This is a genomic window from Mesorhizobium erdmanii USDA 3471 (assembly GCF_000472705.1).
Taxonomy (GTDB): Bacteria; Pseudomonadota; Alphaproteobacteria; order Rhizobiales; family Rhizobiaceae; genus Mesorhizobium; species Mesorhizobium erdmanii.
Genome location: NZ_AXAE01000026.1, coordinates 1 through 56,233 on the forward strand (window position 1 = coordinate 1; position 56,233 = coordinate 56,233).

The following is a 56,233-nucleotide window of genomic DNA, read 5'->3' on the forward strand; positions in this document are numbered from 1 at the left end:
GTTGTCAGGTTGGATTCGCTATCCCGTACCGTGACGGTCGCAAGCCGTTGTGGCCTACAGGTTGAAATACCAATCGTATTGCCACGTCCCCAACCACCCGAATGGAGACCTCATGTATCGCACTCTCATTCCAGCCGCCTTCGCGGGCATCTTCGCCGGAGCTGTTCTGGCTGCCGGCACCTGCTGCACGGCCGCGACACCTTCGGCCGAACTGGTTTCCTAACAGCACTCCACGAGGAGGATAAGATGACCAAGATTTCCTTCAATAGATTCGTCTGGCTCACGCTGCGTGCATCGACGGCGCTGATGCTCACCATTGCACCCTACCACTTGGCGCTTCATGGCGCTGCCAAGCTCGTGCCGGCCGCTGCCCACGCCGAATCCGAGGGCGGTGGCGGCAGCGGCGGTGGCGACGGCGGCAGCGGCGGTGGCGGTGGCGACGGCGGCGGCGGCGGCGGTGGCGAGCACGATGGCGGCAATAGCCACAGCAGCAGCGGAAGTTCTAGTGGCCATGATGGCGACTCGGAATCTGCTGACGACCAGGGTGGGGACAAAGCGGAGAACTCCGGCACTGGCGCAGGTTCCGGTACCGAGACCGACGGACCCGATGCCTCATCTTCCGTGCCAACGGTGACGGACAACTAGACGCGTCCCGCATAGTTCGGCGCATTGGCCCGCTTGCGGAGGCGCGGCGGGCCTTTCTGAGGTAGTGCACCCACAGGCGGGCGGGCCAGGATTTTGGCCCTGGGGGCGTGGATTTCCACCGACTTCGCAACTGATCCGCCGTAAGCGTGGAAGCCGTCCTGAAAACGATGTTGGAACAGGTTTCTGATCTGTTGGCCAAGGCCCGGCCACCTCTATCGATAGCTCCCCGATCGTCGACGAAAAGCAAACCTTCTCTGCTGAGACGGAGCGCGATCAAGTTGCTCCATCTGGCCGATTGGCCCGGATCCGTCGGCAGCCAGGCAGGTAAGGCATAGACACTCCCAGCAAACGCGTCGAACAGATGACCCGTAGGGCGTCGACGCGCGTTTCGCCTCGACTTCCGAGAACTTACCGGATCGGAGTCTCGCCGCGAAACAGCGGCTGGTGCGCTTGCATCAGGGCGGCAATCCGGCCGGCGACTTTTCGCACCGGCGGGGCGTGACGTTCCTCGTGATGGGTGACGATCCATTGGTCGGTTTCGAGTTCGGGGATGGGCTGGGCGACACGGACCAGCCGCGGATCGCTGTCGCCGACAAAGCACGGAAAGACCGAAAGGCCGGCGCCGGCGGCCACCAGTTCGCGCACCGAATGGGTGTTGTTGCCGCGCACGGCGATACGGTCGCCGTGATGGGCCTGCAGCCAGCGCGCCGAGGCAATGTTTGCCCCTTCACCGGTGACGCCGACGAACAGACCGGCGGCGATGCCGTTGACCAGGTGGCGTCCGGAATAGATGGCGTGGGCGACCTTGCCGCTCTGACGGCCAGCCAGCCACTGCTCGGTCGGCCGTTCGCTGCGGATGCCGATGTCGGCGGCGCGGCGACCGATGTCGACCCGGTCGGTGGTGGTGACGAACTCCACCCTGATGCCGTCATCGACCGTCCAGACCTCGCCGATATGGCCTGAAATGAAAGCCGAGGTCCATGGTCCGGCCGAGACGCGGACAATGCGATCCGGCAGGCTTCCTTCACGCCAGCGGGTGAGCGATTGCATCGCCGCCTCGACGTCCTCGGCGCGCCGCAGCAGTTCCTCGCCGACCGGGGTCAGCCGGTAGCCGGTCTGCTGGCGCACGAACAGGGGTTCGCCGATCTGCCTTTCGAGCGCGGTTACGCGTCGTCCAAGCGTGGCCGCACTGAGGCGCGTGGTTGCCGTCGCCGCGCTAAGGCCGCCCAGCCGCGCAACGTCGAGAAACAGCCTTAAATCGTCCCAGCCAATATTCATTTTGCAGAAATGAAAAATACCTTGCGACCTTGGCTGTAGCGCAAAGCCGGCATGATGCGCAAGTATGCGGGCGTTGGCGATATTGGAAAACCCTGCTTGCCGAAACATCGGCAAGCGCCCCGGTTGGCCTGGAAGCCAATGCAATCCTTTCGCGCACGCATGCATCTGCACCAGATGCTTTGCGTTTTTCGATCAACCCAAGGGCGTGGATATTCCGCGCGGCAAAGGAGACGATCATGTTGTACGGACTGAGAGACCGTTTCGCCCGCTGGCTTGTCTACCGCCGGACGGTTGCGAGCTTGCGGCGGGTTCCGGACAGCACGCTGGCGGATGCCGGCATTTCTCGCTCGGAGATCCGCGAGCATGCCCGCTACGCCAGCCTGCGCCGCTGAAGCTAGCGGTGGAGGGGAATCTCCGCCGACAGCCATTGCAGGAACAGCGCAGCCGACCGCGAGAGGCGGCGCTGTTGATTGGGCACCGCATGCAGGGCAACAGGTAGGATTTCCCCCGCGCCGAAGGGCGCCACCAGCCGCCCCGAACTGAGGTAGCTTGCCGCATAAGTCGACATGACGGCCGTGATGCCGCCGGCGCATGCCGCGATCTCCAGGGCCGCTGCCGCATTGTCGGCCTTGATCGGCGCCTTTTGCGGCGCGATGACGATGTTTTCCTTCTTGGCCCAGAGATCCAGCAGATGCATCCTGCCCTGGACATAGATGAGCCGGGCGGCGTTGAACCAGGTCGCGCCGGGCTTCGCCCCGGCCTGGCGACCGGTTTCTGGGTCGCAGACAAGCACCAGCCGCTCTTGCCCCAGTTGCACGGCACCCGATACAGGCTGCAACGGATTGAGCGCCAGAATGCTCAGATCCGCTAGCTCCACGTTGGGATCGGTCCAGATCGTGCTGTTCAGCCGGACCTCGATACGTGGATGGGCGGCGGAAAAACCGGCCAGGTGCTGTGCGAGCCACAGCGTGACGAAGCTGAGCGGAGCTGAGACCGTCACGCTGGTCTGCGCCTGTGCGCCCAGCATCCCTTCGGTCGCCGCCTCGGCCCGATCCAGAGCCTCGGCTATTCCCGGCAGATAGGCGGTGCCGACTTCGGTGAGCTCCAAACCGTTGCTCCTCCGGTGGAAGAGCGGCCGGGCGAAGAATTGCTCCAGCGCCCGAACCCGCTGGCTGATCGCCGCCTGGGTGCAATTCAACTCCTCGGCGGCCCGGGTGAAGCTCAGATGCCGTGCCGCCGCTTCAAAGGCTTCCAGATAGGTAAGATGCGGGAGATTTCGCATGGAGACCTCATTCAGATTTCTCATGCATTACGAAAACGATGTCACTGGGTAAAGAACGATTTCTTGCGCCATGGCCGCCCGGCGCGTCTTCTGAAGTCCATTCCCAGCCGCCGAACCGCAGGAAATCATGCCTCTCTCTTTGCTGAAATACGGCCTGCGCGCCAGGCATGTTTCCTTTCGCGACATCCCTTCGACGCCCGAGCTGAAACGATCCTACGACGTGGTGATCATCGGCGGCGGCGGCCATGGTCTCGCGGCGGCTTACTACCTGTCCAACGTTCACGGCATCCGCAACGTCGCCGTGCTGGAAAAGGGCTATCTCGCCGGCGGCAATACGGCGCGCAACACCACCACGATCCGCTCGAACTACATGACCGAGGAATCGGTCCGCTTCTACAAGGAAGGGGTCGAACTGTTCGAGACGATGTCGCGGGATCTCGGCTTCAACGTCATGTTTTCGCAGCGCGGGCAGCTGACGCTCGCGCATTCGGAGGCGACGATGCGCAGTTTCCACCTGCGCGCCGAGATGGGCAAGCATATGGGCACCAGGATCGAAGTGGCCGATGTCCAGACGGTGAAAGCGCTTTGCCCGCATCTCAACCTCGACCTCGGCGGCCAGCACGAGGTGATGGGCGGGCTCTGGCATGCCGACGGCGGCACCGCCCGCCATGACGCCGTGGCCTGGGGCTATGCCAAACATGCCAGCCGGCGCGGCGTGGAAATCCATCAACGCACGGAAGTGACCGGCTTCGAACTGGCGGGCGGCCGGGTCACGCACGTCAGGACGAACCGCGGCACGATCGCCGCCGGACAGGTGCTGCAGGCCGTCGGCGGACTCAACGGCCAGGTCGCCGCCATGGCGGGCATCCGGCTGCCGATACGCTGCTTCCCGTTGCAGGCAATGGTGACGCAGCCGCTGAAGCCATTCCTGGACATACTCGTCTCATCCGCCAATCTGCACACCTATCTGGTGCAATCCTCGCGTGGCGAGGTCGTCATCGGCGGCGGCTCCGATCCCTACCAGTTGGCCTCGACGCGCTCGACGCTGGACCAGAAGGAACATCTGGCCGAAGGCGCGCTGCACCTCTTCCCCTTCCTGCACAAGGTCAAGCTGTTGCGGCAGTGGGCCGGGATCACCGACATGACGCCCGACTACAGCCCGATCATGGGGGCATCGCCGTTGCGGAACTACTGGCTGGACTGCGGCTGGGGCACCTGGGGCTTCAAGGCGACACCGGTGGCCGGCAAGCGGATGGCCGAGACCATCGCCACCGGGCGCGTGCCCGATGTCCTGCAACCATTCGACCTGCGCCGGTTCGACAGCTTCGCGCTGCTGAACGAGATGGGCGCCACGGCCGCCAGCCACTGACGGGTGCACCGATGAAGCTTTTGACCTGCCCGGTGAACGGGCCACGCAACATCACCGAATTTCAGTATCTCGGGCCGGTCCGCGAGGCCAGCACCGAACAGCCCGAGCAACTGATCGAAGGCCTGTTCTACGCCGAGAACCCGCTTGGCGTGATGCGGGAGTGGTGGCGGCACACACCGTCCAACACCGTGCTGATCGCCGAACGCCACACCGTCAGCGACGAGATCGTCGCCACCTATCTTCCCAATCGAAAGCCTGCCTGACATGACCGAACGGTTGCCGCTTCCCTGGGGATCGCGTCTCGACCGCACCCAAAAAATCCGTTTCGATTTCGACGGCCGGCCGCTCGAGGGTTTCGCCGGCGACTGCATTGCCTCGGCCATGGCCGGCAGCGATCGCTGGATCCTGTCGCGCTCCTTCAAGTACCACCGCCCGCGCGGCATTCTGACCATGGCAGGGCAGGACGCCAACACGCTGGTGCAGCTGCCCGACGAGCCGAATGTCCGCGCCGATCTGCGCCCGATCGCCGAAGGATTGAAGGTCACCGCCCAGAACGTCAACGGAACGGCCGAACGCGACCGGAGCGCCGTGCTCGACAGGCTGGGCCGCTTCATGCCTGTCGGTTTCTATTACCGCAGCTTCGTTGGCCCCGGCGCGAAGAGCTGGCTCAAATTCTGGGAGCCGATGATCCGCGGATCGGCCGGCCTCGGCAAGGTCGACCTCACCGCCGGTCATGGCCACTATGTCAGGGAAAACCTGCACACCGACGTGCTGGTCGTGGGTGGTGGTCCGGCCGGGCTTTCGGCCGCCATCAAGGCAGCCGAGGCGGGTGCCGGAGTGCTGCTGGTCGATCTGAACCGCGAACTCGGCGGCGCGTTGACCTATGCGCGCTTCGGGCTCGAGACGGCGGAGGCAGAGGCGACGCTGAAGACGCTGCGCGACGCAGCCGGAAAGCTGGGCAATGTGCGGGTGCTGACCGGCGCCACATGCAATGGCTGGTTTGCCGACAACTGGCTTCCAGTGCTGCAGGGCGAGACGCTCTACCGCGTTCGCGCCAAGCAGGTAGTGGTGGCCGCGGGGTCGCATGAACAGCCCCTGGTGTTTCGCAACAACGACCTGCCGGGCATCCTTCTGTCGTCCGCGGCGCAGCGGCTGATGCGCCACTACGCGGTTCGCCCCGGCCGGCGCGCGGTGGTTTTTGCCGGCAACCGGGATGGATATCTCACCGCTCTTGACCTTCTCGATGCCGGCGTGCCGTTGGTCGCCGTTCTCGCCCCCGCCGCCGATGCATCCGGCAACCCCCTGGCGAAAAACCTGGTCGAGCGTGGCGTCCGCATCATCCCTGATGTCACCGTCACGGAAGCGTTGGGGACCGCGGGCAATCGCCATGTAAGAGCTATCCGCTTCAGCACGCCCGAACATGGCACGCAGCTGCTGGAGTGCGATCATTTCGTGGTCGCGGCCGGCTATACGCCGTCTTACCAGCTGCCGCTGCATGCCGGCGCGAAGCTCGGATTTGACGAGACCAGCCGGCAATTCGTGCTGAGCAATCTGCCGCAGGCGTTTCATGTCGCCGGATCGGCTGCGGGCTATTTCGAGCTGAAATCGGTGCTGCGCAGCGGCGAGATCGCCGGCGCTACGGCGGCACGGGAGGCGGGGCACGATGCCGACCTGCCGGCGATCATTCCGGATGCCAGCGCGGCAAGGATGAACTATTTTCAGCCGCTGTACGCCCATGCCAAGGGGCGGGACTTCGTGGATTTCGACGAGGATCTGCAGGTCAAGGATATCAGGAACGCCGTCAGCGACGGCTATAGCGAGCTCGAGCTGGTGAAGCGCTACTCCACCGTCGGCATGGGGCCGTCGCAGGGACGGCATTCGGCTTTGATGACGGCCAGGATCGTCGCGGCGGAAACGGGCCGCACGGTGGGCGAGGTCGGTATCACAACATCCAGGCCGCCATTCGGTCCGGAAAAACTGGGACTGCTAGCCGGCCCGAACCATGTGCCCTACCGGCATACGGCGATCCACGCCGACCATGTCGCCGGCGGCGCGAAACTGACACCCGCCGGTGCGTGGTGGCGACCGCTGCATTACGGTGGAAATGGCGACGTCCACAAGACGATCGCCGACGAGGTCAGGCTGGTGCGGGACAAGGTCGGCATGCTCGACGTTTCGACCCTAGGCAAGCTGGCGATACGAGGGGCGGATGCCGGCGCTTTCCTCGACCGCGTCTATACGATGGCGCATGCCAGGCAGCCGGTGGGACGCGTGCGCTACTGCCTGATGCTGAACGACATGGGATCGGTCATCGATGATGGCGTGGCCTTCCGGTTGTCCGAGACCGAATTCTACGTGACCGCAACCACCGGCGCCGTCGCCCGCGTCTTCACCGACATGCTGTTCCTCAACACGCAATGGGGCATGCGGGTCGATATCCAGAACGCCACGGCCGCCTTCGCCGCGATCAACGTCACCGGCCTTTTCGCGCGCAAGGTGCTCGAGGCGCTGGGCGGCGACATCGATCTCTCTCCGGATGGCTTCCCCTATCTCAACGGCCGTAGCGGCGTGATCGGCGGATGCCCGGCGCGCGTCATGCGCATAGGCTTTACAGGCGAGCTCAGCTATGAGCTGCACGTGCCGCAATCCTTCGGCGCGGCGCTCTGGCGCAAGCTGCTGGAGGTGGGGGCGCCTCATGGTCTGCAACCCTATGGGCTGGAAGCCTCGCGCATCCTGCGCCTGGAAAAGGGCCACATCATCATCGGCCAGGATACCGACGCGCTGTCGACGCCGGACGAACTGGGCATGGGATGGGCGCTGTCGAAGGCCAAGACTCGATACCTGGGCAAGACCGCCATCGAGGCGCGCGGCAAGCTCGGCCTCAAGCGCAAGCTTTGCGGCTTCGAACTGCCCGAGGGCCACGGTATCCGGCTGGCGGAATCCTGCCTCGTCTTGCGGGACGGACGCCCGGTGGGCTTTGTCACTTCGACCTGCTTTTCACCGACACTGGGCAAATGGATCGGCCTGGCCTATGCCGACCCGCGCGACGCGACGCCGGGATCCAGCCTGCACATACGGGGGCTGTGCGGTGGGGAAGTCCGGGCAAACGTGGTGCCCGCGCCATTCTATGATCCCGAAAACCAACGGCAGGAGATGTAGATGCTGCCGGGTAGCCATTCCGCATCGGCCGGTCATGCCGGGCATATCGATGCAAGCCTGCGCCATCACGCCCTGGCGCAACGACTCGCGCGCAGGGAGGGGCTGCCGGGAGCGCATGAGAACGTCGTGCTCGATTGCACGCAAACCGAGCGCTTCGGGCTGCGTGGCCCCGGCACGATGGACTGGCTCGGTGAAGCAGGTCTATCCGTGCCGCAGGCAGTGAATACCGCCCTTACCTTGCCTTGCGGCACATCGGTGCTGCGGCTTGGCCAGCAGGAGGTGCTGCTTGCGGCACCTCCTGGCGGCAGCGGGACGCGGTTGCACGCACTGCGCAAGGCCTGGGGCGACAGCGAGCTTGCAGCCAAGGGATACGACGCCTATCGCGACGAGGGGTGGGCGTGGTTCGTGATATCGGGTCCGGCAGCGCCCGCGCTGATGCGACGGATCTCGATGGCCGACCTGAGGCCGGAAAGCCTGAAGCCAGGAAATCTCTCGCAGACCCGTGCCTTGCATCTGGACGCGGTCGTGGCCCGCTTCGACCGTTTCGGCGCGATCGCCTATGACATTTTCTTCGACATCGCCTCGGCGGCGTTTGCATTGGATGTCCTGACCGAGACGGCCGCGGGCACGAATGCCGGCTTTCAATTGGCGGCTCTCTACGCCACCGAATAAATCGGCTTCGCCTGCTTCCCGTGCGGGGTCATCGTGAAGATCATGCCGCCGGTCATCCGCGATATCGATCGACGAGGGCGACCAGGCGCTCGCAGGCCGCGACGGCAGCGGCGTGGTCCTGCGAAAAGTTCAGGCGTACGCTGTTTTTGGCGAATGGGCTGAACTCCGTTCCAGGCGTCACGATGACGCCTGCCTGCAGGCGCAGGATGCGGACAAAATCACCGCCTCTCACCGACAGGCGGGGTAGCGCCGGAAAAATGTAGCTGCCCGCCTCGGTCGTGCGGACCTGGAGGCCTGATATCGCGCGGAAAACCTTCAAAAGATCGTCGCGGATCGCCTGGTGTTGGCGAATGCGCTGGTCCATCCATCCAGCCGGTTCGTCGAACCATGTGCGCAGGACTGCCTGGCTGTAGCCCCCGGCGCGCAGCGAGACGATTGCCTGCAGTTTCTCCATCCGGGCAATGATTTCTCGCGATCCGAAAGCCACGCCCAGCCGATAGCCGCTGAGCGATTCCGTCTTCGACGGCCCCATGATGGTGACGATTTTTTCCGCGTCCAGCTTCTGCGCGCGCAAATGAGTGTAGTCGACGCCTGAGTACAGCAGGCGCGCGTAAAGCTGGTCGACGATGACGGTGGCGTCGTATCGGCTTGCCAGAGCGGCAATCGCTTCGATCTCTTCGCGGGAGTAGACGACGCCGGCCGGATTGTTTGGGTTCGAGAACAGGAACACCTTTGCGCCCGACCTGAATGCGCCTTCCAACTGGCTGAGATCAAGGCCCGAACGGCCTTCGGTCGTTGCGTAGCCCATCCGGACGGGCAGCATTTCGCCTTCGCAGAACTCCACCAGTTTGCGGTTGGCAAAATAATCGGGCTGGACGATCGCCACCTTGTCGCCCCGCGACACGGTCGCGGCAACGGCCAGGAACAGCGCGCCCTGGGTGCCGGGGGTGATGATCAGGCCATCGCTTGCATCGACAGGCGCTCCGGTGAAACGTGCCAGCCGCCCGGCGAGGTCTTCGCGGATACGGAGATCGCCGCGATATTCCGTGTAGGCCTGCTTGCCGCCGGCTTCGACGCCGGCAGAAAAGACCTCGAACGAGCCGGGAGTCGGGGTGAATGCGTCGACGTCGCCATGCGAAAAGTCCACCGGCCGCCCGGGGATCGCATCGCCGCGCAACATCGGTTCAATGTCGCCGGCCAGCTGGCGGACTTCCTGTCCGGGCGCCGCGTCGGTGCCAAGGCCGCTGAATTTGCTCTGGATCGTCATTGGAAATTCCTGATTGTGGGCACCGCTGCCGCTGGCATGCGACGCCAAATAGCAGCGCCCAGGACGAAACAAAATATGCTGGCGGCTGGTTCGTCTGAGCCAGGACCGCGTAACGGGCTGCCCAAACACCTGCCGATCGCCTCAGTTCCGCCGCTTGGGAAACGGCTTGCCGGCGCTGTGGGCGCCGCCGCCGCCGACGACGGGGATGATCGTTCAGAAGAATGGGCTGTCGAAGAACGGTTCGCATTCGGCATGAAAAAAGCGAAGCGGGATTGCGTCGCAAATGCTCTTGTTATACGAACGTTCAACAAGAGCATTTGCGGGTACCTGCCGTGGTACGAACCGAGTTTCCGTTTGCCGTCGAAACCGTCGATCCGTTGTGGATCACGCTGGCCGATGGCACCCGCATTGCCGCGACGCTGTGGCGTCCGCGTACCGAGGACAAGGTGCCGGTGGTCGTCGAGATGGTGCCTTATCGCCGCCGTGACGGCACCGTGGCGCGCGACATCGACATCCATCCGTGGCTCGCCGGCCATGGCATTGCCTGCGCCCGCATCGATATCAGGGGTTCGGGCGATTCCGACGGCGACCTCGCCGACGAATATCTGCCGCGCGAACAGGAAGATGCCTGCGAGATCATCACCCATCTGGCCGCGCTTGCCTGGTGCAACGGCAATGTCGGCATGACCGGCATTTCCTGGGGTGGCTTCAACGCGCTGCAGGTCGCGGCGCGGCGGCCGCCGGCCCTGAAAGCCATCATCACCAACTGCGCCACCGACGACCGCTACGCCGACGACATCCACTATATGGGCGGCGCTTTGCTGACCGAGCAGGAGATGTGGTCGAACTTCATGCTGGTGAAGAAGGCGATGGCGCCCGATCCGCAGATCGTCGGCGACGTCTGGCGCGCCATGTGGACGAGCCGGCTTGCCGCGACGAGTTCACTCTCGGAAATCTGGCTCGCGCATCAGCGCCGCGACGACTACTGGCGGCAAGGTTCCGTCTGCGAGGATCTTTCCGCGATCGAATGCGCGGTCATGGCCGTCTGCGGCTGGGAGGACAGCTATTCGAATTTCGTGCCGCGCCTGCTCGAACATCTGCCGGGGCCGAAGCTCGGCATCGTCGGGCCGTGGTCGCATGCCTATCCCTGTCGGGGCGCGCCGGGGCCGCTGATCGGCTATCTGCAGGAGGCGCTGCGCTGGTGGCGGCATTGGCTCGTCGGCGAAGACACCGGCATCATGGACGAGCCGCTCTACCGCGTCTGGATCACCGGCGAGGAACGGCCGCAACCTTTCTACCTCCCCGACCATGCCGGCAGTTGGGCGGCCGAGGATCAGTGGCCGTCGCCGCGGATCGAGCGACGCACGCTACACCTTAACGCCGCCGGGCTGGGCAGCGAACCCGCTCCGGGCGCGACGCTTTCGGTACGCTCGCCGGCGACCGCCGGCCGCGATTGCGGCCGCTGGGGCGGTTATGGCGGCTCCTGTCCGGACATGCCCATCGACCAGCGCCGCGAGGACGGCATGGCCCTTTGCTTCGACACGCAGCCGCTGGAGGACGACCTGACCTTGCTCGGCGCGCCGGAGCTCGATCTGCTCGTCAGCGTCGACCAGCCATACGTCAATCTCGCGGCCCGGCTTTGCGACGTCTATCCAGACGGCACTTCGGCGCTGATGACCTATGGCGTGCTCAACCTCAGCCATCGCGACAGCCACGAGCATCCCACGCCCTGTCCGGTCGGAACGCCATTTCGTGTGCGGCTGAAGCTCAACGATTTCGCCCGCATCGTGCCCAAGGGCCATCGCATCCGGCTGGCGCTGGCCAACCAGCACTGGCCGATCCTGTGGCCGCAACCCAGATTGTCGACGCTGTCGGTCGCGAGCGGCGACAGCACGGTGATGCTTCCGGTCCGCCCGCCATCGGAACGCGACCGTGACGTTCGCTTCGAGCCGGCGGAAACCGCCCCGCCGGTTCCGGCCACGACCCTGGACGAGGGCTTCGATCGCCGCATCGTCACCGACGATGTCGGCTCGGGCGTTCAGACCATTGCGTTGACTTCGAACCACGGCCGCCGGCGCTATGACGATCGCGCCATTACCGTATCCTCGGCCAACAGCGACACGATGAGCATCAGCGGCGGCGATCCGCTGTCGGCGAAACTCGTCACCGAATATCGCTGGGCGATCGCCAGCGGCGATGCCGACACCGAGGCGATCGCGATCACCGAGCTGACGGCTGACGAAACCCATTTCAACCTGAGTTGGCGGCTCGAGGCGCGAGAACGGGGCGCGATCGTCCACAGCGCCTCGGCAAGCCGGCGCATCAGGCGCGATTTCGCCTGAGGAGAGGGTAGACGGATGCTCGCATATGCAGTGAAGCGCATCGGTCTCGGCCTCCTGATCCTCGTCCTCGTCATGGTCGCCATGTACGCGGCCGTGTTCCTCGTGCCGGGCGATCCGGCGACTGTCGCGCTCGGTCCGCGCGCCACGCCGGAACTGAAGCGATTGCTGATCGAGCGCATGGGGCTCGACCAGCCGGTCTGGTGGCAGATCATCGAATTCTTCCGCAATGCGCTGACCGGCAATCTCGGCTACGATGTCTGGTCGAACCGGCCCGTCTCGAGGCTGGTGCTGGAGGCGCTGCCGAACACGCTGATCCTCGGGCTGACGGCGGTTGTCGTCGCGCTCCTCATCGGCGTGCCGCTCGGCTGCCTGTCGGTGATGCGGCGCGGTACGGCGGCCGACGCGGTCATCGGCGTGCTGTCGGTCGGCGTCATCGCCGTGCCGTCCTTCGTCGTCGCCATCTATTCGCTTTTGCTCTTTGCCGTCACGCTGCGCTGGCTGCCGGCCATCGGCGCCGGTGAGGCCGGCGACTTCGTCAGCCAGGCCAAGGCGCTGGTCATGCCGGCCGCGGCAATCGCGCTCGGCTGGATCGGCTACATCGCCCGCATGGTGCGCGCCTCGATGATGGAGGTGATGGGCGAACCGCACATCCGCACCGCGCGCTCGTTTGGTCTTCCTGAATGGAAGATCGTCTCCAAATACGCGCTGCGCATCGCCATCATCCCGACCATCTCGCTGGTCGCCGTCGGCCTTGGCTCGATCCTGTCCAGCGCCGTCTTCGTCGAGGCGGTGTTCGCCAGGCCCGGCATCGGCAAGCTCATCACCGACGCGGTCAACACCCGCAACTACCCGGTCGTCATGGGCACGGTGCTGATCATGACCGCCATCTATGTCTCCATCACCATCGCCGCCGATCTGTTGATCGCGCGGCTCGATCCGAGGGTGCGCGATGTCTTCCGTGGCTGACGCCTCTTCGTCCACGCCCGACCGACAACGGTTCATCCTGCTGCGCGCGCTGCTTGCCGATCCGTTCACTTGCGTGGCGCTGATCCTGGTCACCGGCTTCCTCGTCACCGCCATCTTCGCGCCATGGCTGGCGCCCTATTCGCCGGTCAAGATCGACGTGCTGCACAAGCTGCAGCCGCCATCGGCCGAACACTGGTTCGGCACCGATCATCTCGGCCGCGATCTCCTGTCGCGCGTCATCCATGGCGCGCGCACCGCACTCACCATCGCCATGGTCTCGGTCGCCATCGCCGGCGCCATCGGCCTGCTGCTCGGCCTGATCGCCGGCTACGGCCCGCGCTGGCTCGACGCCATCCTGGTGCTGACTTTCGACAGCCTGAATTCGCTGCCGATGATCATGTTCGCGCTCGCCATCATCACCGTGCTCGGAGCCGGAACCGGCACGCTGATCATCGTCATCGCCGCGACCTCGTTCCCGAGTTATGCCAGGCTGATCCGGGCGCAGACGCTGGCGCTGAAGAACAGCGACTACATCCTCGCCGAGCGGCTGATCGACGCGAGTGCCGCGCGCATCATCTTCGTCCACCTCCTGCCCAATGTCGTCGGCCCGCTGATCATCCTCCTGTCCATGGACATACCGGTCGTCATCATGGTCGAGGCTGGCTTGAGCTTCCTCGGCCTTGGCGTGCGCCCGCCGACCCCGTCCTGGGGCTCGATCCTTTATGACGGCTACACCTCGATCCGCTCAGCACCCTTCATGGTCATCTTCGGCGGCTTGCCGCTGGTGCTCGCGACGCTCGGCTTCACCTTTCTCGGCGAGGGCTTGCGCGACTATCTCGACCCGCGCCTGCACCTGCGGAGGCCGGCATGACCGGGTCGCTTGCCGCCAGCGATCTCAGCGTCCGCTACGAGACACCGCATGGCGCGGTGCACGCGCTGCGCCATGTCGACATCGAGGCGCATCCGGGCGAGGTGATCGGCATCGTCGGCGAGAGCGGCTGCGGCAAGTCCACGCTGGTTACCGCCCTGGCTAATCTTCTGCCGGCCAATGCCCGCATCGACGGGTCGATCTCCTACAATGGCATCGACCTGGCCAAGCTCGACGCGCACCGCCAGCGGCTGCTGCGCGGCGACGAGATCGCGCTGGTCAGCCAGGATCCGATGACGGCGTTCAACCCCGTGCTGACCATCGGCGACCAGCTCGTCGACTTCCAGCACCACCGCAAGGACCTCAGCCGGGCGCAGAAGCGGGCGCGCATCGCCGCCATGCTCGGCCGCGTCGGCATCGCCGACGCCGAACGGCGCATGCAGAGCTATCCGCATGAACTCTCCGGCGGCATGCGCCAGCGTGTCGCCATCGCCGCCGCGCTGCTGACCGATCCCGGCCTGCTCATAGCCGACGAGCCGACGACGGCGCTCGACGTCACCATGGAGGCGCAGATCATCCATCTGCTGCGCGAACTCCGCCGCGACTACAACGGCATCATCATCGTCGTCTCGCACCATCTCGGCGTCATCGCCGAACTCTGCGACCGGGTCTATGTCATGTATGCGGGCGAGGTGGTGGAAGGCGGCGAGGTCGACGCGATATTCCACGACGCCAGGCATCCCTACACGCAGGCGCTGCTCGCCTGCGACCCCGCCCGCTTCCATGAGCGCCTGGACCGGCTGCCGACCATTCCGGGCTCGCTGCCCAACCTCACTCAGCCACCGTCGGGATGCGTCTACGCTCCGCGCTGCGACCGTGCCTTCGCGCGGTGCGCGACCGTCGCGCCACCGCTGGTGAACCTCGTCGCGTCCCATGTCGCGCGCTGCCACGCGGTGATGCCATGAGCCCATTGCTCGCCGTCGAGGATCTCTCGGTCAGCTTCACCAATGGCGGCTTGCTCAACCGACTGATCAATCCGTTTCCGCTGCCGGGCTTCAACGTCATCGACGGCGTTACGTTGTCGCTGATGCCGGGCGAGACGCTCGGACTGGTTGGCGAATCCGGTTCCGGCAAGACGACGCTCGCCCGCACCATTCTCGGGCTCATCCGAGCCGCCGCCGGCCGCATCGTCTTCGAGGGCAGGGACGTGCAGACGCCTACCGATTTCCGCGCCATGCGGCGGCGCTCGGCGATGATGTTCCAGGACCCCGTCGCCTCGCTCAGCCCGCGTCTGCGCATCGGCACGTTGCTGACCGAACCGCAGATCATCCAGGGGGTGCCGATGCCGGACCGCCGCGCCGCGGCAAAAGCGCTGCTGGCGCTGGTCGGTTTGCCCGCCTCCTTCGTCGACCGCTTCCCGCATGAGCTGTCAGGCGGGCAGGCGCGCCGCGTCGGCGTTGCGCGAGCCCTGGCGATGAAGCCGCATCTGCTGCTCGCCGACGAGCCGACCGCGGGTCTCGATGTCTCGGTGCAGGGCGACGTGCTGAACCTGATCGGCGAGCTCAAGCGCGAACTCGGTTTCGCCGCCATGATCGTCACCCATAATCTGGCAATGATCCGCCATGTCAGCGACCGGCTGGCGATCATGTATCTCGGCCGGCTGGTCGAGACAGGTCCGACGCAGGACGTGTTTTCCGCGCCCATGCATCCCTACACCGCGACGCTGATCCAGTCCGAGCCGATACCCGACCCGCGCCGGCGCAGCCATAACCCCGCAGTCACCGGCGAAATCCCGAGCGTGTTTCGGCGGCCTTCGGGCTGCGAGTTCCACACGCGCTGTCCCATCGCACAGGATCGCTGCAGGACCGAGGCGCCGGCCTGCCGGCCCATGGACGCCGGTCGCATGGTGCGTTGCCATTTCCCGCTGAAGACCGGCGGGCAAGAACGGGAAGCCTTCTCACGCGCTTCCGCAAACCAAAGGGGAAACTGAGATGAAACAATGGTCCTTGGACAGACGTGCATTCCTGAAAGCGGCTGGCGTGCTCGGCGCCGGCCTGGCGATGAAGCCCGACTTTGCCTGGTCGGCCGCCGGCGATACGTTGCGCATCCGCATGGAGGGCGACCTGCAATGCCTCGACCCGGCCTTCATGAATGGCGGCATCGAGGATGTCATGATGCGCGGCATCTATGTCTCGCTCAACCATTTCGGCGATATCCGGAAAGGCTCGCCCTGGTCGCTGTGGGGAGCTGAAAAGCTCGAGCAGAAAGACCCCAAGACCATCGCCTTCACCCTAATCGACGGGCTGAAATGGTCTGGTGGTTTTGGCGCGGTGACAGCCGACGACGTGAAATTCTCGTTCGAGCGCATCGCCGACAAGGCGCTCGCATCGCCCTGGGCCTATCAGTTCGAGAAGCTTGATCGCGTCGAAGTCGTCGATGCCCGCAATGGCATCATTCATCTGAAGGAGCCCTATCAGCCGATCTTCGTGACCAGCCTGCCTTACTATGGTGGCCACATCATCAGCCGCGCCGGCACCGAGAAGGCCGGCGGCAAATTCACCACCCAGCCGCCGGCGACCTGCGGTCCCTATCTCTTCTCGGACTGGCAGCAGAAGCAGAAGGTGACGCTGACCGCCAACCCGGACTGGCCGGGACCGAAGCCGGATTTCTCAAAGGTCGAGATCTATGTCGTGTCGGACGATCAGGCGGCGCAGCTCGCCTACGAAGCCGATGCCTTCGACTATACCAAGATCGCCATCTCGGCGACCAAGGCGGTCAAGGAGAAGCCGCCGGCGGACACAATCCTGATCGAGGCGCAATCGACGCGCTATGTCTGGCTGACCGTCAACCAGCTGAGCCCGCGGCTCAAGGATCTGAAAGTCCGTCAGGCGGTGCAGTACGGCGTCGATGTCGGTCAGATCCTCACCGGCGTCTATGACGACCTCACCAAGCGCTCCACTGGCGTCGTCCAGCCCGGCACCAAATTCGCGCGCGCCTCGAATCTGATCGCCGCGCCGGACTATGAGAAGTCGGCCGCGCTGCTCAAGGAGGCCGGCGTCAGCGACCTGTCGCTGACCTTGACTGTCATGAACGATTCCATCCGCACCGCGACCGCGCAGATCATCCAGGCCAGCCTCGAACAGGCCGGCATCAAGGTCGAGATCCAGCCCTATGACGAAGCCGCCTTCTGGGGCGTCGGCGACAAGACGCAAGGCGAAGGCTACAAGAACATCGACCTGGCGCTGATGGATTTCGCCGGCGGCATAGATCCGTCCGAAAACCTGGTCTGGTTCCGTCCCGACCAGATCGGCGCCTACAACTGGTCCGGCTTCGACAGTGCCGAATTCGAGACCAGCTACCAGCAGCTGGTGGCCGAAAACGACGAGGCCAAGCGCATCACGTTGTCCAACCGCATGGAGGATCTGATGGAACAGTCCGGCGGCTTCGTCTTCATCTGCCACCAGCCACTTGTCGCCATCCACAAGACCGCGTTCGATCCGGTCATCTATCCGGACGGTCACCCCAACCTGGTGCTGTTCAAGAAGAAGGCGTGAGCCGAACCATGATCCCGAAAAGTGGGAACCGGTTTTCGGATAGGATCATGGTCAGACACAGAGATAGAGCCCCATCCCGATGTCATCGGGATGGGACAGGCTCTATGTGGACAGGAAGGGCGCAATCGATTAGCTGGAGTCCATGACGGAAGCAGGACCAGCCTCTGGAAAACGCAAGCGCGGCGCCAAGAAATCGCCGCCGCGCTTCAGCCGCGAACAGGCCGATGTGCGCCGTTCCATGCTGATCGAGGCGGCGACGCGCTGCCTGTCGGTCGGCGGCATCGGCGCCTTCACCATCGACCGCATCTGCAAGGAGGCCGGCGTTTCGCGCGGCCTCATCAACCACCACTTCGAAAGCCTCGACGGGTTGCTGGTCGAGGTCTACAAATCCTCGCTCTATGCCAGCGTCAACAACCAGATCGCCGAGGCCAAGCGCCGCCGCGCCGAGGCATCGGATTGGCCACCGGAGGCATCGCTGGCAGCCCTGGTGCGCTCCAATTTCTCGCCCGAATATTTCAGCCGCGAGAACCTTTTGATCTGGCTGTCGCTGTGGGGCGAGATCGCCGTCAACCCGCGCCTCAAGGAAGCGCATCGCGAACTCTACGATGCCTACCGGGCGGAACTGGCGGAGGACATCGCAGCGGTCGCGGTGCCGCGCGGCAGGCAAGTCGACGCGCCCGCGCTGGCGCGCAATTTCATCGCTTTGGTCGACGGGCTGTGGCTGGAATGGTGCCTCGACGAAAGCGTGGTGACGCCGGAGGCGGCGGAGGCGGCGGGGTTCGAGATGCTTGAAGGGCAGGTGGGGCCGCTGCGGGGCGGATAACCATTTCAGGTCGGCGCTGCCTGGCGCCAGCCTTGAAAATCGGCGTCGCGCCAAAACCTCAATTCAGCGGTGAGCCGCCTTCGCGTTTGCGCCTTTCCATATAGTCGCGCAGCGCCTCGTCGATGCCGGGATCGATCGGCGGCTGCTCGTATTCGGCGACCATGCGTTTCCACACGACATTGGCCCTCTCTCTCGCGGTGACCTGACCTCTTTCGACCCACGTGTCGTAATTGTCCCAGTTGGACACCAGCGGCGAGTAGAAGGCGCGCTCATAGCGTTGCATGGTGTGCGCCGCGCCGAAGAAATGCCCGGCCGGACCGACCTCGCGCACCGCTTCCAGCGCCAGCGTATCGATGTCGACCACCGGCGGGTCGAAATAAGCCGACATCATCTGCAGCATCTCGGCATCGATGACTAGCTTCTCGAACGATGCGGTCAGCCCGCCGCCGAGCCAGCCGGCCGCGTGCAGCACCAGGTTGGCGCCGCCCATCAGGCAGCCCCACAGCGACATGGCGCTTTCATAGGCGGCCTGCGCGTCGACGGAATTGGCGGCGGTGACGTTGCTGGAGCGGAATGGCACGCCGATCAGCCGGCAGAGCTGCCCGGTGATCTGCGCGGCCTGCGTGTATTCGGGCGTGCCGAAGGCCGGCGCGCCGGTCTTCATGTCGACATTGGACGTGAAGCCGCCATACATCACCGGCACGCCCGGCCGCACGATCTGGGTCAGCACGATGCCGGCCAGCGCCTCGGCATGCTGCTGCGACAGCGCGCCGGCAAGCGTCACCGGGCTCATCGCGCCAGCCAGCGTGAACGGCGTGATGACGTTGACCTGGCCGTGCTCGGCCAGCGTGATCAGCCCTTCGGCCATCGGCTCGTCGAGCTGCAATGGCGAGTTGGTGTTGATGATGCCGGTAAAGACCGGCATTTCCCGCGCGAGGTTCTCGCGCGTCGTGCCGAGCGAAATCGCCACCATTTCCAGCGCGTCGATGGCGCGACCCTGACCTAGGGTTTGCGGCTGCCAGTTCTTGTCGAGCAGTGTGATCTCGGCATAGTAGAGGTCGAGATGCCTAGTGTTCTGGTGCAGGTCGAGCGGCTCGAACGGGCCGCCGCCTTCCTGATGCAGGACATTGAACGACTGGATGAGCTTCAGGTAATCGCACATTTCGGCATAGGTGCCGGGCCGGCGGCCGCGATCATTGTCCATGACATAGGCCGGCCCGCCGACCGACGACAGGATGCAGTGCCGCCCGCCGACCTTGACATTCTTTTGCGGATTGCGGGCGCGCAACTCGAACGACGACGGCGCCATGGCGACGCGCTCCATGACCATCGCGCGGTCGAAGCGGACCCGCATCGCGCCTTCGTCGACATCGCAGCCTGCCGAGCGATAAAACTGCCGCGCTTGCGGCTGCAGCACGCGCATGCCGATCTCTTCGAGAATGGTGAGACCCATTTCGTGGATCGTTTGCACCTGATCGGCCGACAGGATCTCGATCGGTGCGTAGGGCCGCGTCAGCTGCTTCCACGGCCGCTGCTCGATGCCGCCGATCTCGCGTTGCGGACGGCCGGGTCTGCGACGTGCGGCGATGCGCTCCATGGCTTCCTCACTCCTTGTTTGACGCAATTCCGGGCGGAAAACCGCTTCACACTTTTCCTGGAATTGCTCCTATTCGGCTGCCGTTCGCAACTCGAAGTCCACCACTGCATCGACGATTGGTGTGTCGCGCCGGTAGGGTGACCTGCGGGTCTCCGCGCCGATTTCCTGGGCGAACTTGTGGCCGCTGTGCACCGCATGCGCGATGGCGCCCGGCGCCAGCGCGTCGCCGATGCGATCGACGCTTTTGATACCGGCAGTGGTAAGATCGTTTGTCCGCGCGCTCAGCGCCTCGAACAGCGCGTTGCGCGGCAGCCGCAGGCCGACGATCAGCACCGAGCGGCAGGCAATGCGGCTTTCCTCGCCGGTGAACAGATGCGCCAGCGTCGCCGTTTCGCCGTCGAAGGCCTTCAACAGATGCAGCGTCGTTACCGGCACCTTGCGCCTTGCCAACGCGCGATGCACCAGCGGCAATTCGTTGGTCATGATCGTCCAGGCGGATGCCTGGCCGGCTGGGGTGACGTAGCTGACCGGAACGCCTTGCGCGGCCAGATGCTCGGTCAGCACGCCGCCCATGTAATAATTATCGAAATCGAAGACGAGGGTTGCTCCTTGCGGGAGCCTGCCGGCGGCGATGTCGTCGGGCGTGAACACAGCCGGATGGTCGAGCCGGCCGACCGGTATCTCCATCGAGGAATAGAGCATGTCGGTCCAGCGCGCGCCGGTCGCCAGCACCACGCGCTCCGGCGCCAGATCGATGATCTCGTCCACGCCAAGCGTGCTTTCGGGATAGAGCGAGACATTGCTCATCTCGCCGAGGCGGCCGAGGCGGTAGTCGACGACGCGGTTCCAGGCCGACAGGCCAGGCAGCGTCTTCTCGAAGGTCAGCCGCCCGCCGAAGCCGCGGCTGGAGTCGGCGAGCGTCACCTCATGGCCGCGCCGGCCAAGGGTCAGCGCGCATTCGAGCCCGGCGGGCCCGCCGCCGACAATCAGGATGCGCTCGGGCCTGTCGGCACGCTCGACACGCTCGGGGTGCCAGCCGCGCCGCCATTCCTCGCCGGCGGTCGGGTTCTGGGTACAGCGCACCGGCACGCCATCATGCCAGCTGGAAATGCAGATGTTGCAGCCGATGCATTCGCGGATTTCGGCTTCGCGGCCCTCGCGGATCTTGGCCGGCAGGAAGGGATCGGCGATGGAAGGCCGTGCGCCGCCGATGAAGTCGAGCACGCCGCGCCTGATCTGCGACACCATGGTGTCGGGCGAGGTGAAGCGGCCGACGCCGACCACCGGCCTTTTTGTCAGCGACTTGACGAAATCGATCACCGGCTCATGGCTGCCTTCGCCGGTGAAACGCGAGGCCGAGCAGTCGGTCGGGCTGGAATCCATCTTGACGTCGAACAGGTCGGGCAGGTCGGCCAACAACTCGATCAATTCATGCGCCTCGGACGGTTGATGGCGGCCGGGCCGGCCGCGCAGCTCCTCGAGGCTGACGCGAAGTGCCACGCCGCAATCCTTGCCGACCGCATCCTTGGTGACCTCGATCATCTCGCGCACGAAGCGCACCCGGTTCTCGATCGATCCGCCATATTCGTCTGCGCGATGATTGTATTCGGGCAGCAGGAATTCGTAGCCGAGATAGCCCATGCCGGCATAGACATAGACGACGTCGAAACCGGCCGTGCGCGCCTTGCGCGCCGCCTCGGCCTGGTATCTCAGCACTTCTTTTATGTCGGCCTTGTCCATCGTCTTTGGCCGCAGATTGCCCATGAAACCGACGTGCGTGGCCATCCAGGGAATTCCCGACGGCGACAGCGGCGGCAGGCGGCTGGCGCGGTTCATGACGGAGGCGCCGCCGTGCCACAGCTCGACGCCGGCAAGCGAGCCATGATGGTGCACGGCTTCCGTCATCAGCGCATGGGCGCGGATGTCGTTGTCGTCCCATAGCGTGGCGAAGGGCAGCGGCGCGTCGTCGGAGCTCGGGTCGATCGAACAGGCGCCGGTGCAGATCACGCCCCATCCGCCCTCCGCCTTGGCTTCGCGAAAGGCGGCGCGGACACGCGGCAGGGCGTTGGTCATGCCGCTGGCATGCGGCACCTGATAGAAGCGGTTTGGCGCGGTGACCGGCCCGATAGGCATCGGCTCGAACAGGATTTCATAGCGGGGATTGCAGGTCATCTGGGCTTTGCAAACAGGCTTGTTGAACGATCGTACAACAAGCATATTCACTGATATCGCAGAACGCAATGCCCAAGTCTTCGGGGCAGGCGGATGCCCGAAAAGTAGTGACCGTGCGATGGGTGGTGGTGCTGGGGCCGATGCGCGTTGCCTTGTCACGCGATAAAATCGGGACGATCTGGCCGAACGCCGGCGTGCCGCAGAGTTTCAGGTCGTTGGCGACACGCCGGCATTGTTCACCAATATATCGAGGCCGCCAAATCCCGAACCGCCACCGGTGACGATGGCGACCTTGCCAGCAAGTCTCATATCTGTTCCTCCGTTGCCGGGCACCATCGGGGACGTCTCTCGCATTGCACAGTCCGATTGTCTGAACGCCCTTTTAGCTTTCCTTGTTTGAGGTCGCCGGCAGCGGGAGTAATAGTCGCCACGGAATTCGTCAGGAGGACGCGATGACGCTGAATTTCGACCCGAGGGCGAAGGCCACGACGCTCTACCACGGCGAATTCAGCCCGATGTTCATCGGCGGCAAGTGGGTTGCGGCGCAGTCCGGTGAGGTGATGCAGGCGCTCAACCCGGCGACTGGCGAAGTGCTGGCGACGGTGCCGCGCGGCGGGGCCGCCGACATCGATGCCGCGGTGGTCGCCGCGCGCGCGGCCTTCGAAGGGCCATGGTCGAAATTCTCGCCTTACGAGCGGCAATGCGTGCTGCTCAGGATCGCCGACCTGTTCGAGACGCATTGGGAAGAGCTCAGCGTTTCCGACACGCTCGACATGGGGTTGCCGATCACCCGCACGCTCGCCAACCGGCGCCGCGTCATCGGCATGCTGCGCTTCTATGCCGGTATGGCGACGGCGCTGCATGGCGAGACGATCGACAATTCCATCCCCGGCGAGATCGTCTCCTTCACGCGGCGCGAGCCGGTGGGTGTGGTCGGCGCGATCATCCCCTGGAATGCGCCGACCGCCGCCTCGATCTGGAAGATCGCGCCGGCGCTGGCCACCGGCTGCACCATCGTGCTGAAACCCTCGGAGGAGGCCTCGCTGACACCGCTGCTGATCGCGCGTCTCATGCAGGAGGCCGGTGTACCCGACGGCGTCGTCAACATCGTCACCGGCACTGGCGCCGAGGCCGGCGCGCGGCTGGCCGAACATCCCGACGTCAACAAGATCGTCTTCACCGGCTCGACGCTTACCGGGAAAGCGATCGCGCGGGCGGGGGTCACCAACCTCAAGCGCGTTTCGTTGGAACTCGGCGGCAAGTCGCCTGTCATCGTCTGCCGTGACGCCGATATCGACAAGGCTGTTCCGGTGGCGGCGATGGCGGTGTTCGTGCATTCGGGCCAGATCTGCATTGCCGGCTCGCGGCTGTTCGTGGCGCGCGAAATCCATGACGAGTTCGTGCGCCGGCTTGCCGAATTCGCCGGCAAGCTGCGCATCGGCCATGGCATCGAGGCAGAGACGGAGATCGGGCCGCTCATCAATGCCAGGCAGGCCGGCAAGGTCGAAGTCTACATCAAGGCCGGCAGCGACGAGGGTGCCGAACTGGTCGCTGGAGGCTCGCGTTTGACCGGCGAACTCTATGATGGCGGCAACTTCATCGCGCCGACCGTCTTCGGCAAGGTGTCGGACAAGATGACCATCGCGCGGGAAGAAATCTTTGGGCCGGTCATTTCGGCGATGCCCTTCGACACGCTCGACGAAGCCGTGGCTCGCGCCAATGCGACGCCTTACGGACTTGCCGCCGGCGTCTTCACTACGCATCTCGGCACCGCGCACAAACTGACGCGCCGCATCAAGGCCGGCTCGGTCTGGGTCAACATGTACCACGCCATCGACCCGGCGGTGCCGTTCGGCGGCATGAAGATGTCCGGCTACGGCCGCGAGGGCGGCCTCGAGCACCTGCATGAGTATTTGGAGACCAAGTCGGTCTGGATCCAGACCGACTGAGGGCCGTATCGATATTCAGGTGAGGGCGGCCTGCGAATGACGGCTACGCGGACGCCCCCGCCTTCGTTATCCTAGGGCGAAGCTAGGGGCGAAGCGACGGGCGTAGAGCCTAGTATCCATTCCGTTACGTCAGTCGGAAAAATGCAGCGCAAGCGGCAGCTTGCCCGAGCGGCCATGCCCAAGGGCCCTGCCGCTCCGACGTTTCCTCCAAAGTCTCGAGGCTGCCTCCCCGAGGACCATTGCGCCTCGAGGCGGCAGGGGCAATTTCGATTTTCTGATGCGCTGTGCAGGTTCGCTCCGGCGGCCGACAATCGTGGGGCAGGCAAACCGCTGCGAGGGAACCTTTGTCGGGCTGGTGATTTTTGCCTATATAGGAAAATGCGAATGGCCAAGAGGGTGTTGCCGATGACGACGAAACGCTTTGCGATCTGCGCTCTTGCCCTGGCCATGGCCTGTGGCGTGTCCGCGCCGGCATTCGCCGGAGCCAAGCATCGCCATCATCAGGCCGAACCGGAACGCTACGTTCCCGCCAATGACGATCTGGTCGACTTCCTGTTCGGCGGACCGCGCTACTACGACCAGCAGCTGTTTACCACGGCGGCAGGCGCCTGTTCCTACCACCGCGTGAGTCCGGACGCGAACGCGGTGAACAAGATCAACGATCACCATTGCGGGAAATAGAAGACGGCTTGCACGCTTCGGCGCGAATCTCCGCGCCGTGTTCGTCGCGGGCCGGACTTTTCGCCGGCGTCTTTTGCGCCTGTCCGGAAAAGCGTGGGGCGGTGGCTGCCTGGAGGACACCTTCCACCGTCAGCCACGAGCCGCGCGCCGCCATGTGCGGATGCCGCGCTGCCTCCTGCGGGCTGAGCACCGGGGAGACGCAGGCGTCCGAGCCTGCGAACAACCCCATCCATTCGTCGCGCGGTTTCGCGGCAAAGATCGTTGCCAGCCGGTTGGCGAGCGCCGGCCAGAGATCGCGATCGAATTGCCTGGCGAATTGCGGATCGGCGGTGAGGCCGAGCCGGTCGAGAAACAGCGCATAGAATTTCGGCTCGACGCACTGGACGCTGATGAAGCCGCCATCCGATGCGCGGTAGACGCGGCACCAATGCGGTCCGTCGAGAAGGCTGGTGCCGCGCTCGGCGACGAGCGCGCCGGATTGGGCGAGCGACATCAACAGGTTCATCATGTGCGCCGAGCCATCGACGATCGCCGCGTCGACCACGCTGCCTTCACCGCTCGCTCGCGCGTTCATGATGCCGGCCAGCATGCCGATCACCAGATAGAGCGCGCCGCCGCCTATGTCGCCGACCAAGGTCGGCGGCGCCATTGGCGGTTCGCCAGGCAAGGACGCGTACCAGAGCGCGCCCGACACGCCGGTATAGTTCATGTCGTGGCCGGCGGTGCGGGCGAGCGGACCGTCCTGGCCCCAGCCGGTCATGCGGCCATAGACCAGCCGCTTGTTGGCCGCGCGGCAGGCATCCGGGCCTAGCCCGAGACGCTCCATGACATCGGGCCGAAACCCCTCGATCAAGCCATCGGCGGTGGCGATCAGGCGCATCAGCACCGCCACGTCCTGGGCATCCTTGAGGTCGAGCGCGATCGAGCGCTTGCCGCGATCGAGCAGCGAGCGTTCGGGCAGGCCCGGCATGGACGCCTGCTTGCGGTGAACGACGATGACATCGGCGCCGAGATCGGCGAGCAGCATGCCGGCGAAGGGCGCCGGCCCCAGCGCCTCGATCTCGATGATACGGGTGCCCTTCAGCATTCCACGCTCCATGGCGTCAGATCCGTTTGGTCTCGCGCACTTTCGTTGCGGCCAGGGCGACGGTGTGTAACCCCGCTGTTTTGGCATTGAAGCATGTGCCGCTCGCATATACTTCAGGGCCATGAAAAAAATCGGTTTCCTGTCATTCGGGCACTGGACGCCCTCGTCGCAATCGCAAGTGCGCTCGGCTTCGGATGCGCTGCTGCAATCCATCGATCTCGCGGTCGCGGCCGAGCAGCTCGGTGCCGACGGCGCCTATTTCCGCGTGCATCACTTTGCCCGCCAGCTTGCCTCGCCATTCCCGCTTTTGGCGGCGGTGGGCGCCAAGACCAGCCGTATCGAGATCGGTACCGCCGTCATCGACATGCGCTATGAGAATCCGCTCTACATAGCCGAGGATGCGGGCGCCGCCGACATCATCGCCGGCGGCCGGCTGCAGCTCGGCATCAGCCGTGGCTCGCCCGAACAGGTGATCGATGGCTGGCGCTATTTCGGCTACCAGCCGCAGGAAGGCAAAAGCGACGCCGACATGGCGCGGCATCATGCCGAGGTTTTCCTCGACACGCTGCGTGGCGAGGGCTTCGGCAAGCCCAATCCACGGCCGATGTTCCCCAACCCTCCGGGGCTGCTCAGGCTCGAGCCGCATTCGGAAGGTTTGCGTGAGCGCATCTGGTGGGGTGCGGCGACCAACGCCACTTCGGAATGGGCGGCCAAGCTCGGCATGAACCTGCAGAGCTCGACGCTCAAATTCGACGAAAGCGGCAAGCCGTTCCACATCCAGCAGGCCGAACAGATCCGGATCTATCGCGAGTCCTGGAAGGCGGCCGGGCACGAGCGCGAGCCGCGCGTCTCGGTCAGCCGCAGCATCTTCGCGCTGGTCGACGACCGCGACCGCGCCTATTTCGGGCGCGGCAATGAGAGCCGCGACCAGATCGGCTTCATCGAGGAGAATACGCGGGCGATCTTCGGCCGCAGCTATGCCGCCGAGCCGGACGTGCTGATCAAGGAGCTGGCGCAGGACGAGGCGATCGCCGAGGCAGACACGCTGCTGCTCACCGTGCCCAACCAGCTCGGCGTCGATTACAACGCCCATGTCCTCGAGGCGATCCTCACCCATGTCGCGCCGGCGCTGGGCTGGCGCTGACGGCCGCGCCATGTAACCATCGATCGCGGCGGGCGATTTGAGGAGGTTCAAGGCATGGCGAAGACGGCCCTGATTGCCTGGGGCGGCTGGGAAGGCCATACGCCGGAGCGCAGCGCCAACATCATCCGTGCGCTGCTCCAGCGCAACGGGTTTGATGTCACGCTGGGCGAAGGCACCGCGATGTTCGCCGACCCGGAATTGTCGTCATTCGATCTCATCGTGCCGGTCATCACCATGTCGACGATCGAAAAGGCGGAGCTGCAGAACCTGACGCGTGCGGTTCGCGAAGGAAGCGGGCTCGGCGGCTTTCACGGCACGATGGGCGACAGTTTCCGCAACGAGCCGGACTATCAGTTCATGACAGGGGGCCAATGGGTCGCGCATCCCGGCAACATCATCGACTATGACGTGGTCATCACCCGGCCGGACGATCCGATCGTGAGCGGCATCAGAGATTTCGCCTACCGGTCGGAGCAGTATTACATGCATGTCGATCCCAGCAACGAGGTGCTGGCGACGACGACCTTCACCGAGGCGCATTTCCCGGGCATTGGCGGCGTCGTCATGCCGGTCGTCTGGAAGCGCCGCTATGGCGCGGGCAAAGTGTTCTACAGTTCGCTTGGGCACACGGCCGACGAGTTCGCGGTGCCGGAAATGGCGCTGATCGTGGAGCGTGGGCTGCTTTGGGCGGCACGGGGGTAGGCACAAGCGAGGTTTCCAAGAAAGTCTCAGGCTGAATTCGCCGGAACGACCATGGAGATGCCAGATGGATTCAAGGGAGAGCTGGTCCGCATCCGAGAAGAAGATCGCCCGCCAGGCCTTCGATACGGCCCTTGAGGCGACGCTTGCAAAGACGATGGCCGAGTTCAAGCGCAAGGCCAATGCCGCGACGGCGCCCTCCGAGATGTGGGAAGTCGAGGATTGGTTGCGCGATCAGCGGCGGGACATCGACCAGAGGTTCGACTACCGGTATTCCCAACTTCTCGATGTCTTCGCAGGCCTCATTTTCACAGGGCGCATGGACGAAGATCTCATTGCCGGCTTATCGCCTGACAAGCTGGAAACGATCCGCTCATACATCGCCTTCGCCGCCAGTCGTTAAGTCTCGGGCTTTACCAGTCGGCGACTCGGTCGCCGCCGGTGAACTGCGCGCTCTTCGCGGTATATTCGAACAGTTCGATCTTCACGCCATTGGGGTCGCTGAGCCAGGCCTGGCAGGTGTCGTCGCAGGCAAGTTTCCTGGCGGTGACCGCTACGCCCTTCGACTTGATATGCGCGATCGCGGCGTCGATATCCTCCACCTCCAGGCAGAAGTGGTTGATCTGGTCCATCTCGCTGAACCGCGCGCCGTCCTTCCGGAATACCTCGACATGGCTGCGGCCGCCGCAATTGAGGTAGAAACCGAAAACCTTGCCGTCGCGCAGGAAATTGAACTGGGTGTCCATACCAAGGACATCTTTGTAGAAATGCCGCGTCTCGTCGAGATCATTGGCGAAGATGCAGACATGGGCGAGTTGCTTGACTTTGATCATGGCTGGTTCCCAGACTTGTACGAGGCCGCATGGTCGGTGGTGTGGCTGTGTAACACAAGCCGCGTCGATCTTCGCTGCCCCCACGGGTGCGGAACCAGACAGGCCGGCCAACTGGTCATGCATTGCGCCGTCCAATCCCGGTGGTGTCCGTGCGCCTGCTGTAGCTGGAAAACCCGCCGCTGTCGCACTACCATCCCGGCATGGCAAAGGGGGATGGAATGGATCATCAGCGAACTGTTTTTTTGGTCGGAGGGGGTACGGGTGGAGACGAGGAAGCCGTATTTACACTGCATGTCGAGGGCGCCGTCTGCAGCTTGACATGCGCTTACCGGGACAAGGTGATCAAGGCCGAAGAGGAGGACTTTTTCGAAGCTCTGTTTCAAATCCGTCAGGGGCTCGAAGTCGACGGTTTGCTGCCTTTTTGTTACGGAGCGAGTGCCAATGTTTATCCCGAAAATACTGTGATGGAAAAGAGTCGTGGATTGATGGCCTGCAAGGTGAAGATGGGGCAACTTCCTCAAAAGACCGACCTGGTCGACATATTCGACGACGGCCCTGATGTGATCCCGGTCTTTGTGCACATGCATCAGGAGTTTTGGGAAGAATGGCTGGCTTCGCTGCCCTCTTAGTGGCCGGTCTCATCTTATCCCGCCGGTGACCACAAAGGCGCCGGCGGTGCGTCCATCTCCCAGCCGTACCACCGCTGTGACGATCGAGCCGTAGGAGCCGCGCCAGACGCTGTGGAGCCGCTTATGCTCGGCGGCTGGAACGGAGGCGCTCCCGCTGAAGCGCGTGCCGCTTCGCTGCATTGCCACCGCCGCTCCGTTGACATGTACCTTGATGGCGGCGTTCGCGGCTTCGGCTTCCTCAGCGGGCAGGTCGAGCGTGATGGTTATCTCATCCTGATTCCTGAAGGTTCGCACCTCGGCGGTCAGCGCGATTGCAGGCGAAGGCGCTTTGATAGGCTGAATGTCCCGAACCAAAAACACATCATCGGGCAGTTCCGGCGTGCGCGGCGGGCTGGTGCGGCGCTGGGTGGCGCGCTCGAAGTCACCGGCCATGCGCAGCAGTCTTTCGTCGTCATAGGCCTTGCCGGCGAAAGTCAGGCCGACCGGCATGCCGATGTCGGCCATGGTGCCCATCGGCACGGTGACGGTCGGGATGCCGAAATGGCGCCAGACCAGATTGCCGTTGGCGACCCAGGTGCCGTTGCGCCAGGCAAGGTCGGCCGACGCCTCCTTGATGTCGGCGTCGGCCGGGCCGACATCGGCGGCGGCTGGCAGGACCACGGCGTCGATGCCTTGCGCGTCGAGCCAGTCCTCGAAATCGATGCGCCGTGTCGCTTCCAGCCCCCTCAGGCCGTCGTCGAGCGTCGGAATATCAGCCATGGGCGTGATGCCGGATTTCGCGCGCTCGACATACTCCCCCAGGTCGAAGCCGCCTTCGTAGCGGTCCGGCAGCGTGCCCGGCGGCTGCGGAAAGATTTTCGGACCGTCGACCGAGGCGAGATCGGGCAGCGTCGGGTCGGCATTGGCGCGTAGGAAATCGTCCCAGCCCCAGATGCAGAGGTCCCATATTTCGCGGTCGGCGAAATCCGGCGGCAACAGCCCGCGCTCGGCCATGGTGCGCGCGCCGGGGCGGTCGCGTTCGTAATTGGAGACGACAGGAAAGTCGACCTCCACCGCCTCGGCGCCCAGCCTTCTAAGGTCGGCGGCTGCCTGTTCCCATAGCGCAAGCACCGAGGCCCGGGTTTCGATCGGCCGATCGGCCCCGTTATCGCGGCCGATATACATGCGAGGCACGCCGAGCCGTTTGCCCTTCAATGAGCCCGCCAGAGCCAGCTCGGTGTAGCGTCGCGGCCGCAACTCGGCGCTTTTCGGCAGCGCGATCCAGGGCTGCGCGCGCCAGAAATCGCCCCGCGTTTCCGGATCGTCGGCGACGATCACGTCGAGCAGTTCGAGCATGTCGGGCACGCTGCGCGTGTGCGGCACCACGACGTCCATGGTCGGCACCAGCGGCCAGTTGCCGCGCACGGAAATGACGCCGCGCGACGGCGTGTAGGCGACCAGCGCGTTGTTGGTGGCCGGCGCGCGCCCGGACGACCAGGTTTCCTCGCCGAGCCCGAAGGCGCAGAAACTGGCCGCCGTTGCCGTGCCCGAGCCGTTTGACGAGCCCGACGCGAAGGCGGCCGTCAGATAGCCGGCATTGTAGGGGCTTTCGGCGCGGCCGTAGACGCCGCGCTGCATGCCGCCATTGGCCATTGGCGGCATGTTGGTGAGGCCGATCAGCACGGCGCCGCCGGCGCGCAGCCGGGCAATGGTGAAGGCGTCCTCATTGGCGACGAGATGTTCGAAGGCTGGCGATCCGGCGGCCACCGTCAGGCCTTTGACCTTGTAGCTGTCCTTGGCGGTGTAGGGGATGCCGTCGAGGGGGCCGAGCGTGGCACCATCGCGCCGCCGCCGGTCGGAAGCGGCCGCTTCCTCGAACATATCAGGATTGAGCACGGGGACGGCGTTGAGGCTGATGCCATGGCGGTCGAAATGCGCGATGCGCCTGAGATAGGCCGCGACCAGTTCGACGCTGGTCGCCGTGCCGTCATCGAGCGCGCGGCGCAGTTGCTCGATCGTCGCTTCGACGAGATGAAGGCTGGCATCGGTCATCGCTGGTTCCAGGCTGTTGTTTCCACGCCATGGATGAGCGAGCCCGCCGGCTTCGGCAAGAGCCAATCATCAATCTCTGTCGGAACATGTTCCTGCCGACACCTTGCCGGCAGTACTCAACGCCCGCCGCTTTCCTTCATCTTCTCGATGATACCTGCCATCAGCGCCAGGTCGCGGCGGGAATCGGCGAGGTCGGTCAGCGGCTTGGTGCCCTCGATGATGTGGCGGTGGAAAATCTCCAGCTCGTTGGAAAAGGCATCGCCATAGAGCGGGCCGAAGCTTTTGGTCACCGGGCCGAGCGGGCCGGCGTCGGTCACTTCCAGCCGGGTCGGCAGGCTGCGGATATAGGGCGTGTCGTAGATGATGCGCACGCGCCTGGTGTTGGAGCGTATCTCGATCATGGCGTCGAACAGGCCGAGATCGTCGACCACCGCGTCGTAGAGACAGGCGAAATGGCCGTAGTCGAAGGTGACCGAGGTGTTGGCGCCGCCATTGGTGCGGTGGGCGGCGACCACGCCCGCCGGCTCGCCGATCAGCCCGCGCATCGCCGAGATGTGATGCGAGGACAGCGCCGTCAGCCCACGATAGGCGCGCACCAGGTCGGCGGGCGCATCGGCGCCGACGACTTCGCGGATCAGCGCGTCGCGCTCCCTGGCGCCGCGCGCCAGGAGGGCAGGGTCGATGTCGTTGGGGTAGAGGATATTCTGGCTCTTCTTGAGGAAATGCCGGCCCTCCGAGATCAGGTCGAAGATGCGGACATGGGTGATGTCGGCATGGGCGGGCAACTCGTCCCTGGCCTTGAGATAGGCCGGCGCGTAGCGGCGCATGTAGCCGACGAAGAGGGTCTTCCTGTAGGCCGGCATCAGCGCCAGCAACTCGTCGATCTCGCGCACGGTGAGACAAGCGGGCTTTTCCAAGAGGATGTGCTTGTCGGCTTGCATGGCGGCGCGCACGAAGCGGCTGTGCGTGTCGTCGGACGACAGCACGAAGACCACGTCGATATCAGGCGAGTTGATCAGCGCCTCGGCGCTGTCATAGGCTTTCACGCCTGCATATTGCGACGTTATCAGCGCCACCAGACTCGGCGAGACGTCGTGAACGCCCGCTATCTGCCAGCGGTCGCGCTGGTCCGCCAGCACAGGCAGATGGATCGACTGCGCGACCTCGCCAAGACCCACAAGCCCGACACGAAATGGTGCCACGCGCAAACTCCCTCTACTTCAAGCCTGTGCCGGCCAGGACGGCCAGCACGTGTTTCAACGTCCGGCAATCAGGCCGCGCCGGTGACCAATGCGACGAGCTCGTTGCCCGATGTTTCCGAGGCGCGCACGGTCGCCGCCATCTTGCCTGCCCGCATCACCCAGATCTGGTCGGACAGGCGCCGCACCTGATCGAAATTGTGGCTGACCAGGATGACCGAGACCGACTGTTCGCGCAGGCGCCGGATCAGCGCCTCGACATTGGCGGTCTCCTGCACGCCGAGTGCGGCCGTCGGCTCGTCCATCACCACCAGCTTGGCGCCGGAGCCGACGGCGCGGCAGATCGAGATCGCCTGGCGCTGGCCGCCCGACAGGCGACGCACACGCTGGTTGATCGACGGCACGTTGATCGACAGCCGCGACAGCATCGAGCGCGCCTCGCGTTTCATCGCCTTGCGGTCGAGGAAAGCGAAGGGGCCGATGCGGCGCACGAGTTCGCGGTTGAGGAACAGGTTCTGCGCCACCGTCAGTTCGTCGATCAGCGCCAGGTTCTGGTGCACGGTCTCGATGCCGGCCTTGCGCGCGCCGTCCGGATTGGAAAAGGGGTGCTCGCGGCCATCGAAGACGATCGAGCCGGCATCCGGCACATGCACGCCGACCAGGCAACGGATCAGCGTCGACTTGCCGGCGCCGTTGTCGCCGATGACGGCGGTGACCTCGCCGCGGCGCGCCTGGAAGGCGACATCGGTGAAGGCGCGCACGCCGCCGAAATGCTTGCTCAGGCCGTCGCAGGCGATGATCGCGTCGGAGGCGGAAGAGGGGCTGACGGCGCTCATTTCTGGTACCGCATGATCAGTGCCGCCAGCACCACGATGGCGCCCACGGCGAGTGGTTGGTAGAAGGCCGAGACGCTGAGCAGCGTCAGCCCGTTGACCAGCGCGGTAAGCATCAAGGCGCCGATGGCCGGGCCGAGGATCGAGGCGCGACCGCCGAACAGGCTGACGCCACCCAGCACCACCGCCGCCACCGAATTCAGGAGCAGGCTGGTGTTGATCAGCGGCTCGGCAGAGCCGATACGCGCCACCAGCAGGATCGCCGCGATGCCGGCACAGAAACCCGAAATGGTGTAGGCGGCGATCTTGACGCGGTTGGTGCGGATGCCGAGTGCGCCGGCGCTCTCGGTCTGGCCGCCGGTTGCCAGCAGATGGACGCCGAAGCGCGTGTGGTAGAGGGCGATGTGCGCGACGATGACGGCTGATATCGCCACCCAGACCGGATAGCCGAACGGTCCGAACGAGCCCGAGGCGAGCTTCAGCAGGAAGGTCGAGCCGACCATGGTCGGCTCGCCGCCCGACAATATCAGGCCAAGCCCGGTGATGGCCGACAACGTGCCGAGCGTCACCACGAAGTCGGGGATCTTTCCAACGGTGATGATGAGGCCGTTGAGGAAGCCGATGGCGCTGGTGGCCAGCACCGCCAGGACACAGGCGATGAGGATGCCGTAGCCCGCCGCGTTGACGAGGCCAAGGACGATGGCGCCGAACATGACGGCCGCCGCCAGCGACAGGTCGATGCCCGAGGTCGCCACGACAAAGGTCTGGCCGATCGACAGCACGACCAGGATCGCCGATGCCAGCAGCAATGCCTGCAGGTTGGCGACGCTGAGGAAGACCGGCTGGGCAATGCCGAAGATGATGACGAGACCGACCAGGCCGACGACGGATGCCCAGTCGGCCCAGAAGGAAGGATCGAGGAGGAGAGCCGACAGGGAGGGACGGCTCTCCTCCGGCGCGCCCGCCGAATGGGCGGCGGGCGCGTTGTTGGTGGGGTTGCTCACTTCAGCATCTCACGCAGCGGATCGGGGTATTCGCCGCCGGGGCGCGGGAAGTTTTTCAGCGAGGCCTCGGCATTGTCCTTGTTGATCAGAAGCACGGGGGCGGGGACGTAGGCAGGCAGTTGCTTGCCCTTGACCGCCGCCTTGCAGGCCTCGACGCCCATGGCGCCGACGACATAGGGATATTGGGCGACGGTGGCGGAGAGTTCGCCCGCCGCGACCGATTTGAGGGCGTCGACGATGCCGTCGAGGCCGATCACCTTGACGTCCTTGCCGGAGGTCTGCACGGCGCGTTCGACGCCGAGCGCCATGATATCGTTGGCGGCGAAGAAGCCGGCGAGATCGGGGTGTGCCGCCAGGATGTCGGTGGCGGCCGTCAGTGCCTTCTCACGATCCCAGTCGGCGCTTACCATCACCACCACCTCGAGCTTGCCTTCGACGGCCTGCTTGAAGCCCTTGATGCGGGCATTGGAGCCGACATCGCCGACAATGCCGGCGACCAACGCGACCTTGCCGCCCTTCGGCACCAGCTTCAGCATCTCCTCGCCGGCCAGCGCGCCGGCGGCGACATTGTCGGTGCCGATATAGGTGGAGACGGCAAAGCCGGCGGCCTTGGCCTGCTCGGCGTCGATGGTCGAGTCGATGTTGACGATCGGCTTCTTCTTCTGAGCGACCGGCACCAGCGCCTGGACGAGGTTGGAAACGCTGATCGGGTTGACCAGGTAGCAGTCGAAATCCTGCAGCGCCATGGCGGTCAGGCGATCGGCCTGGCCGGTGGCGTCGCCCATGTTGGCGGCGGCCTGCACGGTGACGCCGACGCCGTCGGCCTTGGCCTGTTCCTCGATACCCTTCTGCATGGTCTGGAAGAAGGGGTTGTCGAGGCCTTTGACGATGGCCGCGACCTTGGCCGCGTCCTCCGCATGTGCAGGGATCGAGACGATGGTTGCCAAAAGGCCCGCGCCAAGCGTCAGGCCGTTGAAGATGCGCATGTGTTCCTCCGCTTCTTGTTCGTTTGATGTGTCTCATTGGCAAGCCATCGCGCGCGGCCGCGCATGGCGGTGCTGCGAGAACCATGCCGGGATTGGCAACGGCGCGCGGCCTGCGGCCCAGCGATCTTCTCGCGGACAACGGACCCGATCGGGACGTTTCCCATGCCAGGCATTTCTCCTCCCAGAGCGCTGACCTAGCCCCATCAGCGTTTGCGCATGTTTGATAAAAAATTGACACGCGTCAAGATTTAAAAATGATGCGCAGCGATTTTAACGATGTCTCCAAGGGCATCGCCCGCGTGCAACTGCGGTCCGCCAGTTTACCTCTGCAAAAAAACTTCCACCCCCATGCAACCTCCGATGGACGCGTGCGTTAGAGGCTTTCGGGGGGTGGAGAGGTTTGCATTGCACAGTTTTGAGATCCTGCTCGAGCCGACAGGCACCTATTCCATCTTCGACACATCCACGGAATTGCCGACAATTGTGCAGGACAAGATCCTGATCGGGCTCAGTCGGCACGAAGTACCGTTGGCCCTGATTGCGGTCATGGAGGCGCACGGCGAGCTCTGGGCGCTCCCGTCACTGTCGTCGCTGAGCAACTGTCAGACAAATAATAGAGATCGGACATGCCAAGACGACTTGCAAGCGTAGGCTAAAGCTCGCAGAAGTTGCGGTAAAAGCCTACCATAAAAGAAAACTATTCCGTCATCCAGCATGAAGGGGGAATCATGCCTGACCAGAATACCTTGATCCGCGCGGCCATCGGACGACTGCTTTCCGAGAAAACCGGAGTCGCGGTCATTTCCATGAGCGAGACCATCAACGAACTGCTTGAGATGACCGGTGCGGCACTGACCGTCGAAACCCTGCAGGACCTGCTGCTGGAAATGGCCGAAGCGCGCGGGATGACGGTCGCGCTCGATGTTTAGATTTGTCCGGCGCCCACACCGTTTCGGTCCGGGAGCCTGAGGCCTCCCGACCGGGCATTTCCGTGAAAGCCGGCCCTGCTGAACCGCTCCAACTCTTTGTTCTGACGAAACTCCGAACGGAAACCGTGCGCACTTTTCCTGGAATTGCTCTTGAGCGTCTACCTCAGGCGGTGCGGGCTCGTTCCGACAGCCATTCGGCGGTTCGCTGGCTGGCCTGTTCGGCGCAGAGTTCGAGGCTGAGACCCTGGAGCAGGCCGTGCAGGAAGGTCCCGGCAAAGCAGTCGCCGGCGCCGATCGTGTCGGGCGCGGACACCTGTCTCAGCGGCGTGACGTGATCGAGCGCCTTGCCGTCGTAGAGCGAGATCGGTCGCGTTGCGTCGGTCAGCACCAGGGTCTTCAGGCGAGGTCCGGCAATGTGTGACGCCCGCTGCCAGATCCCTTGCGTGTCCTCGCCGGGAAAATCGGCGCGCGACCCGATGACGATGTCGGCCGGGCGCGGCGAGGCGGTGCGCAGCGGAAACTGCGAAATGACCAGCGGGATCGTCCGCAGCGAGGCAACGAGGCCGTCATCGAGCGTGAGGGCGTTGAGATAGGCGGCATCGCCGCTGACGGGCTCAGGCGCGACGAAGGGCGGTCGCGGCTGGCCGCCGGCATTCAGGATGGTGCGCTCGCCGCTCGGCTCGAGCAGGATTTCGGTGAACCGGGTTTCGCCGGGCCACAGGGTGACATAGCCTGTATCGACGCCGCTCGCCTGCAGCGCGGCGAGCGCCGCCCGGCCATGGTGATCGTCCATCAGATTGCTTATCAGCCGGACATTGCTACCCAGCTTCGCCAGCTGGGTGGCGGTGTGGAAGCCGCCGCCGCCGAGCCTGACGCGGCGATCCAGATAGGTGATGCGGGCGCCCGAAGCGAGCGGCGAGGACAGCGGCCAGACCTGGTCGTGGTTGACATGGCCGGCAACGATGACTGTGCGCATGGTCCCTGCTTTTTTCGCCTTCAACGTCTCGCCAGCCGCATCGACGATGCGCGCTGAGCAGGATTAGCACTATGACCGGCACCAGGGACAGCAGGGCTGTTCTTCGTCTTCCTACACGCCATCATGGCGCAGGTCTGGAACCTGGTCGCCGGCGACGGTGGCCAGATCAGCCATGGCAATCACCGCCTTCTCGTCGGGCTCGGCCTGGTGGTCGCATGATGGTTTCACCAGGTGATCAGCGGCGTTTTGCGCAGCCACGTATCCGCCGTGAGTTGCTGAACCACGAAATCCGCGACGTCGGCTCGCGCGATCGTCCCGCCATGTACGCCAGAAAGGTCGGTCAACGCCTTAATGCGACCGCGCGCTGGCTTGTCGTTGAGCACGGTCGGCCGAACGATGGTCCAGTCGAGCGTGCTGCCCCGGATTGCATCTTCCTGGCGGTTCTTGTCTTCATACACCTTCCGCAGCAGCAGCGGCAGGACCAGTCGGTCGAAGAAGAAGCCGCCATGGCCGCGGCTGTCGCCGGCGCCGAGGCCAGTGATGCACACCAGACGCCGGATGTTCTGCCGCTCCATGATGCCGACCAGCGCGCGCGTTGCTGTCGAGAGCAGGGTCACCTCGCGAAACGGGCTCATGGCGGTGCCCAATGAACTGACGACGGCATCACAACCGGCGATGGCCCTGGTTAGCGCGGCGGCATCGCGGGCATCGCCCTCGACGAGCTCGACGCCGGTAAGGTCTGCGGCGGCCTTTGCCTTGGAGCGGACGAGGGCTACGACGTGGTGTCCTTCCGCGATGGCCTTAGCGACGATTAGCCGGCCGGTTGCGCCCGTGGCGCCCAATACCAGAATTTTCATTTCAAACCTCCGAAGGTGTGCTGTTGGACGGGGAAACATCGGCTAGCCGATGGCGGAGGAAGGCACCGATGGCATCCACCGACTGCTCGGCCGCGCGAAAGCGGCCGAGGGAAGACTGGAAGACATGCGGCATGCCCTCCCAAATCGACAGCGTGACGTCCACGCCTGCAGCCCTCGCCCGGTCGGCGTAGCGGATTGAGTCCGCGAGCAGCAATTCGTCGTCCCCGACATCGATCCGGATCGGCGCCAGGTCGCGGAGCTGTGCGTAGAGCGGCGAGGCCTTGGAGTTCGTGGCATCCTGGCCTTGGAGATACAGGTCCGCGAAGGCCTGGAGTACGCCGCGCGTGAAGATCGGGTCCGCCTCGGCCCTGGTCTCGAAGCTGTTGCCGGTGAGTGCAAGGTCGGTCCAGGGCGACATCACCGCCGCCCCGACCGGCTGCGCGGTTTCCTTCGTCTCGTCGGTCGCGAGAGCCGACAGCAACGCCAGCGTCAAACCGCCGCCGGCAGAGTCGCCGACAACCACGATCCGTTCGCAACCGTCCGCGACGAGACCGCGATAAGCGGCGAGCGCATCATCGATCGCGGCTGGAAAAGGGTGCTCGGGCGCAAGCCGGTATTCCGGGACGAACGTATCGGCGCCGACGCGTGCGGCGAACTGGCCCGCGAAGTTGGTGAGTGCCTCGGCTGAGCCGAGCACATAGCCGCCACCATGAAGATATAATATGCGTGCGCCCGGCCGTGGGTTCGGCAGCCGAAGCCAGAAGCCGGCAATACCCCCGACTGTCGCGGGTTCAACCCGCACATTCGCCGCAGCGGGTGTAGCGGCAAACATGGCGTCGAACATCGGCCGCGCCTCGGGGCCCAGCTTTTCGCCCTTGTGGGCCGAGGCGGCCTCTCGCATCGCGGCCACGGCTGGAGCGTCTTCGGGCGAGAGGGAATGGATCGTCGTCATGGCAGGTCTCCTTTGTTGGTGAGGTGTGGCTCAGCCCTTCGCCCACTGGGTCGCGGCATCCCAGGCAAAAGCGGCATAGGAGCGAGGGGCGCGGCCGAGAAGCGTGGTCAGTCGGGCGATGTCGTCAGCGGTCGCCACCGCGCCTTCCGTCTGATAGCGGCCGAACATCAGGCGCAGGTCGAGCGCAAGCCAGGCGGGCAGCACGGCCTTGGTGCGCTGCTCCATGACGATGAGATCGTCGCCGCCATGACGGATCGCGCGGCCGAGTGCTTCGCTCCAGATGGCGGCGATACCTTCGCCGGTCAGGCTGTCGGGACCAACCAGGGCATAGGTCTCGCGGCTCAGTGGCGTCGCTGCCTGTTCACGGCGAACCAGTTCGATTGCCGCGGCCTCGCCGATGTCGCGGATATCGACCATCGAGACGCCTTTCTGGCCGATCGGCGAGCCATAGATGCCGGCATTCAGCAAAGCGTCCTTTTGACGAAGATCGTTCTGAATGAAGTAGGCGGGGCGCAGGATCGTCGCGGGCAGGTCGAGCGCCTCGATCATCCGCTCGACCGTGTACTTGCCCGCAAAATGCGGCACGTCGGCGTAGGCATCGCCGCCGAATACCGAGAGATAGACGATGCCCTTGATGCCGGCCTCGCGGGCGACCGTCAGGGTCAGCATCGCCTGGGTCAATTCGTCGGCGACGTTTGGCGCGAGCAGAAACAGGGTGCTGATGCCTTGCAGTGCCGCGCGGACCGAATCCGGATCAGCGAGGTCACCGCGGACCGCCGTCACGCCAGCGGGAAGCCGAGCCGTCTCAGGTGAGCGAGTCAGGGCCCGAACCTCTACGTCGCGCCCCTGCAGGTGAGCCAAGACCTGGGAGCCGATCGTCCCGGTGCTGCCGGTTACCAAAATAGCCATTGTGAAAACTCCTTGTGGTTTCTGTTCTGTCTCCGAGGAAAATATACGTTCCAACAGTGAGCGGGAGATGGCATGATCGAGATAGCTCGTCTCAATTTTGGAACATCTTCATGAATCTCGAAGCCCTGGCCGACTTCAACCTCGTTGCCGCCCATGGCGGTTTCGGCCGGGCTGGTCGAATGTCCGGAAGATCCAAGGCGACATTGTCTCGCCATGTGAGCGAACTGGAACACAGCCTTGGTGTGAGGCTGATCGAGCGTGGATCCCAGAGTCTGCGACTGACAGACGAAGGGCGAGCGCTGCACGAGCGCACTGATGGCTTGCTGTCGGAAATTGCGGAAGCGGGGGAGGCGATTGTCTTGGGTGCGTCCACCCCGAGAGGCAGGCTGCGGGTGAGCGCTCCCATGGTATTCGCGCATGTGGCGCTTCCCAGGATCGGGACCCGTTTTGCGCTCGCCTATCCGGAGGTGAAGCTTGAGATTGTTGCCGAGGACCGCAAGGTCGATCCGGTCGAGGATGGCTACGACCTTGTTATCCGGATCGATCCTTCACCGGATGAACGTCTCATCGGCCGCCGTTTTCTCATTGACGAGCGCCTGATCGTTGCCTTGCCGGACATGCCGCGTCCACAGGCGGCGCCGGATGGTGGACCGAGGCCCGTAAAGGCGGTTTTGCTTAGCGCAACTTCGCCGAACGTTGTCTGGCAGATGAAATCCGATCTCGAGGGCGAAGTCCTTTTCAAGCCCGAGCCGATCCTGCGCTTCTCTTCCTTGCTGATGGTGCGCGATGCGGTTCTGGCGGGTGCGGGCGCAGCTTTGCTTCCGAAACTTCTTGTCGCAGGCGATATCGAGGCTGGCCGCATCGTTTGCTGGGGAACTCATGCCGGTCCATCTGTGGAAATCTGGGCGCTCCAAAGCTCGCGACGTCTTATCGGTGCAAAGGTTCGCGCTTTCCTGGATGTGATGGAGAGGGCGTTTCCGGCGAGAGTTTTCGGTCCAGCACCCTGAGCGAGATTCTGTCCTGTTGGCCATATGGGTTGGGAAGAGGACTGCCGGTGGCAATCTCCTTCAACGCACGTATTGCATATAGCCGCCCGTCCGCTACCGGCCTTTTAGCTAGCGGTCACACGCGGACGGCCGCTACCCCGCGCCCCTGACTCTTTCTCCGCCCCTCAAACGTCTTAGCTACAGTTCAACACTGGAGCAGCGTCAAATGAGCCTCAAGGACAAGAAAATCGTGGTCACCGGCGGCAGCCGGGGGTTGGGCCTCGGCGTGGTCGAAGCGCTGGTCGCGCAGGGCGCCTCGGTGACCGTCGTTGCGCGTGGCGCCGAGGCGCTGGCGGCGGTTGGGGGGCGGCTTGGGGTTGCCACCATCCGTGCCGATGTGACGGAGGAGGATGCGGCCTATCGCATTCTTGGCGAGGTGCGGCCTGACATCGTGGTGCTGAATGCCGGTGCGACGCCGCGGACGGGGCGGCTGGACCAGTTGAAGTGGGAGGATTTCTCCACTACCTGGGAAACCGACGTCAAGGCCGGGCTCTACTGGCTGCAGGCGGCGCTGAACCTGCCGCTGAAGCCCGGCAGCCGGGTACTGGTCGGGTCGAGCGGTGCCGCCGTCGCCGGCTCGCAGATGTCGGGCGGTTATGCCGGCGCCAAGCGCATGCTGTGGTTCATGGCCAAATACGCCAATGGCGTCGCGCAGGAGAAGGATCTCGGCATCCGCTTCCAGGCTATCGTGCCACGGCAGATGATCCTCGGAACCGGGGTCGGAGACGCCGGCGCCGGTGCCTATGCAGCCTCCATGGGCATCTCGCCGGAACAGTTCGTCACCCGCTTCGGCGCGCCGATGCCGCCCCGGGCGTTCGGCGACAGGGTGGTTTCGGTGCTGGAAGACCCCAATTATGCGGAAGGGGTCGTCTTCGGCCTCAATGGCGACGCGGGGGTAACGATCATGGAGGGCCTGGCTGCTTGAGCGACGGAGGACCTGCCGTGGAACGCGACCGACGGGAAGGGCTGCTTGCCCTTGCCGCCGCCCTGCGGCCGGAGCTGCACCGCTATTGCGCGCGGCTGATGGGCTCGGTGATCGACGGCGAGGATGTCGTGCAGGACACGTTTGCGCGGGCCTTCGTCGCGCTGGACGAACTGTGCGAGGTGCCGCAACTCAGGCCCTGGCTGTTCCGCATCGCCCACAATCGGGCGCTCGACCTGTTGCGCAGCCGCGCTGTCCGCGCCGCCGAACCGATCGAGGCCGCGCTTGAAATTGCCGACGACAGCAAAGCCGGCCCGGTGGAGACGCTGATGCGCAAAGAGGCGATCGAAACGGCGGTGTCGCGTTTCGCGGAGCTTCCGGTCAACCAGCGCAGCGTCATCATCCTGAAGGATGTGCTTGACGAGCCGCTGGCCGGGATCGCCACCCTTCTCGGCATCTCGGTCGATGCGGTGAAGGCGCATCTGGCGCGTGGCCGCGCGCGGCTCCGGCGGATCAATGCCGAGGCCGATCCGCTTCCTAATGCACGCATCGCGTCGGCCGCCGTGGTGCGCTACATCGCCCTCTTCAACCAGCACGACTGGGACGGCTTGCGGGCGCTGCTTGCAGATGACGTCAGGTTGCAGCAGTCCATGCATCCGCCGCGCTCGGGCGCCGCCGATGTCGGGATGTTCTTCACGATCTATGCCAAGAGCGAAGGCTTGTGGCTGCGGCCGGCCTGGGTCGAGGGCCGCGAGGTGATCGCGGTGTTCGAGGACCGGGCCGCGACCAAGCCGAGCCATTTCATGTGGCTGGAGTGGCGCGAGGGGCGGATCAGTTTCATCCGCGACTATCGCTATGTCGGCTATGTCGCCGACGATGCCGGGCTGGTGCTGGCAAGGGAAGCCGGATCTTTTGGTCGCGGTGCCGGGCGCTGATGGCAGAGCCGAGCCCGCAATTCCCAAGGGGAAGCGTTATGCGCTTCTCCCGCGAAAACAGATGCACACCGTTCCTGGAATTGCTTTAGCCGTCAGCCGTTCCGACAAGCTCAACAAGGCAGCCACATGCCTGTGTTCCACTGATGCCGAGATCCCGAACGCTGTTCATATGATTTCGATCTTCCAGGCAGACGTCGCGCACCTTCGTGCTCTGCTCCCGCAAGTGCATTGCGAACGCGGCGGCCTGCAGGTGGAAGGCGGGCGTTTCCTGGGCTCCGACAAGGATAGTCACGGCTGTCAGGGGGTCTTGCGAGCGGGCCATCGGCGAAAAGTTAGCCACCTCCTCGTCGGTGATGCCTATCAAAGGCTCGAGGAAGGACGTCTGCAGCGGCTTCAGATCGTAGAGGCCTCCCAGCAGCAGCGCTGCATGGACATGTGACGGTGCTGGCGTTTCTTCGAACAGGAAGGTGGCCAGATGCGCGCCGGCGGAATGGCCGCTGAGACTTATGCGGCCAGGGTCGCCGCCATGGCTGGCGATGTTGTCCAGCACCCATTGTTTGGCGCGCCGGATCTGTTCCACGATCGCCGCCATCCTGACCTCGGGCATCAGCGCATAGTCGACGATCACCGCGATCGCGCCGGCCTTGGTCACGGTATCCGCGACGTAGGAATAGTCGCTCTTGGAGAACATGCGCCAATAGCCGCCATGGATGAAGATATGAACCGGAAGATTGCCGCCCCGGCCCGGCGGAAAGAACAGGTCGAGCTTCTCGGCAGGGTGTTCGCCATAGGCGAGATCGCCCACCATGGGCAGCGTCGCCCTTGTGGCGGCGCTGCGCGCCGCGATATCGGCCACGATGTCATCGAAATCAGCAACGTGGTCGCGGGTGCGGAAGGGGTCTTTCTGCATGGGAGCCCGGTCAGAAGGTGACGGCGATGTATTTCGCCTCCATGAATTCAGCGATGCCGTGGTGCTGGCCGCCTTCGCGGCCAAGGCCGCTTTGCTTGACGCCACCGAAGGGCGCCGCAGGGTCGGACATCAGCCCGCGGTTGAGGCCTATCATGCCGGCCTCGATACCCGACGCGACACGCATTCCACGTCCCACGTCGCGCGTATAGATATAGGCTGCAAGCCCATATTCCGTGTCATTGGCATAGGCAATGGCCTGCTCCTCGGTTTCGAACATGGTGATGGGGGCCACCGGCCCGAAGATCTCCTCATGCGCCATGTCGGCTTCGGGCGATACCTGCGACAGTACGGTCGGCGGATAGAAAAAGCCTTCCCCGTCCGGGATCGATCCGCCGCAAAGCACGTTGGCTCCTCGCGCCACCGCGTCTTTGACGAGACGGTCGATCTTGTCCACTGCCTTTCTTGTGATCATGGGGCCGCACTCGGTATCGGCGTCGATGCCCGCACCGACCTTGAGCGCTGCCATGCGTTTGCGAAGCCCTTCGGCAAACCGTTCATGGATGCCTGACTGGACATAGATACGGTTGGCGGCGGTGCAGGCTTCTCCGGCATTGCGCATCTTGGCGATCATCGCACCGTCGAGCGCCGCATCGAGATCGGCATCGTCGAAGACGACGAAGGGCGCATTGCCACCGAGTTCCATCGAACAGGAGATGACATGCCTGGCCGCTTCGCCGAGCAAGGTTCGGCCCACTCCAGTCGAGCCGGTGAAGGAGAGCTTCCTGACACGCGGATCGGCCAGCATGGCCGATGTCAGCGGACCAGGGCTGGTCGTGGTGAGAACGTTGACGACGCCGGGCGGTATCCCGGCCTCGCTGTAAAGCGCAGCCAGGGCGTAGGCCGTCAGCGGCGTTTCGCTGGCTGGTTTCAGGATGACCGTGCAGCCTGCAGCCAGTGCGGGAGCAATCTTGCGGGTCGCCATCGCGGCGGGAAAATTCCAGGGCGTGATCAGCACGCAGATGCCGATCGGCTCATAGTCGACCACGATCCGGTTGCTGCCGGATGGCGCCGTGCCGAATTCGCCGGTGATGCGGACCGCCTCCTCGGCGTTCCACCGAAAAAACTCCGCCGCATACGCCACCTCGCCACGCGCGTCCCGCAACGCTTTGCCGTTCTCCAGCGAGATCAGCATGGCGAGCGTTTCGGATCGTTCGACCATGAGTTCGAAACAGCGCCGAAGGATTTCCGAGCGCTTGCGCGGCGCCGTCTCCCGCCATCCCTTGGCCGCCCTGGCTGCGGCCTCGACAGCAGCCGTGGCATCGTCGATCGTCGCATCGGGAACCGCCGCGATCACGGCCCCGGAGGACGGATCGACCACATCGATAAGCCGGCCATCGGAAGCGGGGCGCCACGTGCCGTCGATGTAAAGCCCGTGCGAAAACCGGCACATGTCATATCCATCCTGATCGATTTGCTGGGCAAGGTTCATCATCTTGTTCCGTTTGTTCAATTGGCGCAGGCCGCGAGATCGCCGTCGTGTGCCGCCTGGACCAGGCGTCGCATGGCGGCGAGATCGAATGGGCGCGGATTGTTCTTGATGAGGCGTTCGATTCCGAGCGCCTGCTCGGCGGTCCAGTCGAGTTTGTCGGTGGGCAGGCCGAGATCCGCCAATGTCGAAGTGATGCCGATCGCCGCGAACAGCCGCCTGATCTCTTCGATGGCGGCGCCGGCTTGCTCGTCTTCGCTGCGCCCATTGGCGGAGAGCCCGAGCGCGCGGCCGATCTCGGCCATTTCAACGGCGGCCGCACACCTGTTGTAGGTCATGACGTAGGGCATCATGGTTGCCACGCCCAAGCCGTGCGCGGTGTGCGTCAGCGCGCCGGCCGGATACTGCACGGCATGCGCCGCCGCCGTTCCGGCGGTGCCGAATGCGCAACCCGCCGCCAGTGCGCCCATCATCACATCGGCTCGCGCATCGGCATCGGTGCCGTCCGTGCAGGCTTTCTGCAGACTGCGCCCCAGCAGCTTGATGGCCAGCAGCGCGAAATGATCGGTGAGCGCGGTCTTGCCGATGAACACGTGCTTTTGCGGCAGTTCGGGGTCCTCGCCGCGCCGCATGGCGGTGAAAGCCTCGATTGCGTGTGTCAATGCGTCGGCGCCGGCGATCGCGGTCAGCCCGGGCGGACAGGTCATCGTCAGGTCCGGATCGCACAAGGCAACCGCGGCGATCAGATACGGGCTTGAAATGCCGACCTTGAGCGTGCGGTCCGGATCGGAGATCACCGCGACCGGCGTCACTTCGGAGCCGGTGCCCGCGGTGGTCGGCACGGCGATCAGCGGCAGCGTCGGGCCGGGCACCTTGAACTCACCGTAGTAGTCCTGGAGCCTGCCGCCGTGACTAAGCAGCAAGGTGGCGCATTTGGCGAAATCGAGGCAGCTGCCACCGCCGATGCCGATCACCATCTCCGGCCTGAAACTCTCGGCCTCCTCGACGCAGACGCCGACGGTGTCACGCGGCACGTCGGGAAGGACGCGGTCATGCACCAGCACCTCGATCGAGGCGTCCCGCAGCGATTTGACGATCTCCGCGAACACCGCCGTGCCGGCGAATCGCTCGTCGGTACAGACCAGCGCGCGCCGGCCGAACTTGCAGGCGACAGTCGGCAGCACATGGCGCTGCCCCTTTCCGAACAGGATTTCACGTGGCAGCCGAAGGGCGGCGAAGAGGCTCATGATGGTCTGCGTCCTTTGACGACGGCTGAACTGGGAAGGGAAGGCGCGTTAGGCTTCAAAAATGCATCCGCTTTAAAATCGTATAGGATATAGGATTGTATCCGTTGGAGCATCGTGTTAGCCATCCTCACTGTCAAGAGGCAAAAAGATGCAGACCGCGAACTCACCCGATACTGCCGAGATGTCCGCCGCGGGCGGTCGCATCCAGCGTTCCAACAGCTTGGCCGAGAATGTCTACGAGGCGATCTTCGCGCAGCTGATGGCGCTGAAGATCGCGCCGGGTTCACGCATCACAGTCGATAATCTGGTCAAGGAACTCGACGTCTCGCACACGCCCATCCGTGAGGCGCTCGGCCGCCTAGAGGGCGAAGGCCTGGTGCTGAAGACGCATCTCATCGGTTACCGCGCGGCACCGCAAATCACGCGGCGCCGTTTCGACGAATTGTACGAGATGCGGCTTCTGCTCGAGCCGCATGCGGCGGCGAAAGCCGCCGCTGCCATGGACGAAGCGAAGCTCAACACTTTGCTGGCAGCGGCGGGCGTGATGTCACGCCGCGAAGGCAAGGACGATCGCCTGCGCTATTCGAATTTCGCCCGGCAGGACGCGATCTTCCACGACAAGATCATGGAGTTTTCCGAAAACGAACTCATTCGGCAGACGTTGAGCCACCAGCACACCCACTTCCATATCTTCCGCCTTATGTACCATTCCCGCGTGACCGAGGAAGCGCTCGACGAACACGAGGCGATCCTTGCCGCGTTCGGCTCGGCCGATCCAGGCGCCGCCCAAGAGGCGATGCGCGTCCACATCGAGCATTCGCGCGATCGCTTGCTTCCGGCGTTTGATTGAGGCCGGAACCGATGTCCATTGCCGTCAATATCGCCGGAGAGGGAGGAAGCACGTTGCCTTGTGGCGACGTGACGGGCGCCGTTGAACCGGTGCTGCGTGCCGAACGCCTGTCGAAGCAGTACGGTCCGGTGACGGTGCTGTCGGATGTCATGCTCGATATCCTGCCGAGTGAGATCCACGCCATCATCGGCGAGAACGGGGCCGGCAAGTCGACGTTGATGCGGCTGCTGTCCGGCTATGTCGAGCCGACAGGCGGCACCTTGTCGATGGCGGGCCACCCGGTGAAATTCACCAAACCGAGCCAGGCACAGGATGCCGGCATTGCGCTGGTGCACCAGGAGATCCTGCTCGCCGACGGACTAACGGTAGCAGACAATCTGTTTCTCGGGCGCGAGCTTTTGCGTGGGCCGGTCGTTGACGACCGTACCATGCGGCGGCTGGCGGCCGAGAAGCTGGCGCAGATCGGCTGTTTCGTATCGCCGACCGCGCTGGTTCGCGACATTTCCCTGGCCGATCGGCAAATGGTGCAGATCGCCCGCGCGCTGCTCGACGACTACAAGGTCGTGATCTTCGACGAGCCGACCGCCGTGCTGACCGGAGGAGAGGTCGAGCGGCTGTTGGAGATTGTGCTGCAACTCAAGGCCCACGGCACCGCCGTGCTTTATATCAGCCACCGGCTGGACGAGGTGCAAAGGGTCGCCGACAAGGTGACCGTGCTGCGCGACGGCAAGATGGTCGGCACCTATCCCGGCAGGATGCTCAACCAGATGGACATGGCGCGCCTCATGGTTGGCCGCGAGCTGGCCGCGCTCTATCCCGAAAGGACCGGGGCATCATCCGATATCCCGATGCTGAGCGTCAGCAACGCCACCGTTCCCGGCTATGCCGAGGACGTATCGTTCACCCTCCACAAGGGCGAAATCCTCGGCTTTGCCGGGATGGTCGGCGCCGGCCGCACCGAGCTGTTCGAGGGTATCGTCGGCCTGCGTCCGGCAACCGCGACGGTCGAACTCGAGGGCAAGCCGGTTCACTTTCATTCACAGCGCGCAGCGATCGACGCCGGCATCGGCTACCTGACCGAGGATCGCAAGGGCAAGGGTCTGCTGCTGCAGGAGCGCCTGGCGGCCAACCTGACGCTATCCGCGCTGGATGTGTTCCATCCCGGCCTTTCAATGAGCCGCGGCCGCGAAATGGACGCCTTGGAGAAAGCCGTCGAGGCCTACGACATCAGGGTGAAAAGCCCGGGCGCGAAGGCGGCCCAGCTCTCTGGCGGCAACCAGCAGAAACTCCTGCTGGCCAAGGTCCTTCTGACCAACCCGTCGGTGGTCATCATCGATGAGCCGACACGCGGCATCGACATCGCCAACAAAGCGCAGATCTACGCCTTCATCCACGGCCTGGTCGCCAGAGGGAAGGCCTGCATCGTCATCTCGTCCGAGATGCAGGAACTGATCGGCCTGTGCGATCGCATCCTGGTGATGCGCGAAGGGCACGTCACTGGCGAAGTCAGCGGAGCCGAAATGACTGAAAGCAACGTCGCGCTGCTGGCAACCAGCGGTCCGAAGCCGGGGCCAAAGGCCAAGGGAGGAACAGAATGGCTGTCATGACCGGATCCCCGACGACGCGCCGGATCAGCGATTTGAATCTCACCTGGACCGACGTCGGACCTTTCCTGGCATTGGCTGCCCTGCTCGTGGCGGGCTTTCTGATCAATCCGGATTTCCTCTCGGCTACCAACCTTGCCAACGTGATCACCCGCAGCGCCTTCATCGCGATCATCGCGGTCGGCGCGACGTTCGTCATCTCGTCGGGAGGGCTCGATCTTTCCGTCGGCTCGATGGCCGCTTTCGTCACCGGCATCACCATCATGTTCATGAACGCGGTGGCACCGCATGCCGGTCTCTGGGCCATTCCCGCAGGAATGCTCGTTGCGATCGTGGTCGGGCTGCTCTGTGGGCTCGCCAACGGCCTGATCGTCACCGTCGGCCGGATCGAGCCGTTCATCGCGACGCTCGGTACGATGGGAATTTTCCGGGCACTGATTACCTATCTGACCAACGGCGGCACGATACCGATCGACCGATCGCTGCGCGACGCCTACCGGCCTGTCTATTTCGGTACGGTCGCCGGCATTCCGATCCCGATCCTGATATCCATCGCCGTCGCCGCCGTCGCATCCTTCATCCTCTACAAGATGAAATACGGGCGTAAATGCGCGGCTGTAGGGGCCAATGAGGATGTCGCCCGCTATTCCGGCATCTCCGTCGTCAAGACCCGCACCATCGCCTACGTCGTCCAGGGCGCTTGCGTGGCGATCGCCGCGATCTGTTACGTGCCGCGCCTGGGCGCGGCCACGCCGACCACCGGTCAGCTCTGGGAATTGCAGGTCATCACCGCCGTGGTGATCGGCGGCACCGCATTGCGCGGCGGCAAGGGCCATGTTTGGGGAACGGTCGCGGGCGCGGTCATCCTGGAGCTGATCGCCAACCTGATGGTGCTCTCGGACTTCGTTTCCGAGTACCTCGTCGCCGCCGTTCAGGGCGTCATCATCATCATCGCCATGCTCATCCAGCGGTTTTCGAATTCGAAATAGCCCCGCGTCCGGACCACGCGGGAGCCAGGTTTTTTGTAGGTCCAATGGGAGAAGACTATGTTCAGTAGAAAATGGATCGCGGCGGCCGCTCTCGGCTCGCTGCTCCTGGCCGGACAGGCCATGGCACAAGACAAGAAGGTCATCGCGGTGTCGATACCGGCCGCCGACCACGGCTGGACCGCGGGCGTCGTCTACCACGCCCAGCAGGCTGCCAAGGAAATCAATGCGGCTTTCCCGGGCTTGGAGGTGGTCGTCAAAACGTCACCATCGGCCGCTGAGCAGGTGAGCGCGCTCGAGGATCTGTCCGCCAGCCGCAAACCGGATGCCTTGGTCATCCTGCCGTACAGTTCGGAGGAACTTACCCAGCCGGTCAAGGCCATCAAGGACGCGGGGACCTTCATCACCGTCGTTGACCGGGGCCTGACCGATTCCTCGATCCAGGACCTCTATCTCGCCGGCGACAACATCGCCGTGGGCGCCAATACCGCGAAGTTCATGATCGACAAGCTGGGTGGCAAGGGCGATCTCGTCGTGCTGCGCGGCATTCCGACTGTCATCGATGACGAACGCATCAAAGGCTTCCAGGACACCATCAAGGGCACTGGCCTCAAGGTGCTGGACATTCAATATGCCCACTGGAACAGCGACGAGGCGTTCAAGCTGATGCAGGACTACCTGGCCAAGTATCCGCACATCGATGCGGTCTGGGCCAATGACGACGACATGCTGCTCGGCGTGCTCGAGGCCGTAAAGCAATCTGGCCGGACCGACATCAAGCTGGCGCTCGGTGGCAACGGCATGAAAGACATCGTCAAGAAGGTGATCGATGGCGACGCGATGACGCCGGTCGAGACCCCGTACCCGCCATCGATGATCAAGACGGCCATCTACATGACCGTCGCGAACCTGGTCGGCCAGGCCCCCGTCCGTGGCACCGTCAAGCTCAACGCGCCGCTGATCACCCAGGCCAACGCCAAGGAATACTATTTCCCGGACTCGCCATTCTGAGCCGATCCGACTTCACCGAAAGGCAGGGCGCGATCGGCGCCTTGCCCTAGCCCCAAGACACTGAGAGGAAGAACCATGCCAGGTAAAAAGATACTGATGCTGACCGGTGAGTTCACCGAAGAATACGAAATCTTCGTCTATCAGCAGGCGATGGAAGCCGTTGGGCACACCATCCACGTGGTCTGCCCGGACAAGAACGCCGGCGACCTGATCAAGACCTCGCTGCATGATTTCGAGGGCGATCAGACTTACACCGAAAAGCTCGGCCACTACGCGCTGATCAACAAGACGTTCTCGGAAGCCGAGAGGCAGCTCGACCAGTATCATGCCGTCTACTGTGCCGGCGGTCGTGGCCCCGAATATATTCGAACCGACAAGCGCGTGCAGGCGATCGTGCGCCATTTCCACGAAGCGCAGAAGCCGATCTTCACAATCTGCCACGGCGTGCAGATTCTGATCGCTGTCGATGGCGTCGTGCGCGGCAAGAAGGTTGGGGCATTAGGGGCATGCGAGCCGGAAGTGACACTCGCCGGCGGCACCTACATCGATCTGTCGCCGACGGAGGCCTATGTCGACGGCACAATGGTTTCGGCTAAAGGCTGGACGGCCCTTGCCGCATTCATACGCGAATGCCTGAAAGTGCTTGGCACGGAAATCCGGCACGCATGACACGCCGAGGCCAGCGCGATTGCACGCGCTGGCCTTTCGCACGCCGATCGGGTGCATCGATCAGTCAAGGTGGATGCCCACTCCTTGAGAGCGGTATCGCTTAGACCTTCGCCTGGACACACCCCGCGGGAGACGACCGTCCCCTTTGGGCCTCATGCAGTCGGCAATTCACGCCGGGCGCTCGCCGGGTATTGGCGCTTATCCGCGCTTCTCGATCACCGCGTACAGCACGTTGCGGTTCTCGCCGAAATACACCTGCGCGTCGACGGTGTTGCGGTCGACGCTGGCGTTGACGATGTTCCACATGTCGACTTCCGAGCGCAGCAAAAGCACCCAGTCCATGAACGTCTCGCGGTAGCCGGCGTCGGGCGTGCCTTCGGCGTAGTTGGCGAACAGGAATTTCCCGTTCGGCTTCAGCATCTGCAGGCAGGTCTTGGTCAGCTTCACCGCGACATTGTGCTGGAGGTAGTCGTAGAGGCCCGAGGCGTAGATCAGGTCGAACTTGCCGAGCTTGTGGCCCCTTGTCAGTACGGTCCGCACCGAGCCGTCGATGGCCTCGACCGCGGTGCCCTGGAAATCGCGGGCAATCAGGCCGACGCTCTGCGGGTCCTGGTCGAGCGCGACCCAGCGCTTGAGGCCGCCTTCGGCCAGCGCGACGGAGCGGTTGGCTTCGCGCAGATGGCCGGCGGCGATCGCCAGCACTTCGGTCTCGGGGCCGTTCTTGGCCGCGGCCTCGTCGACATAGCGGGTCAGCAGATCGCGGCGTTCGCGGGCCGCCACGCAGGAGGGAACGTTCTGGGTGTGGCTGTAGAGCGCCTTGCCGATTTCCGAGGCGCTGGCCACGCTGTCGGCCACGTGCGGGTCGCAATAGATGAAGTCGAGCAGCTGCGCGTCGCCCGAATAGCCCCTGGGCTTGGTGAAGGACCAGTGCGTCAGCGGATCCTGGAGAAAATATTGCAGCAGCGGGTGCTCCTGCGCCACCGGTATCAGCGCCTGCCAGACGTCGGGATGCACCTTGGCACGCAGCGCGTTGAGCTGCGACAGCAGGCGGCGCACGATCTCGGCGGGAAATTTCTGCTGGTCGATCTGCTGCTGCGTGGCGTGGAGGATGAGCGCCAACTCGGCACGAGCGGTCTCGAACGCTTCGCCATGATGCTCGGGCTTCCGATGCAGACTGGCGGCGATTATCTCGGCGGTAATCAGGCTTTGGCCATCAAGGACAGTTTGCACACCAACGCTCCGTGGTTAACAGTCAGTTAACTTATCGCGTAGAATGCCGCATTTGCCAACGCCGGCCCGGACGCTTTTTATCGGTATGATTAATTTCCCGCTAACCATCTGAGCTCATTAGTGATCTTGCAGATAAGAATCCGGGTTCGAGTTAACGCAAACTTGTCTTGCACCATTGCATTTGATTGCACGGCAAATCGTGTCGCGCCCAAAAGGAGTCGGCCTGCGTGGCGGCAGAAGCTGGAAAAGAGGTCGGATCGGAGCATGCCCTGTCACAGGGGTTGGTGACCGAACGCGCGTCATCCAGACTGGCCGATACGCAGGTGGAGCCATACGATCCGCGCCAGGAACTGGGGGGGGCCGAACTGCGCATCCTTTACCGCCGGGAAGCCCAGGCGAAGCGCAGGAAAGACGCCAGGCCCGGCCTGTGGATCGCCGTCGTCATCTATGTGCTGTTTTCGGTATCGGATCTGATCCTGATCCCCGACGTCGCCGCCTATACGATCACCGCGCGCTTCGCGGTCGGGCTGACCGCATTGCTGGTCCTGGAAGCGCAGCTGCGCCGGGGCGCGGCGACGGACTGGCTCGATGTGACCTGCGCCGCGGCCATCATCTTCGGCTATATCGGCTGGCTGCTGCCCGCCTCGATGGGCGCCAACAAGGAGAGCGTCGCCTTCTACATGGTCTTCGGCACGATTTTCATGATGAGTGCCAACCTGTTTTTCACGTTCAGCTTCAAGGTCTCGATCATCACGTCGACGATCATCCTGTGCATCCTGTATGTGGTGAACTACTTTCTACCGGCCACGCTGACATACAAGATGGTGTTCGGCACGTTCTACGTCTCGTGCTTCACCTTCACCTCCTATGTGAACTGGAAGCTGAACGAAGAGCGCTACAACGTCTTCCTGAACGCGCTGGAAGCCAAGATCCAGCACAAGGAGGCCACCGAGCGCGGCAAGGCCCTTCTGCGACTGTCGCGGACCGATCCGCTGACGGGCCTGGAAAACCGGCGGGCGATCGACGAGAAGCTGCGCGACTACTGGAGCGACTGGCAGAAGCTCGGCTCGAGTTTCGCGGCCATCCTCATCGACGTCGATTTCTTCAAGAAGTTCAACGACTGCTACGGCCACCAGGAGGGCGACCGCTGCCTGATCCATGTCGCCAATGCGCTCAGCGACCTGATCAAGGACTATAATGGTTCGATCGGACGCTATGGCGGTGAGGAATTCATCGTGCTGGCGCGCATGGACAAGAAGGACAAGGTGACGGAACTGGCGGAAGCCATTTGCCGCACGGTGGAGAATTTGGCGCTTACCCACGAGCTCAGGCGCGACGGCATCTCTATCGTCACGGCGAGCGTCGGCGCCGCGTTCACCAGGACGCAGGCCGGCGCCAAGCTGGAGAAGATCATCCACGAGGCCGATCGCGCCCTCTATCTGGCCAAGGCCAGCGGCCGCAATTGCGCGCGGCTGTTCGACCCGACGGATCCGCAAAGCAGCGACGAGAGCGAGAACCTTGCGGCATTGCTGAAGATCGCCATTGCCCAGAACCTGGTGTCGCTCGTCTATCAGCCCATCCAGGATGTCGCGTCGGGCCGGTTCGAAGCGGTGGAGGCGCTGATGCGCCTGAAAATGCTGGATGGCACCCTGGTTCCCCCGAGCCTGTTCATTCCCGTCGCCGAGCGCACCGGCGCGATCCTGGAACTGGGACGCTGGGCGATACGCACGGTCTGCAACGAACTCCTGGTGGACGATCACGTCCGCGTCGTCAGCGTCAACGTCTCGCCGATCCAGCTCAAGACGCCTGGCTTCGCCGCGTCCGTCGCGACCATCCTGGGCGAGACCGGCGTCACCGGCAACAGGCTGGCCTTCGAAATCACCGAAGGGCTCGAGATGGAGATGCACTCCGACATCCTGCGCTGCATCAGCGACCTGAAGCTTCTCGGCATCAAGATCTGGCTCGATGATTTCGGCACCGGCTTTGCTGGCCTGTCGTGGCTGCGCCTGATCGATTTCGACACGGTCAAGATCGACCGCTCGTTCCTGCACGACTGCGGTACGCCGAAGGGCATGGCGATGCTGCAGGACATCATCGCCCTGGTGCGCAATCGCGGCCACCAGATCCTGGTCGAAGGCGTGGAAACCGACGAGCAGATCGCGCTCATGCGCGAGTTCGGCATCGACAGGATCCAGGGCTTTCGCGTCGGTCGCCCGGTTCCCGCCGCGAACTACCAGACCAAGAAGCCCGCCCACAAACGCCCATATCTCAGATCCGCGTAACGGTCGCGGTCACCCCAAAAGATTGCGCGCCGTGCGCATGAAGATTTTCGAGCCGATCGGGATCAGGTCGTCGGGAAAGTCGTAATCCGGATTGTGCAGGGAAGGGTGCCGCTCGCCCGCGCCGAGGAAGAACATCGCCGATCTGGCGCTATGGCCGAACAAGCCGAAATCCTCCGAGGCGCGCATCGGAAGGGCTTCCTGCCCATGCGCGACGCCTTCTTCGTCCAGCGCGCGCTGCAGGTGTTCCACCGCATCCGGGGCGTTGACGCTGGCGACGAAAATCTCGTGATAGTCGAAGCGGGCCGAGAGGCGGTGCCGGCCGGCGATTTCCTTGACCAGCGCTTCGGCAGCAGTGCACAGATCCGCCATGCGCTCGTCGCGGCGGGTACGCAGCGTCGCCCAGACCTCGGCGTGCGCTGGCGCGATGCCGAACACGGCCTCGCCCATTTGCGCATGGGTGACGGTGACCATGGAAAAATCGTCGTCGGCGAAGGTTAAGCGGCCGAGCGCAGGCAGCGCCGGCATCAGCTCCGAGATCGCCGGCATCGGCGAGATACCGGTCTCGGGCATGGAGGAATGCGCGGTCTTGCCTTCCAGCATGATGCGCATGCCGCGCGAGGCGCAGTTGACCACGCCGGGTTTTACCCGCACCTCGCCGAACGGCACGCCAGGCAGATTGTGCAGCGAGAAGGCGAAATCAGGCGCGATCTCGCCATAGCGGGGATCGGCGACGACGCCGGCGGCGCCATTGCCGGTCTCTTCCGCCGGCTGGAACATCAGCACGACGCGGCCGCTGGCCGGCCGCTGACGGCCGAGCTGGCGGCCAAGCGAGGCCAGGATCGCGGTGTGCCCGTCATGGCCGCACATATGCGACTTCCCCGGCACCCGCGAGGCATGCGGCACGCCGGAAAGCTCCTCGATCGGCAGCGCGTCGAGTTCGGAGCGGAACAGCACTGTCGGGCCGGCCTTGCCGCTGTCGTAGACCGCCGCCACGCCATGCCCGCCCAGCCCGGTCAGCACCTTGTCCGGACCGGTGTCGGCGAGGAAGGAGACGACCTCCTTCGCCGTCTTCTCCTCCTCGTTGGAGATTTCCGGCTGCCGGTGCAGCTTGCGCCGCCACTCGGTCAGTTCGACGATGTCCCGGTTGGTCAGGGTCATGCTTTTTTCGCCTCCACTGGATTTCTCACCCTACGCCCGGTCGCCCGGGGCGCATCGAAAATCGATATGGAAGTGCTAGCGACAAACGGCTTTACCCGCCACGGTCCAATTTCCCTGGCTTCGGCGGGCCAGAAACGCGATGCCGGGCGATCGTAGCACATGCAAACGTCAGGAAGGTGCCCGGAAGAACAGGCATGCCGTCTGA

Annotated in this window: 50 protein-coding genes; 29 read left to right on the top strand and 21 right to left on the bottom strand. The window is 64.2% G+C overall.

Annotated elements, in window-relative coordinates:
• Positions 1-246: 246 nt before the first annotated feature.
• Entirely contained in the window at positions 247-645 is a 399-nt protein-coding gene (locus A3AU_RS1000000139020; protein ID WP_051355425.1) for a hypothetical protein, read from the top strand.
• Between the two features lie 408 nt (positions 646-1,053).
• Here the strand turns inward: A3AU_RS1000000139020 and A3AU_RS0121185 are convergent, their stop codons facing one another.
• Positions 1,054-1,923 carry a LysR family transcriptional regulator gene (locus A3AU_RS0121185; RefSeq protein WP_032917867.1) on the bottom strand — a complete coding sequence of 290 codons (870 nt, stop codon included), beginning with the start codon at positions 1,921-1,923 and terminating at the stop codon, positions 1,054-1,056.
• A 236-nt stretch (positions 1,924-2,159) separates the two neighbouring features.
• On the opposite strand from A3AU_RS0121185, the gene A3AU_RS01000000135825 reads away from it, so the two are divergent.
• Positions 2,160-2,315 carry a YjiS-like domain-containing protein gene (locus tag A3AU_RS01000000135825; RefSeq protein WP_154674629.1) on the top strand — a complete coding sequence of 52 codons (156 nt, stop codon included), beginning with the start codon at positions 2,160-2,162 and terminating at the stop codon, positions 2,313-2,315.
• A 2-nt stretch (positions 2,316-2,317) separates the two neighbouring features.
• Here the strand turns inward: A3AU_RS01000000135825 and A3AU_RS1000000137315 are convergent, their stop codons facing one another.
• Entirely contained in the window at positions 2,318-3,205 is an 888-nt protein-coding gene (locus tag A3AU_RS1000000137315; protein WP_161633521.1) for a LysR family transcriptional regulator, read from the bottom strand.
• Between the two features lie 127 nt (positions 3,206-3,332).
• Between A3AU_RS1000000137315 and A3AU_RS0121200 the strand changes: the two genes are divergently transcribed.
• The 4 genes from A3AU_RS0121200 to A3AU_RS0121215 are packed head-to-tail and all read left to right on the top strand — an operon-like array spanning position 3,333 to position 8,405.
• Positions 3,333-4,574, top strand: coding sequence for an FAD-dependent oxidoreductase (locus A3AU_RS0121200; RefSeq protein WP_027054649.1), 1,242 nt, complete (start codon positions 3,333-3,335; stop codon positions 4,572-4,574).
• 11 nt (positions 4,575-4,585) lie between these two features.
• On the top strand, positions 4,586-4,837 hold the full coding sequence (locus A3AU_RS0121205; protein ID WP_027054650.1) for a sarcosine oxidase subunit delta: 252 nt from the start codon (positions 4,586-4,588) through the stop codon (positions 4,835-4,837).
• Position 4,838: 1 nt separating this feature from the next.
• Complete coding sequence (locus A3AU_RS0121210) at positions 4,839-7,733, top strand: 2Fe-2S iron-sulfur cluster-binding protein (protein ID WP_032917846.1); 2,895 nt, start codon at positions 4,839-4,841, stop codon at positions 7,731-7,733.
• The gene (locus A3AU_RS0121215; RefSeq protein WP_027054652.1) at positions 7,734-8,405 is read left to right on the top strand and encodes a hypothetical protein; all 672 of its coding nucleotides are present in this window, start codon (positions 7,734-7,736) and stop codon (positions 8,403-8,405) included.
• Between the two features lie 52 nt (positions 8,406-8,457).
• Here the strand turns inward: A3AU_RS0121215 and A3AU_RS0121220 are convergent, their stop codons facing one another.
• Positions 8,458-9,672, bottom strand: coding sequence for a pyridoxal phosphate-dependent aminotransferase (locus tag A3AU_RS0121220; protein WP_027054653.1), 1,215 nt, complete (start codon positions 9,670-9,672; stop codon positions 8,458-8,460).
• A 332-nt stretch (positions 9,673-10,004) separates the two neighbouring features.
• Between A3AU_RS0121220 and A3AU_RS0121230 the strand changes: the two genes are divergently transcribed.
• The 7 genes from A3AU_RS0121230 (at position 10,005) to A3AU_RS0121260 (ending at position 18,225) form a co-directional block, all read left to right on the top strand.
• Entirely contained in the window at positions 10,005-12,014 is a 2,010-nt protein-coding gene (locus A3AU_RS0121230) for a CocE/NonD family hydrolase (RefSeq protein WP_027054654.1), read from the top strand.
• A gap of 15 nt (positions 12,015-12,029) precedes the next feature.
• Entirely contained in the window at positions 12,030-12,980 is a 951-nt protein-coding gene (locus tag A3AU_RS0121235) for an ABC transporter permease (protein WP_027054655.1), read from the top strand.
• On the top strand, positions 12,964-13,851 hold the full coding sequence (locus A3AU_RS0121240) for an ABC transporter permease (RefSeq protein WP_051355428.1): 888 nt from the start codon (positions 12,964-12,966) through the stop codon (positions 13,849-13,851). Before A3AU_RS0121235 ends, A3AU_RS0121240 begins: the two co-directional genes overlap by 17 nt.
• Positions 13,848-14,813: an ABC transporter ATP-binding protein gene (locus A3AU_RS0121245; RefSeq protein ID WP_027054657.1), complete on the top strand. Its 966-nt coding sequence runs from the start codon at positions 13,848-13,850 to the stop codon at positions 14,811-14,813. Before A3AU_RS0121240 ends, A3AU_RS0121245 begins: the two co-directional genes overlap by 4 nt.
• Positions 14,810-15,838, top strand: coding sequence for an oligopeptide/dipeptide ABC transporter ATP-binding protein (locus A3AU_RS0121250; protein ID WP_027054658.1), 1,029 nt, complete (start codon positions 14,810-14,812; stop codon positions 15,836-15,838). The genes A3AU_RS0121245 and A3AU_RS0121250 overlap by 4 nt, the downstream gene beginning before the upstream one ends.
• Position 15,839: 1 nt before the next feature.
• Positions 15,840-17,402 (top strand): ABC transporter substrate-binding protein, encoded by a 1,563-nt coding sequence (locus tag A3AU_RS0121255; RefSeq protein WP_027054659.1) that lies wholly within the window; start codon positions 15,840-15,842, stop codon positions 17,400-17,402.
• 142 nt (positions 17,403-17,544) lie between these two features.
• Positions 17,545-18,225 carry a TetR/AcrR family transcriptional regulator gene (locus A3AU_RS0121260; protein ID WP_027054660.1) on the top strand — a complete coding sequence of 227 codons (681 nt, stop codon included), beginning with the start codon at positions 17,545-17,547 and terminating at the stop codon, positions 18,223-18,225.
• Between the two features lie 58 nt (positions 18,226-18,283).
• Here the strand turns inward: A3AU_RS0121260 and A3AU_RS0121265 are convergent, their stop codons facing one another.
• Both A3AU_RS0121265 and A3AU_RS0121270 read right to left on the bottom strand, forming a co-directional pair.
• Positions 18,284-19,822, bottom strand: a complete 1,539-nt coding sequence (locus A3AU_RS0121265) for a trimethylamine methyltransferase family protein (protein WP_027054661.1) — start codon at positions 19,820-19,822, stop codon at positions 18,284-18,286.
• Between the two features lie 69 nt (positions 19,823-19,891).
• Positions 19,892-21,994: an oxidoreductase gene (locus tag A3AU_RS0121270; RefSeq protein ID WP_027054662.1), complete on the bottom strand. Its 2,103-nt coding sequence runs from the start codon at positions 21,992-21,994 to the stop codon at positions 19,892-19,894.
• A gap of 452 nt (positions 21,995-22,446) precedes the next feature.
• On the opposite strand from A3AU_RS0121270, the gene A3AU_RS0121280 reads away from it, so the two are divergent.
• Both A3AU_RS0121280 and A3AU_RS0121285 read left to right on the top strand, forming a co-directional pair.
• Positions 22,447-23,943, top strand: coding sequence for an aldehyde dehydrogenase family protein (locus A3AU_RS0121280; protein WP_027054663.1), 1,497 nt, complete (start codon positions 22,447-22,449; stop codon positions 23,941-23,943).
• Positions 23,944-24,348: 405 nt separating this feature from the next.
• Positions 24,349-24,624 carry a hypothetical protein gene (locus A3AU_RS0121285; protein ID WP_027054664.1) on the top strand — a complete coding sequence of 92 codons (276 nt, stop codon included), beginning with the start codon at positions 24,349-24,351 and terminating at the stop codon, positions 24,622-24,624.
• On the opposite strand, the gene A3AU_RS0121290 is transcribed toward A3AU_RS0121285, so the two are convergent.
• On the bottom strand, positions 24,599-25,711 hold the full coding sequence (locus A3AU_RS0121290) for a CaiB/BaiF CoA transferase family protein (RefSeq protein ID WP_027054665.1): 1,113 nt from the start codon (positions 25,709-25,711) through the stop codon (positions 24,599-24,601). The two genes, A3AU_RS0121285 and A3AU_RS0121290, sit on opposite strands and share 26 nt — an antisense overlap.
• 121 nt (positions 25,712-25,832) lie before the next feature.
• On the opposite strand from A3AU_RS0121290, the gene A3AU_RS0121295 reads away from it, so the two are divergent.
• From A3AU_RS0121295 to A3AU_RS0121305, 3 genes are all read left to right on the top strand, one after another.
• Entirely contained in the window at positions 25,833-26,855 is a 1,023-nt protein-coding gene (locus A3AU_RS0121295; RefSeq protein ID WP_027054666.1) for an LLM class flavin-dependent oxidoreductase, read from the top strand.
• Positions 26,856-26,909: 54 nt separating this feature from the next.
• Positions 26,910-27,557 carry a ThuA domain-containing protein gene (locus A3AU_RS0121300; RefSeq protein ID WP_027054667.1) on the top strand — a complete coding sequence of 216 codons (648 nt, stop codon included), beginning with the start codon at positions 26,910-26,912 and terminating at the stop codon, positions 27,555-27,557.
• Between the two features lie 64 nt (positions 27,558-27,621).
• On the top strand, positions 27,622-27,957 hold the full coding sequence (locus tag A3AU_RS0121305; RefSeq protein ID WP_027054668.1) for a hypothetical protein: 336 nt from the start codon (positions 27,622-27,624) through the stop codon (positions 27,955-27,957).
• A gap of 10 nt (positions 27,958-27,967) precedes the next feature.
• On the opposite strand, the gene A3AU_RS0121310 is transcribed toward A3AU_RS0121305, so the two are convergent.
• A complete protein-coding gene (locus A3AU_RS0121310) occupies positions 27,968-28,387 on the bottom strand; it encodes a VOC family protein (protein ID WP_027054669.1) in 420 nt (139 codons plus the stop codon).
• A 218-nt stretch (positions 28,388-28,605) separates the two neighbouring features.
• Here A3AU_RS0121310 and A3AU_RS0121315 point away from each other — a divergent pair, with 218 nt between their 5' ends.
• Positions 28,606-29,016: a hypothetical protein gene (locus A3AU_RS0121315; protein ID WP_027054670.1), complete on the top strand. Its 411-nt coding sequence runs from the start codon at positions 28,606-28,608 to the stop codon at positions 29,014-29,016.
• Positions 29,017-29,025: 9 nt separating this feature from the next.
• Here the strand turns inward: A3AU_RS0121315 and A3AU_RS0121320 are convergent, their stop codons facing one another.
• The 5 genes from A3AU_RS0121320 to A3AU_RS0121340 all read right to left on the bottom strand — a co-directional run bounded on the left by A3AU_RS0121320 (position 29,026) and on the right by A3AU_RS0121340 (position 35,069).
• Positions 29,026-31,047 (bottom strand): amidase, encoded by a 2,022-nt coding sequence (locus tag A3AU_RS0121320; protein WP_027054671.1) that lies wholly within the window; start codon positions 31,045-31,047, stop codon positions 29,026-29,028.
• A 116-nt stretch (positions 31,048-31,163) separates the two neighbouring features.
• Positions 31,164-32,249, bottom strand: coding sequence for a Gfo/Idh/MocA family protein (locus A3AU_RS0121325; RefSeq protein WP_027054672.1), 1,086 nt, complete (start codon positions 32,247-32,249; stop codon positions 31,164-31,166).
• Between the two features lie 68 nt (positions 32,250-32,317).
• Complete coding sequence (locus A3AU_RS0121330; protein WP_027054673.1) at positions 32,318-33,082, bottom strand: ATP-binding cassette domain-containing protein; 765 nt, start codon at positions 33,080-33,082, stop codon at positions 32,318-32,320.
• A complete protein-coding gene (locus tag A3AU_RS0121335; protein WP_027054674.1) occupies positions 33,079-34,083 on the bottom strand; it encodes an ABC transporter permease in 1,005 nt (334 codons plus the stop codon). Before A3AU_RS0121335 ends, A3AU_RS0121330 begins: the two co-directional genes overlap by 4 nt.
• On the bottom strand, positions 34,080-35,069 hold the full coding sequence (locus A3AU_RS0121340) for a sugar ABC transporter substrate-binding protein (RefSeq protein WP_027054675.1): 990 nt from the start codon (positions 35,067-35,069) through the stop codon (positions 34,080-34,082). The genes A3AU_RS0121335 and A3AU_RS0121340 overlap by 4 nt, the downstream gene beginning before the upstream one ends.
• A 728-nt stretch (positions 35,070-35,797) precedes the next feature.
• Between A3AU_RS0121340 and A3AU_RS0121350 the strand changes: the two genes are divergently transcribed.
• Positions 35,798-35,998 carry a hypothetical protein gene (locus A3AU_RS0121350; protein WP_027054676.1) on the top strand — a complete coding sequence of 67 codons (201 nt, stop codon included), beginning with the start codon at positions 35,798-35,800 and terminating at the stop codon, positions 35,996-35,998.
• A 163-nt stretch (positions 35,999-36,161) separates the two neighbouring features.
• On the opposite strand, the gene A3AU_RS0121355 is transcribed toward A3AU_RS0121350, so the two are convergent.
• From A3AU_RS0121355 to A3AU_RS0121375, 4 genes are all read right to left on the bottom strand, one after another.
• Positions 36,162-36,974: a PfkB family carbohydrate kinase gene (locus A3AU_RS0121355; protein WP_032917849.1), complete on the bottom strand. Its 813-nt coding sequence runs from the start codon at positions 36,972-36,974 to the stop codon at positions 36,162-36,164.
• 224 nt (positions 36,975-37,198) lie between these two features.
• The gene (locus tag A3AU_RS0121365) at positions 37,199-37,831 is read right to left on the bottom strand and encodes an NAD(P)-dependent oxidoreductase (protein ID WP_027054678.1); all 633 of its coding nucleotides are present in this window, start codon (positions 37,829-37,831) and stop codon (positions 37,199-37,201) included.
• Position 37,832: 1 nt separating this feature from the next.
• Positions 37,833-38,783 carry an alpha/beta hydrolase gene (locus A3AU_RS0121370; RefSeq protein WP_027054679.1) on the bottom strand — a complete coding sequence of 317 codons (951 nt, stop codon included), beginning with the start codon at positions 38,781-38,783 and terminating at the stop codon, positions 37,833-37,835.
• Between the two features lie 30 nt (positions 38,784-38,813).
• On the bottom strand, positions 38,814-39,692 hold the full coding sequence (locus A3AU_RS0121375; RefSeq protein WP_027054680.1) for an NmrA/HSCARG family protein: 879 nt from the start codon (positions 39,690-39,692) through the stop codon (positions 38,814-38,816).
• 110 nt (positions 39,693-39,802) lie between these two features.
• Between A3AU_RS0121375 and A3AU_RS0121380 the strand changes: the two genes are divergently transcribed.
• The 3 genes from A3AU_RS0121380 to A3AU_RS0121390 all read left to right on the top strand — a co-directional run bounded on the left by A3AU_RS0121380 (position 39,803) and on the right by A3AU_RS0121390 (position 42,595).
• Entirely contained in the window at positions 39,803-40,699 is an 897-nt protein-coding gene (locus A3AU_RS0121380; protein ID WP_027054681.1) for a LysR family transcriptional regulator, read from the top strand.
• 205 nt (positions 40,700-40,904) lie between these two features.
• Positions 40,905-41,663, top strand: a complete 759-nt coding sequence (locus A3AU_RS0121385) for an SDR family NAD(P)-dependent oxidoreductase (protein WP_027054682.1) — start codon at positions 40,905-40,907, stop codon at positions 41,661-41,663.
• Positions 41,660-42,595, top strand: coding sequence for a sigma-70 family RNA polymerase sigma factor (locus A3AU_RS0121390; protein WP_027054683.1), 936 nt, complete (start codon positions 41,660-41,662; stop codon positions 42,593-42,595). The genes A3AU_RS0121385 and A3AU_RS0121390 overlap by 4 nt, the downstream gene beginning before the upstream one ends.
• 85 nt (positions 42,596-42,680) lie before the next feature.
• Here the strand turns inward: A3AU_RS0121390 and A3AU_RS0121395 are convergent, their stop codons facing one another.
• From A3AU_RS0121395 to A3AU_RS0121405, 3 genes are read right to left on the bottom strand one after another with little or no spacing between them, the layout of a single operon-like run.
• A complete protein-coding gene (locus tag A3AU_RS0121395) occupies positions 42,681-43,505 on the bottom strand; it encodes an alpha/beta hydrolase (protein ID WP_027054684.1) in 825 nt (274 codons plus the stop codon).
• A 10-nt stretch (positions 43,506-43,515) separates the two neighbouring features.
• A complete protein-coding gene (locus A3AU_RS0121400) occupies positions 43,516-44,994 on the bottom strand; it encodes an NAD-dependent succinate-semialdehyde dehydrogenase (RefSeq protein ID WP_027054685.1) in 1,479 nt (492 codons plus the stop codon).
• Between the two features lie 17 nt (positions 44,995-45,011).
• On the bottom strand, positions 45,012-46,238 hold the full coding sequence (locus tag A3AU_RS0121405; protein WP_027054686.1) for an iron-containing alcohol dehydrogenase: 1,227 nt from the start codon (positions 46,236-46,238) through the stop codon (positions 45,012-45,014).
• Positions 46,239-46,386: 148 nt separating this feature from the next.
• On the opposite strand from A3AU_RS0121405, the gene A3AU_RS0121410 reads away from it, so the two are divergent.
• From A3AU_RS0121410 to A3AU_RS0121430, 5 genes are all read left to right on the top strand, one after another.
• Positions 46,387-47,088, top strand: a complete 702-nt coding sequence (locus A3AU_RS0121410) for a GntR family transcriptional regulator (protein WP_051355430.1) — start codon at positions 46,387-46,389, stop codon at positions 47,086-47,088.
• 11 nt (positions 47,089-47,099) lie between these two features.
• A complete protein-coding gene (locus A3AU_RS0121415; RefSeq protein WP_027054688.1) occupies positions 47,100-48,695 on the top strand; it encodes a sugar ABC transporter ATP-binding protein in 1,596 nt (531 codons plus the stop codon).
• Entirely contained in the window at positions 48,683-49,681 is a 999-nt protein-coding gene (locus A3AU_RS0121420) for an ABC transporter permease (RefSeq protein ID WP_032917851.1), read from the top strand. The genes A3AU_RS0121415 and A3AU_RS0121420 overlap by 13 nt, the downstream gene beginning before the upstream one ends.
• 57 nt (positions 49,682-49,738) lie before the next feature.
• Complete coding sequence (locus A3AU_RS0121425) at positions 49,739-50,689, top strand: substrate-binding domain-containing protein (protein WP_032917852.1); 951 nt, start codon at positions 49,739-49,741, stop codon at positions 50,687-50,689.
• Between the two features lie 75 nt (positions 50,690-50,764).
• The gene (locus tag A3AU_RS0121430; protein ID WP_027054691.1) at positions 50,765-51,358 is read left to right on the top strand and encodes a DJ-1/PfpI family protein; all 594 of its coding nucleotides are present in this window, start codon (positions 50,765-50,767) and stop codon (positions 51,356-51,358) included.
• A gap of 198 nt (positions 51,359-51,556) precedes the next feature.
• On the opposite strand, the gene A3AU_RS0121435 is transcribed toward A3AU_RS0121430, so the two are convergent.
• On the bottom strand, positions 51,557-52,588 hold the full coding sequence (locus A3AU_RS0121435) for a class I SAM-dependent methyltransferase (RefSeq protein WP_027054692.1): 1,032 nt from the start codon (positions 52,586-52,588) through the stop codon (positions 51,557-51,559).
• Positions 52,589-52,872: 284 nt separating this feature from the next.
• Here A3AU_RS0121435 and A3AU_RS0121440 point away from each other — a divergent pair, with 284 nt between their 5' ends.
• The gene (locus A3AU_RS0121440) at positions 52,873-54,870 is read left to right on the top strand and encodes a putative bifunctional diguanylate cyclase/phosphodiesterase (protein ID WP_027054693.1); all 1,998 of its coding nucleotides are present in this window, start codon (positions 52,873-52,875) and stop codon (positions 54,868-54,870) included.
• 9 nt (positions 54,871-54,879) lie between these two features.
• On the opposite strand, the gene A3AU_RS0121445 is transcribed toward A3AU_RS0121440, so the two are convergent.
• Positions 54,880-56,028 (bottom strand): amidohydrolase, encoded by a 1,149-nt coding sequence (locus tag A3AU_RS0121445; RefSeq protein WP_027054694.1) that lies wholly within the window; start codon positions 56,026-56,028, stop codon positions 54,880-54,882.
• Positions 56,029-56,233 lie beyond the last annotated feature (205 nt).

What these genes read in the sequence shown, in the direction of transcription:
- A3AU_RS1000000139020 (WP_051355425.1), top strand. Translation starts at nt 247, where the DNA reads ATGACCAAGATTTCCTTCAATAGATTCGTCTGGCTCACGCTGCGTGCA.
- A3AU_RS0121185 (WP_032917867.1), bottom strand. Translation starts at nt 1,923, where the DNA reads ATGAATATTGGCTGGGACGATTTAAGGCTGTTTCTCGACGTTGCGCGG.
- A3AU_RS01000000135825 (WP_154674629.1), top strand. Translation starts at nt 2,160, where the DNA reads ATGTTGTACGGACTGAGAGACCGTTTCGCCCGCTGGCTTGTCTACCGC.
- A3AU_RS1000000137315 (WP_161633521.1), bottom strand. Translation starts at nt 3,205, where the DNA reads ATGCGAAATCTCCCGCATCTTACCTATCTGGAAGCCTTTGAAGCGGCG.
- A3AU_RS0121200 (WP_027054649.1), top strand. Translation starts at nt 3,333, where the DNA reads ATGCCTCTCTCTTTGCTGAAATACGGCCTGCGCGCCAGGCATGTTTCC.
- A3AU_RS0121205 (WP_027054650.1), top strand. Translation starts at nt 4,586, where the DNA reads ATGAAGCTTTTGACCTGCCCGGTGAACGGGCCACGCAACATCACCGAA.
- A3AU_RS0121210 (WP_032917846.1), top strand. Translation starts at nt 4,839, where the DNA reads ATGACCGAACGGTTGCCGCTTCCCTGGGGATCGCGTCTCGACCGCACC.
- A3AU_RS0121215 (WP_027054652.1), top strand. Translation starts at nt 7,734, where the DNA reads ATGCTGCCGGGTAGCCATTCCGCATCGGCCGGTCATGCCGGGCATATC.
- A3AU_RS0121220 (WP_027054653.1), bottom strand. Translation starts at nt 9,672, where the DNA reads ATGACGATCCAGAGCAAATTCAGCGGCCTTGGCACCGACGCGGCGCCC.
- A3AU_RS0121235 (WP_027054655.1), top strand. Translation starts at nt 12,030, where the DNA reads ATGCTCGCATATGCAGTGAAGCGCATCGGTCTCGGCCTCCTGATCCTC.
- A3AU_RS0121240 (WP_051355428.1), top strand. Translation starts at nt 12,964, where the DNA reads ATGTCTTCCGTGGCTGACGCCTCTTCGTCCACGCCCGACCGACAACGG.
- A3AU_RS0121245 (WP_027054657.1), top strand. Translation starts at nt 13,848, where the DNA reads ATGACCGGGTCGCTTGCCGCCAGCGATCTCAGCGTCCGCTACGAGACA.
- A3AU_RS0121250 (WP_027054658.1), top strand. Translation starts at nt 14,810, where the DNA reads ATGAGCCCATTGCTCGCCGTCGAGGATCTCTCGGTCAGCTTCACCAAT.
- A3AU_RS0121255 (WP_027054659.1), top strand. Translation starts at nt 15,840, where the DNA reads ATGAAACAATGGTCCTTGGACAGACGTGCATTCCTGAAAGCGGCTGGC.
- A3AU_RS0121260 (WP_027054660.1), top strand. Translation starts at nt 17,545, where the DNA reads ATGACGGAAGCAGGACCAGCCTCTGGAAAACGCAAGCGCGGCGCCAAG.
- A3AU_RS0121265 (WP_027054661.1), bottom strand. Translation starts at nt 19,822, where the DNA reads ATGGAGCGCATCGCCGCACGTCGCAGACCCGGCCGTCCGCAACGCGAG.
- A3AU_RS0121270 (WP_027054662.1), bottom strand. Translation starts at nt 21,994, where the DNA reads ATGACCTGCAATCCCCGCTATGAAATCCTGTTCGAGCCGATGCCTATC.
- A3AU_RS0121280 (WP_027054663.1), top strand. Translation starts at nt 22,447, where the DNA reads ATGACGCTGAATTTCGACCCGAGGGCGAAGGCCACGACGCTCTACCAC.
- A3AU_RS0121285 (WP_027054664.1), top strand. Translation starts at nt 24,349, where the DNA reads ATGACGACGAAACGCTTTGCGATCTGCGCTCTTGCCCTGGCCATGGCC.
- A3AU_RS0121290 (WP_027054665.1), bottom strand. Translation starts at nt 25,711, where the DNA reads ATGCTGAAGGGCACCCGTATCATCGAGATCGAGGCGCTGGGGCCGGCG.
- A3AU_RS0121295 (WP_027054666.1), top strand. Translation starts at nt 25,833, where the DNA reads ATGAAAAAAATCGGTTTCCTGTCATTCGGGCACTGGACGCCCTCGTCG.
- A3AU_RS0121300 (WP_027054667.1), top strand. Translation starts at nt 26,910, where the DNA reads ATGGCGAAGACGGCCCTGATTGCCTGGGGCGGCTGGGAAGGCCATACG.
- A3AU_RS0121305 (WP_027054668.1), top strand. Translation starts at nt 27,622, where the DNA reads ATGGATTCAAGGGAGAGCTGGTCCGCATCCGAGAAGAAGATCGCCCGC.
- A3AU_RS0121310 (WP_027054669.1), bottom strand. Translation starts at nt 28,387, where the DNA reads ATGATCAAAGTCAAGCAACTCGCCCATGTCTGCATCTTCGCCAATGAT.
- A3AU_RS0121315 (WP_027054670.1), top strand. Translation starts at nt 28,606, where the DNA reads ATGGATCATCAGCGAACTGTTTTTTTGGTCGGAGGGGGTACGGGTGGA.
- A3AU_RS0121320 (WP_027054671.1), bottom strand. Translation starts at nt 31,047, where the DNA reads ATGACCGATGCCAGCCTTCATCTCGTCGAAGCGACGATCGAGCAACTG.
- A3AU_RS0121330 (WP_027054673.1), bottom strand. Translation starts at nt 33,082, where the DNA reads ATGAGCGCCGTCAGCCCCTCTTCCGCCTCCGACGCGATCATCGCCTGC.
- A3AU_RS0121340 (WP_027054675.1), bottom strand. Translation starts at nt 35,069, where the DNA reads ATGCGCATCTTCAACGGCCTGACGCTTGGCGCGGGCCTTTTGGCAACC.
- A3AU_RS0121350 (WP_027054676.1), top strand. Translation starts at nt 35,798, where the DNA reads ATGCCTGACCAGAATACCTTGATCCGCGCGGCCATCGGACGACTGCTT.
- A3AU_RS0121355 (WP_032917849.1), bottom strand. Translation starts at nt 36,974, where the DNA reads ATGCGCACAGTCATCGTTGCCGGCCATGTCAACCACGACCAGGTCTGG.
- A3AU_RS0121365 (WP_027054678.1), bottom strand. Translation starts at nt 37,831, where the DNA reads ATGAAAATTCTGGTATTGGGCGCCACGGGCGCAACCGGCCGGCTAATC.
- A3AU_RS0121370 (WP_027054679.1), bottom strand. Translation starts at nt 38,783, where the DNA reads ATGACGACGATCCATTCCCTCTCGCCCGAAGACGCTCCAGCCGTGGCC.
- A3AU_RS0121375 (WP_027054680.1), bottom strand. Translation starts at nt 39,692, where the DNA reads ATGGCTATTTTGGTAACCGGCAGCACCGGGACGATCGGCTCCCAGGTC.
- A3AU_RS0121380 (WP_027054681.1), top strand. Translation starts at nt 39,803, where the DNA reads ATGAATCTCGAAGCCCTGGCCGACTTCAACCTCGTTGCCGCCCATGGC.
- A3AU_RS0121385 (WP_027054682.1), top strand. Translation starts at nt 40,905, where the DNA reads ATGAGCCTCAAGGACAAGAAAATCGTGGTCACCGGCGGCAGCCGGGGG.
- A3AU_RS0121395 (WP_027054684.1), bottom strand. Translation starts at nt 43,505, where the DNA reads ATGCAGAAAGACCCCTTCCGCACCCGCGACCACGTTGCTGATTTCGAT.
- A3AU_RS0121400 (WP_027054685.1), bottom strand. Translation starts at nt 44,994, where the DNA reads ATGAACCTTGCCCAGCAAATCGATCAGGATGGATATGACATGTGCCGG.
- A3AU_RS0121405 (WP_027054686.1), bottom strand. Translation starts at nt 46,238, where the DNA reads ATGAGCCTCTTCGCCGCCCTTCGGCTGCCACGTGAAATCCTGTTCGGA.
- A3AU_RS0121410 (WP_051355430.1), top strand. Translation starts at nt 46,387, where the DNA reads ATGCAGACCGCGAACTCACCCGATACTGCCGAGATGTCCGCCGCGGGC.
- A3AU_RS0121415 (WP_027054688.1), top strand. Translation starts at nt 47,100, where the DNA reads ATGTCCATTGCCGTCAATATCGCCGGAGAGGGAGGAAGCACGTTGCCT.
- A3AU_RS0121420 (WP_032917851.1), top strand. Translation starts at nt 48,683, where the DNA reads ATGGCTGTCATGACCGGATCCCCGACGACGCGCCGGATCAGCGATTTG.
- A3AU_RS0121425 (WP_032917852.1), top strand. Translation starts at nt 49,739, where the DNA reads ATGTTCAGTAGAAAATGGATCGCGGCGGCCGCTCTCGGCTCGCTGCTC.
- A3AU_RS0121430 (WP_027054691.1), top strand. Translation starts at nt 50,765, where the DNA reads ATGCCAGGTAAAAAGATACTGATGCTGACCGGTGAGTTCACCGAAGAA.
- A3AU_RS0121445 (WP_027054694.1), bottom strand. Translation starts at nt 56,028, where the DNA reads ATGACCCTGACCAACCGGGACATCGTCGAACTGACCGAGTGGCGGCGC.